Genomic DNA, 43,198 nt, shown 5'->3' on the forward strand with positions numbered 1-43,198 from the left:
GAGTCCACACCAGGCGCAGCGCCTGCGGACCCCACTGCTCCGAGCAGTATTCGTCGTTGCCCTCGAATGCGTAGTAGTACTCGTCCCCGGTGCGCGAGTACTGCGCGGTCCCGTTGATCAACGGGGCCAGACGGCCGATCCCGGTGTCCGACGTCATGAGACGGATCTGGCGGCCCGTCTTCTGGGTCAGCGTGTTGGCCACGGCGGCGAGGTCGTTGTACGTGCCCGTGCCCACGCCGTACGTGGACCACACGAGCTGCTGCGAGCCCCCGGCGGCCTTCGAGCCGCCCGAGCACCCGGCCACACCGGCCAGTACGGGTAACGACGCCGCTGCGGCCAGGAGCGCGCGGCGGTTGAGTGTACGGGGCATGGGGCCTCCACTGAACGGGTCCGACGGATCGACCGGGTCCCGCGCCTCTCACGCGTGCGAAAGGGCCGGACAACCGGAGGTTCCCATTCATACAGCGCATGGGTGATCCAGGACACTTACTCGCTAGTTTCATGCGGAACGGGTATCAGTGGTGGTTGGGGCGGGCAATGCCGGGTCGGGTTGCACCACAGGTGAGCGCCGCTGCCACCATCAGGCGGGGCGGTCGTGGCGGGCGGAGCCAGGGCGGCTCGTGGCCGGCGCGGGTCGCCGGTCAGGCCCCGCCTCACACGTTCGTGCCCTCTCAGTGCGAGGCAGCCGGGCCCCCTTCGTGCGCCACGTTGCGCTGGTGCGCCTGCACGTCCGCGAGGAGACGACGCCGCTGCAGCTCCACCGTGCGACCGTCACCTCGGTCGGTCCGAGGGTTCGATCGTCCGCCGGGCCGGCGTCGGAACGTGGTCGCACCGCTGGCCACCACACCGAGCAGTGCGACCAGCATGGCCAGCATGGGCTCGCGGGCCAGGAAGAAGATCAACAGGCTAGCGATCGTGCAGGACAGAGAGAGGATTCCGGGGAGGTACTTCATGGTGCGGGCTCCTGATTCTGAGGTGGTCCTACGGTGTTGTCTCTCGACACGTCTGAGGTGGCTTCGCGCCATGAGTACATGCCCTTGCACGGTAAGCCCGGCCCAGCGGCCGATTCCAGTGGACTCGCGGACCCGCGGGCAACTCTGGCCGACTGGCCAATCGACCCATGCGGCGCGCTCCCCGATAGGCTCCGGCCATGGACACTTCCGCTCTGGACTACGTCGTGACCGAGTGCAAGGCACTACTCGAAACCCGGTTTCCGGACGGGTCGGAGCACGGTGCGGCGGCCATGCTGCTCGAGGACGGCGCCGTGGTCACCGGAACCGCCCCGGACATGCCGAATGCCGCGGTCGAGGTGTGCCACGAGATCGAACCGTACTGTGCCGCCCACCGGTTGGACCTCAGGGTGGTGGCCTCGGTGTGTGTGCACCGCAGGGCGGATGGCAGCGTCGTCGTGCTGAGCCCGTGCGGGGTGTGCCGGGAACGGTTGGCGGCGTACGGGCCGGACGTCCTGGCGGCGGTGGCGGACCGGGACGATCCCACGGCGGTCGTGTGGAAGCGATTGGCGGACCTGCTGCCGGACTACTGGCTGACCGCGCTGACGGGTGACGCCCACCCCGGCTGGCTGCGGTGACGGGATGCCCCGCGGGGAAGTGGGCCCGGCATAGGCTTCCCTCATGAGCACTCGAGGAATGAGCGTGGGGGAGCCAGCGGCGTCATCGTCGGCGGTGGCGCCCGAGGAGGACATCGACCGTTTCGACGCGGAGGCCCGGCGATGGTGCGCCGAGGCCGTGGCGAAGGTGCGGGCGGAGGGCAACCGGTCGTCGGACACACACCTGCTGTCGGTGCCGCTGCCCGAGGAGTGGGGCGTGGACCTGTACCTCAAGGACGAGTCCACGCATCCCACGGGCTCGCTCAAGCACCGCCTGGCGCGCTCGCTGTTCCTGCACGCGCTGTGCAACGGGTGGGTGCGCAGGGGGCGGCCGGTGATCGAGGCGTCGAGCGGGTCCACGGCGGTGTCCGAGGCGTACTTTGCACGGCTGATCGGGGTGCCGTTCATCGCCGTCATGGCCCAGGGGACCAGCCGTGACAAGATCCGCCTGATCGAGCTGCACGGCGGTCGCTGCCATTTCGTGGAGCGCCCGGACCAGGTGTACGACGTCGCCGCGGGCCTCGCGCGCGAGACCGGCGGTCACTACATGGACCAGTTCGCGTTCGCCGAACGGGCCACGGATTGGCGCGGGAACAACAACATCGCGGAGTCGCTGTTCGCGCAGATGTCCCAGGAGCGCTATCCGGATCCCGCGTGGATCGTGGCCACGGCAGGCACCGGCGGGACCTCCGCGACGATCGCCCGCTACGTGCGCTACACCGGCCGGCAGACGGGGGTGTGCGTGGCGGACCCGGAGAACTCGGCCTTCCTCCCGGCCTGGCGCCAGCAGGACCCCTCGGTGACGACGCCGCTCGGGTCCCGGATCGAGGGCATCGGCCGGCAGCGCGTGGAGCCGAGCTTCATGGGCTCGGCGATCGACCGGATGATCCGCGTTCCCGACGCCGCCGCGGTCGCCGCGATCCGCCACCTGGACACCCTGATCGGTCGCAAGGCCGGGGCTTCCACGGGCACGGGGCTGTGGGCGGCGTTGCGCATCATCTCCGATATGGTCCGGGCGGGGGAGCGGGGCAGCGTGATCGCGCTGCTGTGCGACCCCGGGGACCGCTATCTGGACAAGTACTACTCGGACGAGTGGCTCGCGGGGGAGGGGCTGGACATCGCCCCGTACCTGGAGCGGTTGGAGGGCTTCATGGGGAGCGGGGAACTGGGGTGAGCGCCGGCGTGGCGACGGCCGGGACGATGAGGATGGGCAGTCAGCGTTGTGGGGTGCCCCTTGGAACTGGCTTCTAGCCGACTCCTACGGTCCGCTTTTCGAGTTCCGTAGCAAATAGAGGCAAGCCGGCGCGAGCGAGACCCTCGAGGTACCCATTCCACGTGATCTTCGGATTCCGCATGTCAGCCACCACTTCTTCGGCGATGCGGACCACGGTTGAAGGGTCCAAATCCAACTGGTCGAGTAAGAAGTCATCCGGAGATCGCACCGCAACGTCATAGGGCTTGAGGGCGGTCGTCGGGAAGTCCTTCTGGTTGGATGTCACGATGAGCTCGGCTCTTGAACGGACCGCTGCCGCCAGCACATGTCTGTCCTTGGGGTCATTGGTCATGGCAGGCACGAGGCTCTCGTAGTTCTCGACCAGAGCGTCGGGGAAGAAGCCCCGCATGGCGTTCACACGTCTGCGAGCGCTGTGCGGGTCCTTGTGAAGCTTCTTCACCAGATTGCGCTCTACCTCGTTCAGAATCTCATCCGACCAAAGCGGCCTGAATTGCTTGGCCGTGGCCAGACGCAGTCATAGATCTGCGATAGGCATGGGAATCAATACGCATGCATCGAGAACCACCGGGAACGACATGGGAATTTACCGGGTGGCCGGGTCTGCCGGGATGTCGAAGTATGTGCCGTGGTTAGCTACCTCGTGAGTTGCCTGTCGGAGGCCTTCGCGGCGTGTCTTCTCGAGACGTTCTTCGTAGGCAATGAGATCAGTCAGCAGGACTCTGCGGTGCCTTCCGACTTTGGTGAATGGGATATCACCTTGCTCCAGCAGCTTGACCAGTGTCGGCCGGGAAATTCCCAGATGATCAGCAGCTTGCTGGGTGGTCAGCTTCGCGTTGGTAGGTACCACGGAGACGCCGCGGTTGTTGGCAAGCGCGTCCACGACGTGTGTGAGCAGGGAGTAGACCTCAGCGGGGATCTGCTGTGTGGCTCCGGTCGGAGACACCAGATATGGGATCCCGCGGCCCTGTGCTGAGGGCGCGGCCTCGAGGAAGGCCGCGAGGGCTTTCAGTTCTTCCTCATGAGCCGGGGTGGGTGCGACAGTTGAGCGATCCAGCGGGGCGGTTGTCATGTTTCTACCCTACTGGCTATTCGAAATATTCAAAATGTCGTCACTCCACCTCACCCTGCCCGCAGCCGCTCCCATGGGTCGAACGCCAGAGCGGGTACCGCCGGACAAGGTTGACGCCAGTTAGGAGTTGCGGGTTTTTCCAGGATTGGCATTGCCGCCCTGCCCGGCGACGAGGCGACGAGTCCCCTTCGCGCAGTAGGCGACCACCCGCTCGAGCGGTCCCTGCCCAAGAGTCCGCTGCCAGATGACGGCGAAGACGACGGCCACCAGTACGTGCACGAGGTACCAGAGGTAGGGGGAGTCGTAATGCAGCTCGAGGGACAGAGCCAGCAGGTGCGCCGAGTAGAGCGTAAGGGTCATCGACCCCATCGCGGACAGCGGCACGAGCCAGGCCCCGATCTTCTGACTGATCATCAGGAACACCCCCAGCACCGCCAGACTCAGTCCGAGGCTGGTCGCAATGGCCAGCGGCGTGTTGGAATGCGGGGTCGTGATGGCCAGCCACCACCCGGTGTCGGTCGGTAGCGAGTCGGTACCCCACACCAGGATCTCGTCGAGCGTGGACCCGCTCAAGCCCGATGCCTCCTGCAATACGGAGTAGCCCCCGAGGCCGTCGAGGAGCACGGCGGACACGAGCTGGGCCAACACGGTGAGCGCGACGCCCACGATCACCAAGCGGACCTGGGTGCGCACTGCTCGCAGATCCAAGCGGCCCAGCCCCATCCCGACCAGCAGATACGTCATGTACGGCAGCGCCGGGTAGTTGCCCGTCAGCAGGAGCTGAGACAGCGTGCCCGCGGGGTTGCTGAGGACATTGGGCAGGGTGGGGTTGTAGTACCACCACTCCGGCAGGACATCCAGCATGCGCTGCATCAGCAGGGGCGAGAGGATCCCGAACGCGGCGGCCCAGATGAACAGCGTCCTGGGGCGGGCATGCAGGAACGGGATGGCCAGGATGAAGAACATGCCGTAGTAGAACAGGATGTTGTAGGCGGGAGGATCCTCCGGCATCGCGGCGTTGACGGTCATACCCACCGTGACGATCAGCAGGGCGCGGACCAGGACACTCACCCGGTCAGCGGTCAGGGCTCGTCCCTCGCGGGGTTGCCGGGCGCCGGAGCCCAGCGCCAGGCCCACTCCGGCCAGCAGCGCGAACAGGGCCGCCGAGTGCCCGGAGAACAACCGCCAGGACCAGCTGGCCTCCCCGGTCTGCTCGTTCCACGCGGGCAGCAAGTGGATGGCCATGAGCCCGATCAGTGCCAGCCCTCGGGCGGCATCGATCCCCACCAGTCGCCGCTTGCGCGGCGCCCCGTCCGTTGCGGTTGCCACGTCCCCCGTGCCACCGCGTCGTGTCGTATTCACTCGTTCTCCTGAGTTCCCCCCGGCCTCGCGGCCCCCTAACACGTGCTTTCAGGGATAACCCCTACCCTGCCCGCGACCGTTCCCACAAATCGAACGCCATGGCCAGTTCCACCAGATCGGTGGGCGGGAGCTCCTGGAGTCGCTTGGCGATCGCCTCGGACTGGCGGTTCTGATTCCATACGGAATCCTCCAGCACAAGACGCACCTGCGGGGAATGCGAGAAGTCCGCCCTGGTGTTGTTGCGTGCCTGTTGCTGCAGGTCCGTGTTCTCGGCGGCCTCGCGGACCAGTAGTTCCACCGCGCTCACCTTGTGCTCGTCGCTGGCATCGAGGCCGCCGAGGAATCTGTTGACCTTCTCCACCAGCTCGGCCCTGGCCGCGCGTTCGCGTTCCTGTTGGCGGGTCATGCCGGCCTCGGTCCTGCCCTGCAGCCCTCGGGCCTCGCCGTCCTCCAATTGCAGGTCCTCGTCCCGCTGCTTCTCGAGCCGGTAGTGAGTGAGGACGACGTCGTCCGCGGTCACCGTCTCGCGCTCGCCGTCGTCCAGCTGCTCGCGCAGCAGTCGCGCCAACAGGTCGGCGAACACCGAGAGCTTGAGGTAGTACGTGTCCCCGAAGTTGAGGATCTGGGAGAAGAACGCATAGGACTTCGTGTACTGGCCCAGCAGGGAACGGAACTCGTCGAGCTCGTCGCGCGCTGCGGCGTCGTCGTACACGGCGGGGGACCAGCGGTTGGTGAACCGCTCGACCGCCGGCACCAGCGCCGAGGTCAGCGCGCCGCGCTTGGCATTCCTGTCCGACCACGCCGCCCACACCCGGTCGACCTCCGCGGGCGTGTAGATGTTGGCGGCATCCAGCTTGGCCATCTGCTTGGCCACGAGGTCCGGGTCCGAATCGGTTTCGATGCGCATCCTCGTAGTAGTCCTGGAACGCCGCCAGGATCTACTGCGGGTCGTTGACGAAGTCCAGCACGTACGTGTTGACCTTGCCGTCCGCGCGCCGGTTGAGCCGCGACAGCGTCTGCACCGCGGCGATCCCGACCAGCTGCTTGTCCACGTACATGGCGGTGAGCAGCGGCTGGTCGAAACCGGTCTGGTACTTGTTCGCCGCGATCAGGATGTTCTGGTCCTCCTGCCCGAACACCCCGGCCAGGTCCCTCCCGCGCAGTTCCGGGTTCATGGGCGCCTCGGTCACCTCCGGCACGGCCGCGTTACCGATCGCGGCAACATCCGGATCCGGCAGCGAGCCCGAGAACGCCACGAGCGTTTTCAGCGGCAGTTTCTCCCGTTCGATGTGCTTCTGGGACGCCCGCTGGTACTTCACAGAGCGTTTGCCGCGGCGCCAGAAGGTCAGGAGGGGGAAGCCGCCCTACCCGAGGGTTCACCCTCCCGTCACCCCTACGTCGCCCGACACGCCCCCCAGCCTTTTGATGAGTAACTCAAAACATGACACAGTGAAGCTATGACCTCGACCACTCTGACCGATCAGCCCGGGGGACGGGAGAACGGCGGCGGCGCCGTCGTGGCCGTGTCGTGGACCGACCGGATCCGGGCGGCCGGACTGCGGGTCACCAAGCCCCGATTGGCGGCGCTGGACGCCGTCGAGCGCCACCAGCACGCCACCGCGGACGAGGTGCTCGCGGACGTGCGCACGGCACTTCCGGAGATCACGGTCCAGTCCATCTACGTGGTGCTGCACTCGCTCACGGACGCCGGACTGTTGCGCCAGCTGGACCTGGCGAACTCCCCGGCGCGGTACGAGACCCGGGTCGATGACAACCACCACCATGCCGTGTGCACGGTGTGTGGACGCATCGAGGACGTGGCCTGTGCCGTGGGGCATGCACCGTGCCTGACTCCCAGCGAGACCCACGGGATGAGCATCCACGTGGCCGATGTCGTCTACCAAGGCGTGTGTTTCGACTGCTCGGCCCAGCGGGCCGGTGCGACCGCGGCGCCCGTGTAGGCCCCCCCTGAGCTCCGGGAACCCCTCTGGGCCACCGGTTCACCCACCCATCCCAATCCCATCAAGGAGTACGCGATGACGGAATCCACACCGCACGCCACCGGGTCCACGACCCAGGCCGGCATTCCCGCTGTCAGCGACCGCAACTCGCTGACCACCGGCCCCAACGGTTCGATCGTGCTGCATGACCACCAGCTGGTGGAGACCCTGCAGCACTTCAACCGGATGAACATCCCCGAGCGTCGTCCGCACGCCAAGGGCGCGGGCGCGTTCGGCACCCTGGAGATCACCGAGGATGTCTCGCAGTGGACCAAGGCGGACTTCCTGCAGCCGGGCAAGAGGACCGAGATGCTGGCCCGCTTCTCCACCGTGGCCGGCGAGCTGGGCTCCCCGGACACCTGGCGTGACGTCCGTGGCTTCGCCCTGAAGTTCTACACCGAAGAAGGCAACTTCGACATGGTCGGGAACAACACCCCGGTGTTCTTCGTGCGCGACCCCATGAAGTTCCCGCACTTCATCCGCTCGCAGAAGCGCCTGCCGGACTCCGGGCTGCGTGACGGCACCATGCAGTGGGACTTCTGGACCAACAACCCCGAGTCCGCCCACCAGGTCACCTACCTGATGGGTGAGCGCGGCCTGCCCAAGACTTGGCGCCACATGAACGGCTACGGCTCGCACACCTACATGCTGGTCAACGCCGAGGGCGAGAAGTTCTGGGTCAAGTGGCACTTCGAGTCGCGGCAGGGCGTGGAGAGCCTGAGCAACGAAGAGGCCGAGCGCCTGGCCGGAGCCGATGGCGACGTCCACCGTCGCGACCTGTTCGAGGCGATCGAGCGGGGCGAGTACCCGAAGTGGGACCTGTACTTCCAGATCATGCCGTACGAGGAGGCCAAGACCTACCGGTTCAACCCCTTCGACCTGACCAAGACCTGGTCCAAGAAGGACTACCCGCGGCACAAGGTGGGCACCATGACCCTGAACCGCAACCCGGAGAATTTCTTCGCCCAGATCGAGCAGGCGGCCTTCTCCCCGGCGAACATGGTCCCGGGCACCGGCAACTCCCCGGACAAGATGCTCCTGGGGCGCACCTTCGCCTACGCGGACGCCCAGCTCTACCGCGTCGGCACCAACTTCCAGCAGCTGCCGGTGAACCGCCCGATCAACGAAGTGCACACCTACAACTTCGAGGGCAGCATGACGTATCACCACAGCGGCGCCCGGCGGGTGTACGCCCCGAACTCCTTCGGTGACTCCTGGTCGGACGAGACCGGTCCCGTGGACAATGGCTGGGAGGACGACGGCGCTCTGGTCCGCGAGGCCTACACCTTGCGTCAGGACGACGACGACTTCGGCCAGCCGGGCACCCTGATCCGCGAGGTCTTCAACGACGCGCAGCGCGCGCGGTTCGTGCAGACCGTGGCCGGCGCCCTCGAGGGTGTCGCGGAGCCGGTGCTCTCCAACGCCTTCCAGTACTGGAAGAACGTGGACGAGAACATCGGTCAGCGCATCGAGGAGGCCGTCAAGTCCAACGCCGCCACCCCCGAGGTTCCGGGCATGGGCGTGGACGAGGACCCCACGAGCAACTCCGAGATCAGCGAGTAGCGCTCCGGGGGTGGACGGACCCCGGGTGAGTTCGGTGGGCCCGGGCGCGGTGGGCTGACCACCGTGCGGGGCTCCTGGCCGCCGAAGGCCGCCCACCCCTGACGTTCATACGCGTGCGAACACCCGGTCAGTGATCCTGGCCGGGTGTTCGCGCGTTCTGGGTCCCGCGGGCACCTGCCAGGGGGCGCGGACAACTGAGCGCTCCAGGGGGGACCGGCCGCTCACCTCGAGCACGGGCCCGTTCGGGAAGGGGGAGCCGGGGAGCCGCGCGGCGCGGCGTCGTCCGGCGCGTAATGTCCGCGCTTCGACGTCGGCGTCACAGAGCAATCGTCTGCGAATGCACGCCCGCGGGTCAGAATGAGGGCGGGGCTGCTGCCCGCGGCCCCGTGTCCTTCACTTATCGCCCCCCACGAGGAGTGTCATGTCCGAGCAGAATTACCCCCGCTACGACCACAACGATCCCCGGGAGCCGGTGGCCGGTCCCCGAGCGGACGGTGGTCACCCCTACGCCGCCGGTAGCACCCCCCGCCACGATGCGTATCCCGCCCCGCACGACGGCGCTGCGCAGCCCCCGCACGCGCCGCACCGCCCCGACAGCGAGCCGGGCTTCCTGGCCGCATTGTTCGACCTGGACTTCAAGCACTTCATCACCATCAAGTTCGCGAAGTTCATCTACGTCCTGTCGATCGCACTCAGCGCACTGGGCGGATTGATCGTGGTGATCTCTGGATTGGTCGCACTCACGGAGAGCGCCGCGGGTCTGCTGTTCGTGGTCTTCGGGCTCGTGAGCGTCCTGATCAACATCGTGCTGATGCGCGTGTTCCTGGAGTTCGTGATCTCCATGATCCGCACCGCCCAGAACACGACCGCGCTCGTGGAGAGGCGCTGACCCACGGCTGAACCCACGGTGTTGTGCGTCCGGGTCGGCGCCCCGAGTGGGGGCGCCGACCCGGACGCTACTTCAGCTCCGTGACCGGCGTGAACTCGTATCCGAGCTCCTTGATCCCGTGCACCGTCTGCTTGAGGTATTTCAGGTCCAGGTAGGGGTGGAAGAAGAAGCTCGCGGTGGATTCGCGCACGGTCAGGTTCGCGTTGGCCCGTGAGACCAGGAACTCCGGGGTGCGGGCGGCATGGTTGTTCTGCTCGCCCTCGGTGATGTTGCCGAGGTTCTCGGGGTAGACGGTGCCGCCGTAGATGTCGTGCACGGTGTAGGGGAACTGCTGGCTGTAGGATTTGGCGGCCTCGGAGGCCTTCCCCGTGAGGCTGCTGGCGTAGTAGTCGCCCTGTTCGTAGCGGGCGTCGTACTCGCGGGCCATGGCCACGTAGGAGTTCACGGACCCGCCGTAGTGCGGTGTCTCGAAGATCGTGGTGTCGCCGAGTCCGGCCTCTGCCATGACTTCGCGGCCGGCTTCGAGGCGCTGGGTCCACTGGGCGACGTCGTCCTGGGCCGCCCTGCCCACGGGCGTGATGTAGGAGTCGTTGGTGCAGTCCTCGAACGTGTAGGGGGCGGTGTCCGTGGTGGTGCACGCGTACTTGTAGAACTCGTAGTCCTCGCCGGACCGCCCGCTGTAGGGGTTGTTGCCGGTGCCCATCTGGTGCGTGGAGCCGTGCTGGATGAGCGTGCCGCCCTTGCCCTGCATGTACTTCAGCGCGGAGACCACTTCGGGTCGGTCGGAGAGTGTGAGCCCGTACCAGTCGGAGCCGTCCTTGTTCTTGCCCAGCTGGATGGGGATCACGGCCACCTGGAACGGCACGTTCTCGGAGGCCAGGTAGTCCGCGACCCGCCTCAGGTCCGCGGGGTCGGACTCGGGCCCCACGTCCTCCAGGCGCACGGCCGCCTGCTTGGTGGGCTTCGCCTCGGAGCCGAGGAGGTCGTAGAAGAGGTCCGCGTAGACCAGGTAGACGTCGTTGGAGTCGATGTAGTCCAGCGGCACCTCTGCGAGGTACGTCAGGTTTCCCGAGCGGACGGCCCAGGGCACCTCCGTGGGTCCGCTGGCGGCCGCGGTGCAGGACACGGCGCGGGATCCGTCGCGGCACTGCGACGTCGCCAGCACCTCCACCGCATCTCCACTTCTGGTCGCGGCCTTGCCGGTGAACGGGACGGTGAGGTCCTTGACCCCCTCGGTCTCGCGGTGCACGTCCTGGCCGCCATATGACACGGCCGTCACACGCGAACTGGCCACGGACGACGTCGCGCGTGGGTCCCAGCCGTACCTCGCCACGAACGCCGCGGCGTCGTCGTCCGGGCGCACCAGCTCGTTGACGTTCTGGTCGAGCCACATGACCGGTTTGTCAGAGGTGCGCACGTCCGAGAGGAACGCTTCGGGAAGGGTGGAGCGGTAGTCGGTGCCAAGGTAGACGGTCGCGTCGTAGCCCTCCAGCATCCCGTCCGTGTACTGCGCCACGGGTTTGAGCCCGGTGGTGCCGAAGTGGCTCAGCAGGTTCCCGGTGGCAATTGCGTACAGGGCGTCGTCGTCCGCGTAGTCTCCGGTGCCGTCGTAGAGCACGAGCGTTGACGTCCCGCCCTCGCGACCGTAGGACGCGGAGACCTGCTCCTCCGGGGCGGTGGAGCTCTCCCCGTCCAGCGCCGGGTCCGCGTACTGCTTGGCCACGGAGGAGGCCTGCCCATCCACCAGGGTGCTGCTCGTCAGCCCGAAGACCACCACCAGGGCGATCACCAGGACCACAGCGAGTCCCGTGAGCCAGGCCAGCCGCGCGCGCCGTGTGAGTCTGTAGTTATGGTCCATCGTCTGCTGCTTCCCCTAGGGCCCGCATCCGTCGGGCGCAGTGGTGGAACGTCGTGCGTGGTGCCTTCTCGGCCGGACGTCGGTCTCCGGCGCCGGTGCCGACCGGTGCTGCGGGCGCGACGTCGCTCGCGGGCGCCGCTCACCCCGCCCCGGTTCGCGAGGCCAGCTGATCAGCGCTGCGCCGTGACCTCGAAGTCGTGAAAGAGGACCTTGGCGTCCTCCGTGTAGAGACCGATCCCGCCGCCGCGGTAGGGCGACTCCTCGTCCGTGACGGAGGCCAGTTCCGTGCCGTCCACGGTGACGGTCATGGTGGGCCAGTCCTGGGTGACCTCCACGCGGTAGTCCCTGCCCACGGGGAACGTGCGGTTGTCACCGGAGGCGATGAAGCGCTGCGCCCCGGGGTAGGCCGGGTCCTGCTTGGAGATCTCCCAGCCGTTGGGCTTCAGGGCCACCGCGTAGAAGTGGTCGTTGTCCCGCAGGTTCCACTGCACCCACCCCACCTCCCACGCGTTGGGCTCGTCGTTGCGCCGCAGCTGCTCCTCCGTGCGCACCGTGACAGCGAAGTCCGCTTCCTCGTAGGACTCGGTGGTGTGCACGAGCGCACCGTGGGTGATGGTCGCGGCCTCCGCGACGTGCGGTTCGAGCAGCACCTGCCGGTCGTTGCCCTTGACGGTGCCGTAGCCGGTGTACATGACCTGCCAGCGGCCGTGCGTGGAGCCGTCTGCCCACGGCTGCACGCGCCACAGGTTATTCACTGCCGCCACGGCCAGCACCGCGAGCACCAGCAGCGCGCAGAGGACGACGACGCCGCGTCGCCGGCTCATGCATGCGCCTCCGCCATCAGCTCGTGTGCGGTTTCGTCCTTCTGCTCCTGGTCCTCCACCACGCGCTCCGTCTTGGACCAGCCGTTCTGCCCGCGCACCGCCCGCCACGCGGCCTTCCACCCGGCGACGTACCAGAGCACGGCGTAGAGCACGTAGAGGTGCATGAGCACCACGGCGGAGAGGACTCCCAGGCCGCTGTGCCGTTCCTGGGACCAGTACACGAGGCCGTAGAGCAGTGCCGGGCCGAACGCGATCAGGTAGGAGGACAGCCACCACCCCGAGACCACCGCGTGTCCGGTGACGATGCCGAGCCCGAGGTCCAGCGCCCAGAACGCGAACGCCAGGGAGAGGAAAGAGGTGAGCAGGAGCAGGAACGGGCTGGTCAGGTGGTAGACCAGGTCCGCCCGCCGGCTCCCCGAGAGGTCACGCAGCACCCACGGCACGAGGTTCCATGACTGCAGGTGCCCCTGGAACCAGCGGGTGCGCTGCTTGACCCACCGCTTGACGTCCACCAGCCCCTGCTGGTGGACGGACGCGGTGGAGACGAACTCGGTCTGCCACCCGTCCATGAGCAGCCGCACGCCCAGGTCCAGGTCCTCCGTGAGGCTCCGGGACCACGGCGAGACGCCCAGCCCGTCCAGCGCGGACAGACGCACGAACTGGCCGTTGCCGCCCAGGCCCACGCTGCCCAGGTGGCGTCGGCCGCGCTGGAACACGTGCGTGTAGAGCACGAACTCGAGGTCCTGCATGCGCGCCAGGAGGCTGTGCTCGCGGTTGTTGATGCGCACCCCGATCTGCACCGCACCCAGGGCCGGGTCCTTGAACAGCGGCATGACGTCCTCGAGCGCGTGGGGGTCCAGGCGGCCGTCCGCGTCCATGACGCACACGACCACGTCATGCGGGGAGGTGCCAGCGAGCAGCTCGCTGCCCCGCAGGTGCTGGATGGCCGCATTGAGGGCCTCGCCCTTGCCCTCCCGTGCGTGTGGCAGGGTGCGCTGGAACAGGTGGACCCGGGGATCCGGGAACGAGCGCACGATGTCGGGGGTGGCGTCCTCGGAGCCGTCGTCGATCACCACGATCTCCATGTTCGGGTGCTCCAGCGCGGTGAGGCGGTCGAGGCTGGCCCCCAGAACCCGGTCCTCGTTGAGGCACGGGATCACGAAGACCACCTTGAGGTGCTCTGGCAGCGCGGCGATCCGCACGCGACGGTCCTGGGCGCTGCGGGGCTCGAAGCGGGAGAGCACCAGGATGAACATGCCGTACAGGACGCTGAGAGCCACGAGCGTCACGGCGAGAACCAGGACCAGGTCGATCCGGTGGCCGAAGAGCAGAATCACGGCTCAGGCCTCCGTGCGCAGGGCGTGCCGGCCGTGCCGCGGCACCTGCTGGTGGTGCACCTCCTGCGCAGGCACCACGGGGGCCATGGTCCGCGGGTGCGCGGCCTGCCGGGGACGGCGGCGGACGTGGTGCCATGTGGTGATGGCGCTCGCGATCGACATGGTGCTCAGGAAGAACAGCATGTACGCCAGGAAGAGGGCCATGGCGATCATGAGGAGTACGCGGCTGCCGCCCTGCAGAAAGCCCTGGAGGGACTCGTAGAGTGGCGCGGAGCTAATCAATGTAAATACATGCATTAGGGGATCCCCCGGGTTCCCTGTGGGTGCGGGTTTGTCCCCCCGGACGCACCGCACCAGTAAAAAGTCCACGAAGTGTGGGCTGTTCTCAGAATGGCAGTTGTTGCATTGCGGATGCAAACACTTGTCCTTTCATGACAGCACAATGCCGCCCCGGCTAGTGGTGTTGCGTGCAGCTGCGGGTATTTATATGTATTTACACTTATCAGTAGGTGTGCATTCTTGATATGCAGCCCTTTACCTCCAGCCCGTCGCGGGTGTCCGTGCACTCTCCGGGGAAGGCATCCACGGGAATTCCCCGCGAGACCGGCGTCGGGCGGCGCGGAGGCTCGCGGACTGACGTACGGCGCCGACTATGGAACCGCGCGAACCCACGGCCGCTGGAGCCTCGTCGACGATGCCGGGTACCGCCCCTGGGCGCCGCCTACCCTGGACCCATGCCCACCCCGAACCTCACCGTCCCTCCGCTTCCCGACCTCCTCGACTCCGCCCACGTGGTCTCCCTCCCCATGCGCGTGACCTTTCGCGGCGTCACCGAGCGCGAGACCGTCGTCTTCCGTGGCCCCGACGGGTGGGGGGAGTTCGGCCCGTTCCCCGAGTACGGGGACGCCGAGGCCGCCGCGTGGCTGCGCGCTGGCATCGAGGCCGCGTGGCAGGGCTTCCCGGAGCCCGTCCGCGACCGGGTGCCCGTCAACGCCACCGTCCCCGCGGTCCCCGCAGAGCGCGTCGCGGACGTCCTCGGCGGCTACTCCGGGAGGGTTCACGCCGTGAAGATCAAGGTGGCCGAGCGCGGCCAGGGGGTCGCGGACGACGTCGCCCGCGTCGCCGCCGTCCGCCACCTCCTCCCGGACGCCGAGCTGCGGGTGGACGCCAACGCGGGCTGGGACGACGACGCCGCCGTGACCGCCCTGGGTGCGCTCAGCGAGTTCCAGCTCGCCTATGCCGAGCAGCCCGTGGCGAGCGTCGAGGGTCTGGCGAGCGTGCGGCGTCGGCTGCGGGACAACGGCGTGGGAACCCTGATCGCCGCAGACGAGTCCGTGCGCAAGGCCGAGGACCCGCTGGCCGTTGCCCGGGCCGGAGCGGCGGACCTGATCGTCGTGAAGGTGGCCCCGCTCGGGGGAGTGCGCCGCGCCCTGGACATCGTGGCGCAGGCCGGGCTGCCCGCCGTCGTGAGCTCGGCCATCGACTCCTCCGTGGGCATCCGCGCGGGCGTCGCCCTGGCCGCCGCCCTGCCCGAGCTGCCGTACGCGTGCGGGCTCGGCACCCTCTCGCTCATGGAGGCGGACGTGACCGCCGGACCCCTGCGCCCCGTGGACGGATTCCTGCCCGTGCGGGACGTCGCCGTGGACGAGGCCCTGCTCGCTGAGCACGCCGTCACCGGCGAGCGGCGGGACTGGTGGCTGGACCGGATGCGCCGCACCCACGCGCTGCTTGCCGCGCAGTAGACCAGGGGACGACGACGCCGCTCGCGGCCTGCCGCGGGACCGTCGTCGCCGCGGTGCACGACGCCGGGTGGCTGCCCACCGGGTTAACCTCCAGTTCGCCCAACGGTCGCACGGCGATCACACCGGGGTGGTGAGGTGGCACACGGAAACACTCGCTGACATGCACGGACCCATGTCTCACCCAGGGAGCCACTCCATGACCCAAGCACCAGAACGCCGCCGTCTCCTGCCCATGCTGGGCCACGTGAACGGCAAGCGCAGCCCGCTCACGTGCGAGCTCAAGTGCGGCAGCCAGTGCATGACCCCGGACGCCAACACCTCGTCCAACGAGTACGTGCACGACGTCATCTCCGCCGCGATGAGCCGCCGCGCCGCGCTCGGGCTCGGTGCCGCCGGGGCCGTGACGGTGGGGCTGGTGGCCGCGACCGCCCAGCCCGCTCAGGCCACCTACGGCTACTGGGGTCAGGGCAGGGCGCGCCTGGACTTCACCCCCATCAAGCCGGTGAACATGACGGTGGACGACCTCACCGTCCCCAAGGGCTACGACTGGTCGCCGATCATCCGCTGGGGCGACCCCCTGTTCTACGACTCCCCGGAGTTCGACCCCGAGAACCAGAGCCCGGAGTCCCAGGCCAAGCAGTTCGGCTTCAACTCGGACTACCTGGACATCATCCCGGACCCCAACGGGCTCACGGGCGTGCTGGTGAACAACCACGAGTACACCAACGAGAACACCATGTTCCCCACGGGCTATGACAAGACCAACCTGGCGAACATGGTCAAGACCACCATCCAGGCGCACGGCATGTCGGTCGTGGAGATCACCCGCACCAAGGTGGGGGAGCCCTGGAGCTACGTGCGCGGCGGTGCCCGCAACCGGCGCATCACCCTGACCACCCCGTTCGTGCTGGACGGCCCCGCGGCTGGCTCGGACCTGCTCACAACCCAGGACGACCCCACGGGCAGGCGCGTGCTGGGCACCCAGAACAACTGCTCGGGCGGTGTGACCCCGTGGGGCACCGTGCTCTCCGGCGAGGAGAACGTCCACCAGTACTTCATCACCTCCGGCACCGCCGAGGAGAAGCGCTACGGCTTCCCCACCACCATGCCCTCGCGCCGCTGGCCCGAGGTGGAGAAGCGCTTCGACGCCCGCATCCCCGGGTACAAGAACGAGCCCAACCGCTTCGGCTGGGTGGTGGAGATCGACCCCCAGAACCCCAACTCCGCCCCGCTCAAGCACACCGCGATGGGCCGCTTCAAGCACGAGGGCGCCAACGTGCGCGTGGGCGACGACGGCACTGTGGTGGCGTACTCCGGTGACGACGAGAAGTTCGAGTACATCTACAAGTTCGTCTCCGCCAAGAAGTACAAGCAGGGGGACAAGAAGCACAACATGACCCTGCTGTCCGAGGGCGACCTCTACGTGGCCCGGCTCAAGGGCAACTCTCCCAAGAAGCAGATCACCGGGGACGGCACCCTGCCCCGGGACGGCGAGTTCGACGGTTCCGGCGAGTGGCTGCCGCTGGTCAAGGGCGGCAAGTCCATGATCAAGGGCATGTCCGTGGAGCAGGTGCTCGTCTACACGCGCCTGGCCGCGGACAAGGCCGGCGCCACCAAGATGGACCGCCCGGAGGACGTGGAGCCCAACCCCCACACCGGCAAGGTCTACGCGGCGCTCACGAACAACTCGGACCGCGGCACGGCGGGCAAGGCCGGCGTGGACGAGGCCAACCCGAAGACCGGCAACCGGGACGGCTACGTCCTGGAGCTCACCGAGCGCCACAACCTCCCGCAGGCAACCCGCTTCGACTGGAACCTGCTGCTGGTGTGCGGTGACCCCACCAAGGACTCCGGCACGTACTTCGGCGGCTTCCCCAAGGAGAACGTCTCCCCGATCTCCTGCCCGGACAACGTGGCCTTCGACAACTCCGGCAACCTGTGGATCTCCACGGATGGTGCGCCGTCCAAGATCGGCTACAACGACGGGCTGTTCAAGGTCACCCTCGACGGCGCGGAGCGCGGCCGCGTGCAGCAGTTCCTCTCAGTCCCGCAGGACGCCGAGACGTGCGGCCCGGTGGTCCACGACACCGAGGGCATGGTCTACATCTCCGTGCAGCACCCGGGTGAGGACGGCTCCTTCGAGCAGCCCCGTTCCTACTTCCCGGACTACGCGCTACCCACGCGCCTGGAGCCGGGCGAGTTCTCCATGCCGCGTCCGTCCGTGATCCAGGTGTTCCGCAAGAACCGGGACAACAAGCCCCAGTTCCCGGGCAGCGTGAGCGACCAGCCGGGCAAGGGCGAGAACCGGGACAAGCGTCGCAAGAACGGCCAGACCGGGCCCAAGTACCGCGGTTACGAGGACAAGTCCACGCGCGAGCTGCAGCAGCGCGCGCGGCAGGCCCCCAAGAGCTACGAGGGCTGAGTCGGCGCCCCTCGGGGCGCCGGCACCACGGGCGGGCGGGATCGCGCAGGCGGCCCCGCCCGCTTGGTCGTGCGTGCCTCCAGCACCACCGGACGACGACGCCGCTCGCGCACCGGCCGCGCGCACCGCACCGCCCGGGGGGGGCGTCGTCGTCCCCGGGGAAAAGCGCTGTGACGTGGGAGGACACCGAGTATGTGACGTGTTTGTGACGGAAAGTATGGGTGCGGGTGGGCCGGTCGGTACGTTGGAGCGACTCGCCTCCCTCTCACCCAAGGAGCACCCATGACCACCTCCGCAGACACCGGGACAGCGCCCCCCAAGAGTGCATCCGGGCGCGTGCGCGGACCCCGCAAGGGCACCGATCTGGGCCAGTGGAAGGTCAGCGGCCGCACGCCCCTGAACCACAACGAGGAGTTCAAGGCTGAGGAGAACTCGCTCGACGTCAAGCAGCGGATCCTCGACACGTACTCGAAGACGGGTTACGCCTCGATCCCCACGGACGACGTCCACGGCCGCTTCCGCTGGCTGGGCCTGTACACGCAGCGCAAGCAGGGCGTGGCCGGCGCGAACACCTCCAAGCTGGACGCCGAGTCCCTCTCGGACGAGTACTTCATGCAGCGCATCCGCCTGGACGGCGGGCAGCTGAGCACGGAGCAGGCCCGCGTGGTGGGAGGCATCTCCCGGGACTTCGCCCGCGGCACGGCGGACGTCTCGGACCGGCAGAACATCCAGCTGCACTGGCTGCGCATCGAGGACGTCCCGGAGATGTGGGAGCGCCTGGACTCCGTGGGCCTGACCACCACCGAGGCCTGCGGCGACACGCCCCGCGTGTTCCTGGGCAGCCCGGTGGCCGGCGTGGAGAAGAACGCGATCATCGACCCCAGCGAGGACCTCGCCGCCCTGCGCGAGGAGTTCGTGGGCAACCCCGAGTACGTGAACCTGCCCCGCAAGTTCAAGACCGCGATCACCGGCAGCCCCACGCTGGACGTGGTGCACGAGATCAACGACGTCAGCTTCGTGGGTGTGAACCACCCCGAGCTCGGCCCCGGCTACGACCTGTGGGTGGGTGGCGCACTGTCCGTGTCCCCGCGGCTCGGCGAGCGCCTGGGCGCGTTCGTCTCCCGAGAGAACGTGGTGCCCGTGTGGGCCGGGGTGTGCGGGATCTTCCGCGACTACGGCTACCGCAAGCAGCGCACCAAGGCCCGCCTGAAGTTCCTGCTGGCCGAGTGGGGCCCGGAGAAGTTCCGGCAGGTGCTGCAGGACGAGTACCTGGGCTTCGAGCTGCCGGACGGCCCCGCGCCCGAGCGCGCGGTGGGCCACTCGGACCACGTGGGCGTGCACGAGCAGGTGGACGGCAAGCGGTACGTGGGCTTCGCGCTCACCGCCGGGCGGCTCTCCGGGGACGCCCTGGTGGCGCTCGCCGACGCCGCCGAGGCCGCGGGGTCGCAGCGCATCCGCCTGACTCCGCACCAGAAGGTGCTGGTCCTGGACGTGCCCGAGGAGAACGTGGACGCCCTCGTGGCGGCCATGAAGCCCTGGGGCATGGACGCCAAGCCCAGTCCGTTCCGCCGCTCGACCATCGCGTGCACCGGCATCGAGTTCTGCAAGCTCGCGTTCGTGGAGACCAAGGGCCTCGCCGCCCGGGTGATCGACGACATGGAGCAGCGGCTCGCGGACGTGGAGATCCCCACGCCCATCTCCCTGCACATCAACGGCTGCCCCAACTCGTGCGCCCGCATCCAGACCGCGGACATCGGGCTCAAGGGCCAGTACATCGGCGAGGAGTACGTCTTCCAGGTGCACCTGGGCGGCGGCCTCGCCTCACCGGACCGCGATGAGGGCGGCCTGGGCCGCACCGTGCGCGGACTGAAAATCACCGCGGACAACCTCTCGGACTACGTGGAGCGCGTGACCCGCACCTTCCTGCGGGAGCGCCGCCCCGAGCAGAGCTTCGCCGAGTGGGCCCTGTCCGCTGAGGAGGACTCCCTGAAATGACAACCACAGACACGACGACGTCCCCCGGGCGCACCCGTTCCACCGAGGAGCTGAAGGCGCTCGTAGAGGAGGCGCAGCAACGCTTCGGCGAGCGCGACGCGGACCCGGACGAGGTGCTCGCGTGGGCCGCCGAGACCTTTGGGAAGAAGCTCGCGGTGGCCTGCTCGATGGCCTCGGACACCGTGGTCCCCGCCCTGGTCAGCACCCACCTCAAGGGCGTGGACGTGCTGTTCCTGGAGACCGGCTACCACTTCCCCGAGACCCTGCAGACCCGGGACGACTTCGCGCGGGACTGGCCCGTGAACGTGCGGACCCTGCTGCCGGAGATCACCGTGGCCGAGCAGGACGCGCAGTACGGCGCCAAGCTGCACGACCGCGATCCGGGTCTGTGCTGCGGGATCCGCAAGGTCGCCCCGCTGGACAAGGCCCTGGGGGGCTACGAGGCGTGGGTGACCGGGCTGCGCCGCGAGGAGACGCCGCACCGTGCCAACGCCGCGCCCGTGGAGTGGGACGAGCACCACCAGATGGTCAAGATCAACGCCATCGTGGACTGGAGCTTCGACCACGTGGTCCAGTACGCCGAGGAGAACCTGGTGGTGGTCAACCCGCTGCTGAGCCAGGGCTACCCGTCCATCGGGTGCGCCCCGTGCACGCGCAAGGTCGCCCCCGGGGAGGACCCCCGCGCCGGACGCTGGTCCGGTGTGGGCAAGACAGAATGCGGGATCCACCTGTGAGCACCACGAGCCCCCTGACCCGGAGCACACCCTCCGCCGTGACACTGAGCCAGCTGCAGCGCCTGGAGGCCGAGTCCATCCACATCTTCCGCGAGACTGCGTCCGAGGGCGAGCGCCCCGTGCTGCTGTTCTCCGGTGGCAAGGACTCGGTGGTCATGCTGCACCTGGCCGCCAAGGCCTTCTGGCCGGCGCCCATCCCGTTCCCCGTGCTGCACGTGGACACCGGGCACAACTTCCCTGAGGTCCTTGACTTCCGGGACCGGACGGTGGAGCGGCTGCACATCCGCCTGAAGGTCGCGAGCGTTCAGGACTACATCGACGACGGCCGGCTGGCCGAGCGCCCGGACGGTACCCGCAACCAGCTGCAGACCGTGCCCCTGCTGGACGCGATCACCGAGGGACGCCACGACGTCGTCTACGGCGGCGCCCGGCGCGACGAGGAGAAGGCCCGCGCCAAGGAGCGGATCATCAGTCTGCGGGACGAGTTCGGCCAGTGGGACCCGCGCAACCAGCGCCCGGAGCTGTGGAGCCTGTACAACACGCGGCACCGCCCGGGGGAGCACGTGCGGGTGTTCCCGTTGTCGAACTGGACCGAGCTGGACATCTGGTCCTACATCACGGAGAAGGGCATCGACCTGCCCTCCCTCTACTACGCGCACGAGCGGGACGTGCTCAGCCGTGACGGCATGTGGCTGGCCGTGGGGGAGCACGTGGGCCCCCGCGAGGGCGAGAGCGTGGAGACCCGTACTGTGCGCTACCGCACCGTGGGGGACATGAGCTGCACGGGCGCCGTCGAGTCCCCGGCTGCCACCGCGCAGGACGTGCTGGCCGAGGTCATGACCAGCACGCTCACCGAAAGAGGCGCCACCCGTGCGGACGACCGCGTGTCCGAGGCCGCCATGGAGGACCGCAAGCGAGAGGGCTACTTCTAGAGATGAGCACCGAGAACACGGCAAGCCTGCTGCGGATCGCCACGGCCGGGAGCGTGGACGACGGCAAGTCCACCCTGGTGGGGCGGCTGCTGCACGACACCAAGAACATCCTGGTGGACCAGCTCGAGGCCATCGAGCGCGTGAGCCAGTCCCGGGGCCTGGACTCCGCGGACCTCGCGCTGCTGACGGACGGGCTGCGGGCCGAGCGCGAGCAGGGCATCACGATCGACGTGGCCTACCGCTACTTCGCCACCCCCGCCCGCAGCTTCATCCTGGCCGACTGCCCCGGCCACGTGCAGTACACCCGCAACACGGTCACCGGTGCCTCCACCGCGGACGCGCTGATCGTGCTCGTGGACGTGGTGCACGGGATCGTGGAGCAGACCCGGCGTCACCTCGCGGTCGCCGCGCTGCTGGGCGTGCCGCACCTGATCGTGGCGGTCAACAAGATCGACCTGGTCGACGACGCCCACGGTGCCTTCGAGGCGCTGGACCGGGACCTGCACGCGCTCGCGGACGAGCTCGGTGTGCTTGACCTGCAGACCATTCCCGTCTCCGCACTTCGCGGGGACAACGTGGTGGAGCCCTCGGAGAGCACCCCCTGGTACACGGGCCCGTCCCTGCTGGGCTGGCTCGAGAACCTCCCGGACTCCTCCGAGCTCACCCAGGCGGAGCACTTCGCGCTGCCCGTGCAGACGGTCATCCGCCCGCAGTCCGCGGCGGTCTCGCCCGAGTTCACCGACTACCGCGGCTACGCCGGGCAGGTCGCCTCCGGGTCCGTTGCAGTCGGTGACGAGGTCACGGTGCAGCCCGCCGGGCGCAGGACCACGGTCACCCGGCTCGACGTCGCCGGGGAACCGGCCGAGCGCGCCGTCGCCGGGGAGTCCGTCACCCTGAGCCTCGCAGACCAGATCGACATCACCCGCGGTGACCTGATCGCGGAACCCGCCGGCGCGCCGTCGGGCTCCAAGACCGTGGAGGCCGTGGTGTGCTGGCTCGATGACGAGAAGCCCCTCCGGGAGGGCCAGCGCGTGCTGCTCAAGCACACCACGCGCGTGGTCCGCGGGATCGTGGGCTCGCTGGACGGCCGGCTGAACCTGGAGAGTCTCGCCGCGGAGTCCGTGGACGAGTTCGAGCTCAACGACATCGGCCGCGTGAGCATCCGTGTGGCGGAGCCGCTGTTCACCGCCGCCTACACGCAGTCGCACGCCCTGGGGTCGTTCCTGCTGATCGACCCGCAGTCGGGGCGCACCCAGGCCGCGGGCATGGTCCAGGACGACAGTGTGGCCACCCCGGGGGTGCTCGGCAACCTGCGTGCAGACGCCGGGGAGTGGGCCATCTGAGGGGAAACCCCGCGGGGCAGGCCGCAGCCGCACGGGCCACCGCCTGCCCGTGCGCGTGGGTGTCGGCGGAACTCGGTACCCTCTCAGGGTGATCACCCCCAGTCTCGTCACGGCCACCACCGTCCTGCGCGCCCTCGTGCTGCGCGGGATGGCGCACCTGGTGGTCGCACCGGGTTCGCGCTCGGCGCCGCTCGCGTACGCCGCGGCGGCCGCCCACGCGAGCGGGGCGCTCAGCGTCCACGTGCGGATCGACGAACGGGACGCCGGGTTCACCGCCCTCGGGATCGCGCGCTCCACGGGGTTGCCGTGCGCCGTCGTCACCACGAGCGGAACCGCCGTGGGGGAGCTGCTGCCCGCCGTCATGGAGGCCTCCCACGCCGGGGTGCCCGTGGTTGTGCTCAGCGCGGACCGGCCCCCGGAGCTGCGCGGTACCGGCGCCAACCAGACCACCCGGCAGCCGGGGATCTTCGAGAACTTCGCGCGCGCGGCGGTGGACCTGCTGCCCGTGCGGGATCCCGGCCTGGGCGAGGCCGAGCAGCGTGCTGACGCGGAGTCCTTTCTCACCCCTGTGCTCGACGCCCTGCACGGCAGCGACGCGACGCCGCCCGGCCCGGTCCACGTCAACGTCGCGCTGCGCGACCCCCTGCACCCGGTCTCCGACGACGACCACCGCCACCTGCACACCTGGGCCCGCGCGCTTGCCGAGGAGGTGGAGCGCGCGCGCGCAGAAGAACCGCCCGCGCGGATCGCCCACTCGTGGTCCGTGCTCGACGAGCCCTTCCTCACCCCGGACGCCGCCCCGGCCCCGGACCGGACGCCGACACCACACCTCGCGTGGCAGGATGCGGCCGGTGCCCCGCACGGCACACCGCTGTCCCGGTACACGATGACCCCGGGTGGCCCCTCGGCTCCCGACGACGCGACGCGGTCCGAGGGCACTCTCCCGGTCCCCGCGAGCACAGTGCGTGCCCGCCCGGGATCGTCCCACCCCGTGGTCCTCGCGGGCGACGGCGCCGGGGCCGCCACCGCGCGCTTCGCCCAGGCCCACGGACTTCCCCTGCTCGCGGAACCGTCCTCCAACGCCCGCACCGGTGACGCAGCGATCGCCTCCTACGAGAGCCTGCTGGCCTCCTCGCTGGGCGCCCGGGTGGACTCCGTGGTCCTGGTGGGCAGACCCACGCTCAGCCGCACGGTCTCGGCCCTGCTGCGCCGCCCGGACGTCAGCGTGGTCGCGGTGCGCCCGGAGCCGGTGCCCTGGTTCGACCGTGGCCGCCGCCCCGAGCAGGAGGTGGCCGGCTTCGCGGAGGCCGCGGGCGTCGTCGGGCCCGCTGAGGACGGCTGGCTGGAGACCTGGCAGGCGGCCGGTGCGGTGGCCGACGCGGCGGTGCTGCGCCACGCGGACTCGCGCCCCGGGCTCACCCGGCTGCACGTGGCCCGCGCGGTGTGGGACGCGAGCTGCGAGGACGGCTCGGTGCTCGTGGTGGGCTCCTCGACCGTCGTGCGGGACCTCGACCTCGTGGCCCGCGCGCAGGCTCCGCTGCCCGTGGTGGCGAACCGCGGCGTCGCCGGGATCGACGGCACGCTGGCCACCGCTCACGGCGTGGCTCTCGGAACGGGGCGCCCCGTGCGCGCGGTGATGGGGGACCTCACGTTCCTGCACGACTCCGGCGGGCTGCTGCTTGGAACCGGGGAGCGCGTGCCGGACCTGCACGTGGTGGTGGTCAACGACGCCGGGGGCGGCATCTTCCAGACCCTCGAGCACGGGGCCGTGGGGCAGGATCAGCGCTACGCGGCCACCGTGGAGCGGTTCTTCGGCACGTCGCACAGCGTCTCGATCGCGGAGCTGTGCGCGGCGCACGGCGTGGAGTACGTGCGGGCGGACAGCGCAATCGAGCTGACCGCGGCCCTGGCCGCCCCCGTGGTGGGACGCCGCGTGGTGGAGGTCCCGCTCGAGCGCGAGACGCTGCGCGAGTTCAACCTGGCTGCCCACGAGGTGGGTGCCCGCGCGGTGGAGGAGTTCCTGGCCGGGCGGTGACACGCCGGCCCCTGCGGAGCGTACCGCGGCTCGCTAGCATGACGGCATGACTGATCAGAGCGCACAGACAGCAACCGCCCGCACGGCTCTCGTCACGGGGGCCACCCGGGGGATCGGGCGTGCCGTGGCGCAGGACCTCGCGCGGGACCACGTGGTGTTCGTGGGCGGGCGCTCGGCGCAGGGCATCCAGCGCGTGCGGGACGAGCTCGCCGGAGTGGGACCCGGGACGCGAGCCTTCGTCGCGGACGTGACCGACGACGAGCAGGTCGAGGCCGCCTGGGCGCCCCTGCGCGAGGAGTTCCCCGGTCTGGACGTGCTCGTCCACTCGGCGGGCATCGCCCCGCAGTCCCTCGTGGCGGACGCCCCGCGCGAGATGTGGGAGCAGATCTTCGACGTGAACGTGATCTCCGTGGCGCAGCTGACCCGCCTGGTGCTCCCGCAGCTGCGCGAGGCCCGGGGCGACGTGGTCGCCATCAACTCCGGCTCGGGGTTCGTGTCCCGCGCGTCGTCCGCGCTGTACTCCGGCACGAAGTTCGCGCTGCGGGCCTTCACGGACGCCCTGCGCGAGGAGGAGCGGGTCCAAGGGGTGCGCGTCACCTCGGTCCACCCGGGGCGCGTGGCCACGGACATGCAGGCCGAGCTGCACGAGTACATGGGCGAGGAGTACCACCCGGAGGACTGGATCCGTCCGGAGCAGATCGCCGCCGCGGTGCGCCTGGCCGTGGACGCCACCCGGGACGCGGAGGTGGAGGTCATCACGGTGCGCCCCTCGGGGATGAAGACCCGCTGACGCCGAGCCCCTGGCGGGCCGCCCAGCCGGGTCGCCAACCGCTGAGGCACGACATGACCGCTGGACCTCAGGTCAAGCGGTCATTTCGTGCCTGAGATGTCATGCGGGGGTGGTTGGCGCTTCCGAAGTGTCCGGTGCCTCCGGGGCGGCCCCCGTGGTGGGGTTCAGCACGCGTGAGAGGAACGTGCGCGTGCGCTGGTGCTGCGGCGAGCCGATGACCTCGCGGGCGGGGCCCTGCTCCACCACCACGCCGCCGTCCATGAAGACCACGCGGTCGGCGACGTCGCGAGCGAAGGACATCTCGTGGGTCACCACGAGCATCGTCATACCGTCCGCCGCGAGCCCGCGCATGATGGACAGCACATCGCCCACGGTCTCCGGGTCCAGCGCGGAAGTGGGCTCGTCGAAGAGCATCAGGTCCGGGTCCACGGACAGCGCCCGGGCGATCGCCACGCGCTGCTGCTGGCCGCCCGAGAGCTGCGCAGGGCGCTGGTCGGCCTTCTCGCTCAGGCCCACGCGCCGCAGGTTGGCAAGCGCCACCCGCCTGGCCTCGGCGGCCGGGCGCTTGAGCACCTTGACCTGGGCCATCGTGCAGTTCTCGAGCACGCTCAGGTGCGGGAACAGGTTGAACTGCTGGAAGACCATGCCCACGCGGCGGCGCATGGCATCCACGTCCAGGTCCGGGTCCGTGACGGTGAATCCGTCCACGCTGATGCTCCCGGCCTGCGGGGTCTCCAGCAGGTTCAGGCAGCGCAGCAGGGTGGACTTGCCGGAGCCGGAGGGGCCGATGAGGCACACGACCTCCCCGGCGACCACGTCCAGGTCGATGCCCCGCAGCACCTCGAGCTCGCCGTAGGACTTGTGGAGGCCGCGCACGCGCACGGCGGTCTCCGGGCCGGTGCCCGACGTGGACGCGGCCTCGGACGTGGCCACGGGCCCGGGCGGGACCGTCGGCTCGGGGCCGCCACCCGGCGTCGTCCCGTTCTCGGAGACGGAACGGGCGGGACCGGAGTCCCGGGGCTCGCCGGGGCCGGGGACGGGGGCGGGGGATGCTGCGGACGTGGACACGGGCGCTCCTAGGACTTCTTGACCCGGACGGTCTTGTTCTCGAAGTGGCGGGACAGCAGCCCCAGCGGCACGGTGATGATCAGGTAGCACACACCCGCGACCATGAGCGGGGTGAGCCCGGCTCCCGCGCTGGAGATGCCCTCGCGCCCGAACTTGGTGAGCTCGTACTGCTCCACTCCCATGCCCAGCAGGTAGACCAGGGAAGAGTCCTTGGTGAGCAGGATGACCTCGTTGGTCAGGGGCGGCAGCACGATCCGCAGCGCCTGCGGGATCACGATGGTGACCATGGCCCGGGTGTGGGACATGCCCAGCGAGCGGGCGGCCTCGTACTGCCCCGGGGGCACCGCCTGCAGCCCTGCGCGCAGGGACTCGGCGATGTACGCCGCCGCGACCACACCGAGCGCGATCATCACCGTCACGTAGTGGTTGAAGCGGAACCCGAAGGCCAGCGGGATGCCGTAGCCCAGCGCCAGGAACACGAGCAGGGCGGGCACACCGCGGAAGAACTCGATGTACAGGGTGGCGATCCACCGGTAGGGCGCCACGGAGGAGAGCTTCATGAGCGCGAGGACCACGCCCAGGGACAGGCCCAGCACGAAGCCGAGCACCGTGTAGATCAACGTGTTCTTCAGTGCCACCGTGATGATGCCGGGGAACTGGTCCATCGCCACGGCAGGGTTCAGGACCCGCTGTAAGAGGACGTCCCAGTCCGCCAGCACGACGAGTGCGATCAGCACGACGACGAGGACGGCGTACTGGATGCCCCGCGACAGCCTCGCGCGCTGCCGGGTGGTCATGGACATGGGTTTCTCCCTGTCTGTGGGCGGGCGATGGGGGAGGGGGGCCTACAGACCCATCCACTCCTTCTTCATCTTGTCCATGGTGCCGTCGCTCGTGATGCGGTCCAGCGTCTTGTTGACGGAGTCGAGTAGCTCGGTGTTGCCCTTCTTCACGGCCACGCCCAGGTTCTCGTTGGTGTCCACGGTCTGGACCACCTCGAGGTCCGGGTTGGACTCGGCGCGCTTGGACAGCGTGGAGATGTTGCCGGACACCGCCTGCACGCCGCCGGACTCCAGCGACTGGAACATCAGCTCCACGTCCTCGAACTGCTGCGTCTTCAGCTTCTTCTCCGTGGCGTAGTCCTCGCCGGAGGTGGCCTGCTGCACGCCCACCGTCTTGTCCCCCACGGAGTCGAACCCCTTGATCCCTGAGTCCTTGGTGGTCAGCAGGGCGATCTGGTCGTTGAAGTACGGCTTGGAGAAGTCCACGGACTTCTTGCGCGCGTCGGTGATGGTGATCCCGGAGATGGCGGCATCGCACTGGCCGGTGTCCAGCGCCGCGCCGGACTCGAGGGTCTCGAAGTTGGCCTGCACGAACTTCTTCTCCCTGCCGAGGTCCTTGGCGATCTCGTCCCCCAGGGACATGTCGAAGCCCACCACCTTGCCGTCCTGCTCGAACTCGAACGGCGGGTACGGGGAGTTGGCGCACACGGTGAACGTGCCGGAGTCGCCGCTCGCCTGGGCGTCGCCTCCCGAGGTGGATTCGCACCCGGTCAGCACCAGACCAGCGGCGGAGAGGACGGCGAGCGCGGGAACGAGTCGGCGCAGGGGTGACATGGGTTCTCCTCGGTCAAGGGGACGGCCCCTTCTGGAACCTGTGGTGATTTTACGCTGTGGAACGCCCCACCCCGCGGTGTCGTCGCGTTGATGACGTCCCTCTCCTACGGGACGAGCTGGGGCGGGGGCCTCGCGGGGCCGGTGCCCGGGGGCGACGGCGTCGGGCGCGGCATCGGCGTCGGCGGTGGCACAATGGCGCACGTGCGTCCGGCGGCAGTGCCGCGCACGAGGGGCGCCGGGAGGGTGCCCGCACCCGAGACGGCGGAGGACTGCGGCGCAGTGAAGGTTCTGATCAGCGGGGGTGGCCCCGCGGGCGCCACCGCGGCGTACTGGCTCGCGAGCCAGGGGATCCGGGTGACGGTGCTCGAGAAGACCGCCTACCCGCGGGAGAAGGTGTGCGGGGACGGGCTCACGCCGCGCGCGGTGAAGCAGATGCGGCTCATGGGGCTGCCCCACGGCGCCGAACAGGGCTACCGCTCCAACCGGGGGCTGCGGCTGGTCGCCGGCGGGCGCACCGTGGAGTTCCCGTGGCCGGAGCTCACGGACTTCCCGTCCTACGGGCTGGTGCGCACCCGCGCGGGCTTCGACGAGGACCTCGCACGCCACGCGGTCGCCGCCGGGGCGCAGATCATCGAGCACCGCTCGGTGCAAGACGTGCTGCGGGACGACACGGGGCGGATCGTGGGTCTGCGCGCCGCCGTGATGGACCCCGCGACCGGGCGGCGTACGGCGCAGACCGAGGACCACCGCGCGGACCTCGTGCTCGCCGCGGACGGCAACTCCACCCGCACGGCCGTGGCCGCCGGGCTGCACCGCCGCCAGGACCGCCCCATGGGAGTGGCCGTGCGCACCTACTACCGCTCGCCGCGCTGCGAGCTGGACTGGATGGAGGGCTGGCTCGAGCTCGCGGACGGCAACGATCCACAGGGTGCCCTGCTGCCCGGCTACGGCTGGGTCTTCGGCGTGGGGGACGGCACCGCGAACGTGGGCCTCGGGATCCTGGACACCTCACCCGCCTTCGGGAAACTGGACTACCGGGCCGTGCTGCGGGACTGGGCGGCGTCGATGCCCGCCGAGTGGACCTTCGACCCCGAGCACCAGGTGGGCAGGATCGGTTCCGCGGCACTGCCCATGGCGGCCAACCGCACGCCGCACTACCTGCCGGGCCTCATGCTGCTGGGCGACGCCGCAGGGCTCGTCTCTCCGTTCAACGGCGAGGGGATCTCCAACGCGATGGAGTCCGCGCTGTTCGCAGCCTCGTGCATCGTGGACGCCGCCGGGGCCAACGGGGCCCAGCAGCGCGAGAACGCGCTGGCCCGCTACCCCGAGCTCGTGCGGGCCGAGTGGGGGGCGCACTTCACGCAGGGCAGGGCGCTCGCGCAGCTCATTGGCCACCCCACGATCCTCTCGGCGGCGGTCCGCTCCGGCATGCACGTGCCGGCCCTGATGCGCTTCGCCGTGCAGGTGATGACCGAGCTGTCCGACCGCCCGGCCCGTAGTGTGACGGACCGCGCCATCGCGGTACTGGATGCACTCACCCCCGCGGGCTGAAATTGTCGATAGAGTGGTGGACCGTGACTGATCCCAGCAGCGTCGACGGCTCCCTGCGCTTGCCCGCAGGGTTCGAGCTCATCGCCCAGGACCCCCGCCTGGGTCCTCTCATGCTGCGTTCCCTGGAGCGCGTCGAGCAGCGCCTGGACGAGGCTGTGCAGGCCACCGACCGGCTCGCGGACGTCACCGCACGCCACCTGCTGGCCGCCGGCGGCAAACGGGTCCGCCCACTGCTCACCCTGCTCGCCGCCGAGGTGGCCGGTGAGATCACGGACGAGGTCATCGAGGCCGCCGTGGTCGTGGAGCTCACCCACCTCGCCTCCCTGTACCACGACGACGTCATGGACTCCGCCCCCCTGCGCCGCGGCGTCGAGACCGCGCACACCGTGTGGGGCAACACCGTGGCCATTCTCACCGGGGACATGATCTTCGCCCGCGCCTCCGCCATGGTCTCCGCCCTGGGCCAGGAGCCCCTCATGATCCAGGCCACCACGTTCGAGCGTCTGGTGATCGGCCAGCTGCAGGAGACCACCGGCCCGGCCGAGGACGAGGACCCCGTGGCCCACTACCTCCAGGTGCTCGCCGGCAAGACCGGCTCACTGATTGCCGCGAGCGGGCAGTACGGTGCCCTGCTGGGCGGCGCGCCGCGCGACGTCGTCGACCTCATGGTGGTCTACGGCGAGAAGGTGGGACTCGCGTTCCAGCTCGCGGACGACATCATCGACCTCACCGGGCCCCCGGACGTCTCCGGCAAGACCCGAGGCACAGACCTGCGCGAGGGCGTGGACACGCTGCCCGTTCTCCTGCTGCGGCGCCACGCCGCCGGAGCAGACCCGGAGGCCGCTGCCTCCGCCCAGGAAGTGCTCCGTCTGATCGACGGGGACCTCACGGACGACGACGCCCTGGCCACCGCCGTGGCGGCCGTCTCCTCCCACCCCGCGGCCGCCGAGGCCTGGCAGATCGCCAATCGGTGGGCCGATGAGGCCATTGCCGCGCTGGAGCCCCTCCAGGATTCCGTGGCCAAGGCCGCGCTGACCGAGTTCGCCCACGCGGTGGTCCACCGCCGGGGCTGAGCACTCAGTAAGCTTTACCCATTCATCCACAACTCGCGCGCCGGGCGTCCCAGGACCCCGGCGCCTATGGGATCTCGTCCCGTGTGAGGTTCAGCCATGTCCACTGACAAGAAGCGTGGTGGCGCCGTGAAGGAAGCATTCTCCGGGCGCACCATGTTCATCTTCGCCGCGATCGGCTCCGCCGTCGGTCTCGGCAACATCTGGCGCTTCCCGTACGTCGCGTTCGACAACGGCGGCGGCGCCTTCATCATCCCCTACCTGGTCGCGCTGCTGACCGCGGGCATCCCGCTGCTCATGCTCGACTACGCGATCGGCCACCGCTACCGCGGCTCCGCCCCGCTCTCCTTCCGCCGCCTGCACCCCAAGCTCGAGACCATCGGGTGGTGGCAGCTGATGATCTGCGTGGTCATCGCCATCTACTACGCGCTCATCATCGGGTGGGCCATGCAGTACACGGTGTTCTCGTTCAGCAAGGCGTGGGGCAGCGATCCCGCCGCGTTCTTCATGAACGACTACATGAAGGTCTCGGAGCAGGTCACGATCGGCTTCGACTTCATCTGGCCGGTGTTCATCGCCACGGCCATCGCATGGCTCGTGCTGCTCGTGGTGCTGATGCTGGGCGTGCAGAACGGCATCGGCAAGCTCAACGTGGTGCTGATCCCGCTGCTCGTGGTCATGTTCCTCATCATGGTGGGCATGGCCCTGACCCTGCCGGGTGCCTCCGCCGGTCTGGACGCCCTGTTCACGCCGTCCTGGTCCGCCCTGGGCGACTCCTCCGTGTGGGTGGCCGCGTACGGGCAGATCTTCTTCTCCCTGTCCGTGGGCTTCGGCATCATGGTCACCTACGCGTCCTACCTCAAGCCCCGCTCGGACCTCAGCGGGTCCGCCCTGGTGGTGGGCTTCGCCAACTCGTCCTTCGAGATCCTCGCGGGCATCGGCGTGTTCGCGGCCCTCGGCTTCATGGCCACCGCCTCCGGCACGCAGGTCTCGGAGGTCGCCACCTCCGGCATCGGCCTCGCGTTCATCGCGTTCCCCGCGATCATCTCGCAGGCACCGTTCGGCACGCTGATCGGTGTGCTGTTCTTCGGCGCGCTGGCGTTCGCGGGCTTCACGTCCCTGATCTCCATCGTGGAGGTCATCGTGGCCGGTGTGCGGGACAAGCTGGGCCTGTCCCGTCCCGCGGCCGTGTCCCTGGTGGTGCTGCCGCTCGCCGTGATCTCCCTGCTGTTCTTCCCCACCACCACGGGCCTGAACCTGCTGGACGTGGTGGACGCGTTCGTCAACAACTTTGGCATCGCCGCGGCCGCGCTGATCTCGGTGCTGCTGCTGACCTCCGGCTTCACTGCGCTGCCCACGCTGCGCGACCACATCAACTCGGTGTCCTCGTTCAAGCTCGGGCGCACCTGGATGATCATGGCCGGCGGTGTCACCCCGGTGATCCTCGGCTACATCCTGATCGACCAGCTGACCAAGACCGTGGCCGAGGGCTACAACGACATGCCCCAGTGGTTCGTGAACACCTTCGGGTGGGGCATGGCCGTGGGCATCGTCGTGATCGCGTACCTGCTCTCGCGCCTGCCCTGGAGCCGCCGTACGGGCGAGGGGTTCACGAGCCCCGCGCCCGCCATCCAGGACGCCTACCTGGACCGCAAGGCCATCGCCCGCCACGACCCCATGACCCACTACACGGGCACCGAGGGGCGCTCGGCCGCGCTGGACCAGGACTTCTCCCTGCGCGCCATCGACCGCGGCACTGTGGTGCAGCGCCCCGCGCCCTGGGACCACGAGCGCACCGCAAACGGCACGGGTGCCGGGCGCGTCCACTCCACCATCACCGCGGGCGCCCAGTCCCGCCACTCGGAAGGGGACCTCTCATGAGCGGTACCGCCATCGTCATGATGATCGTCGCCATCGTCCTGGTGTGGGGCGGCCTGCTCCTCGCCCTGGTCAACATCAAGCGCTCCCCGGAGGAGGTGGACGAGCTCGACGACCCCGCGGACGACACCTCGCAGGCCGCCGGCCCCTCTGTCACCGAGGGCGCCGTCGGGTCGGGTGTCGGTCACCACGACGCCACGATGCCGCCGCACGGCCAGGTCTCGGAGCCGCACACCGACCCCGCGGGGCCGGGTCCCCGGGGCTGACGACCCGGCAATCGCTCCAGCGCTCACTTTGACGCTGAGCACCACCAACGAGCGCAGAGCCCGCCCGGACCACCACGGTCCGAGCGGGCTCTGTCAACATCTGAGGTACAGAGAGGCCACGATTCCCTCAGGCCGGACGGGTACCTCTGCACCTCAGACTCATGCCCGAGGCGACGGCTTCGGCCGCCTGGGCAGCCGCGGGGCACGGGGTGCGCGGACGGCGTCGAGCAGCAGGAGCACCACGGCCACCCACACGAGTCCGAAGCCGGCCCAGCGCTCCGGGGGCATCTCCTCGTGGAACAGGGCGACCGCCAGGATGAACTGGCCGATGGGGGCAACGTACTGGATCATCCCCACGGTGCTCAGGGGCAGCCGGGACGCCGCCGCACCGAAGAGCAGCAGGGGCACGGCGGTGATGATGCCCGCGGAGAGCAGCAGCAGGAAGTGGCCGGGGCCCTCAGAGGTCAGCGTGATCTGGCCGTTGGCGCCCAGCAGCGCGACGGCCACGAGGGCGAGCGGCGTGATGGTGGCGGTCTCCGCGGTGAGCGTCACCAGCGCCGGGTAGCGGGAACCGAGGCGGGACTTCACGAGCCCGTAGAAGCCAAAGGAGAACGCGAGCCCCAGGGACAGCCACGGGACGGCACCGTAGAACACGGCCATCACGAGCACCGCCAGGACCCCCACCACGATGGCCGCCCACTGCAGCGGCCGAAGCTTCTCGTGCAGCACCACCACGCCCAGCAGGATCGCGACGATGGGATTGATGAAGTACCCCAGGGACGCCTCAAGGGTGTGGCCCGTGGTGGTGGCCACCGTGTAGAGCAGCCAGTTGCCCGCGATCAGCACACCGGCCAGGGACAGGGCGGCCACGGCCTGCCCGTCCCGGAAGACCCGCACGAACTGCCGCAGCCCGCGCGTCACGGCGAGCAGCAGAAGACAGAACGCCAGGGAGAACAGCACCCGCAGGGCCACGATCTCGTACGGGGTGGCCGGGGCGAGCACCACGAAGTACAGGGGCAGCAGTCCCCAGATCGCGTAGGCCCCGAACCCGTAGCCCACACCGGCCCGGGTTCTGCGCTGGTGGTCGGGCTCGGGGCCGGGGCTGAGGGTGGAAGTCACCGACCGATCCTATCCGGGGGCGCCCACCGCACTGTTCACGAGGGGTCACGCGTGCACGGCGGCTGCGGCGCCACCAACGACGGAGCACCCGCCCCCACGGGGGACGGGTGCTCCGGTGACGCGTCTGTTCAGGCGCCGGTCACAGGTCGAAGAAGCGGCTGAGGAAGCCGCGCTTCTTCTTGCCCTTGCGCTCGGCCTGCTCGTTGGTCTCGACCTCTTCGCCGTCCACGACGGCCGGGGCGGAGAGGTCGTCGTCCGGTGCGCCCGGACCGGCCACGGTCTCGCGCTCCACGACCTCCTCGCGCTCCTCACGGGCGAAGCGGTCCTCGCGGACGCCACGCTCGCCACGGCCGAGCCGCTCCTCGGCGGCGCGGGTGCGGTCCCGCTCGGGAGCACGGGTGTCCTCGCGGACCACGGTCTCCTCCTCGACCACGACCTCGCGCTCCACGCGGTCCTCGTCGCGGGCAGTCCCGAAGCGCTCCGACTCGAAGCGCTCTGCCTCGACATCCTGCGACTCGGTGCGGTGCGACTCGACGCGCTCCGGGTCCTGGCTGGCGGGCTGGCCGGCGGCGAAGTCCGGGTCCGGGATCCGGGACATGGCCGTGGTGTCCGGGTGCGGGGACGCGGCCGGACCGGCCGTGGCGTGCTCGCCCTGGGGACCGGGCAGCACCCGGGTCTCCACACGGCCCGGCGCGGCCGGCTCGTGGGTGGGTTCCTGGTCGAAGGGCTGGTCCGCCTCGTGCAGCTGGCTGGCGGGCACGGCGACGTCGTCAGCGGGCTGCTCGGGCTCGGGCGCCTCGATCTCCTCGGGGGCGAGCTCGCTGGGCAGCGGCTGCTCCTCGGCGTCCTGCCCGGCTGCGGCAGAGGGGGCGGGGGTCGACGCCGCGGCGGCGGCTTCCGCGCGCTCCCGGCGCTTGCGCTCGGCGTCGGCCTCGCGCTGCTCCTGACCCAGCTGCTCGGCGCGGTGCTCGGCGGCACGGCGGTCCTCGAGCAGGGCCTCACGGTGGGTGGCGGCCTGGCGCTCGAGCTCGCGCAGCTCGTCCTCGCCCACGGAGGGCTCGGCGGGCTCCACGCCCGTGATCTGGTGGTCGTCGAACCAGAAGCGCTGGGCGCCGTCGTGCACGGTGACCACGCACGTGGCGTCCGTGTCCCACTCCACGTGGGCGCCGCGCAGCTTGGCGTAGCTGGCCACGGCGAGGTTGTGGTCCACGGCGGTGTCCGTGGTGAGGGACTCGCCGATGACCTGCATCATGCGCTGCTCGGTGAGGCGGGGGAGCTCGAACTCCGGGCCGTCCAGCAGCAGCCACGCGGTGATGTTGCCGCCGGCGCGCGCGGGGTAGTGGGCGTAGAGGCCCGTGACGGCCTTGGCGGCAAGTGTGAGCCGGCGCGCGAGACCCTCCTGCAGCGGGAGCTCGTCCGTGGTCAGCTCGCCCACCTCGTGGCGCTCGCCGGCCTGCTCGGCCTGCACCGCCGCGGAGACCACGCGGGGGTTGAAGTGGCCCAGCTCGCGCCAGGACCACACGAAGGACCCGCGGGCCGCGGACTCCGTGCCCAGCAGGTACGGGGTCAGCGTGACGGGAGGCGTGGTCTGCAAGGTGAACGACGGCGCGGAGAAGTCCACGTCCCAATCCGCACCCTGGGACAGCTCGGCCAGCACTGCCTGGTACTCGGTGGAAATGAAGATCGACGCGTCGATCAGCTCCTGCAAGGTTTTTGTCATGGCTCCAGGCTAACAACTGGCCCGGACTCCCACAGCGCGGCGGTGCCCCGTTCGCTAGGCTGGGGGCGCGCGGCCCGGGACCTCCCGGGACTCCCCGCACCCTCGGACGACCTGACCCGGCGCGAGCGGGTCGAAGGGACACTGACACGAATGACCTCTGAGCCGCAGCCCGCATCCGGAGCCCCCACCACGGGCGAACGCGAACTCGTCGCCCGGGTGGGCGAGTGGGTGATGTCCGTCCTGCGCAGCGAACCGGGGTGGGACGCCATGCTCGTGGAGTTCAAGCCCCAGGGCGGGCGCGTGCACCTGCGCGTGATCGAGGACCGCGGCGGGGTGGCGACCCCCGGTGCGGCGGGTCCGATCAAGCAGGACAGCGCGGTGCTGGAGACCCTCGCGGAGCTGCAGCGCAGCTGCTACGTGCCGGGCCGCGGCAGCTGGTTCTCGGCGTCCGTGACGATCACCGCGAAGGGCTGGCCGGAACCGGAGCTGAGCACCACGGCGTCCTACCACTTCCACGACCTGCCGCACGTCTACGCGCAGGAGGGCCCGTACACGGCGCAGGACGTCCTCGCCCAGCTGGAGGCGTTCCCCCGCACCCGTGAGCGGACGCCGGAGTGGGCCGTGGAGCTGGCCGAGCAGGCCGGTGTGGAGCTGCCGTTCGCGGACTCGGCCGAGGACGCCTCCGGCGGGGACGTCCACCCCCGGCTGCGAGCCGCGGCAGAGGCCTACACCCGGGAGCCGGGGGAGCGGGCCATGGCCCGCGCCCTGCGCGAGGCACTGGTGGGAACCGTGCTGCTGGACGTCTCCGGCTCAGACCTGGTGCCGGGGGCGGACGGCCAGCCCGTGGGCCCGGAGTCCCACATCCGCGTGCAGACCGTGTCCCAGGGGGACGGCACGCGCGCCCTGGCCGTCTACACCTCCGCGGAGCAGGCCCGCGAGATGTTCTCCCGCAGCAACCGCAACGAGGAGCTCGCGGAGCCCGTGCTGCTGCGCCAGCGCGCGAGCGCCACCCTGGAGATGGTCGCCAAGGACCGGCAGTACGACGAGGTGGTGGTGGACCCGGCCTCCGAGCACGCCCTGCGGATCCCGCGCCAGCAGATCGAGTGGGTGGCGCGCTCCCCACACAACGAGGCGCTGAAGCAGGCGCTGCTGGACAACAACATGTCCGGCGTCCTGGGTGCCCTCTTCAACCCCGGCGGGCACCTGCTGCTCGGCACGCGCGAGCAGGGGGAGAACGCGGTGCCGGTCATGGTGCAGCCCTCGCAGGAGGGTGCGGCCCCGGACACCCTGCTTGTGTTCACCTCCGCCGCCGAGGTGGCCGCCCTGGACCCGCAGCTCACGGTGCGTTCCGCCCCCACCCGCCAGATCCTCGACTTCGTCCTGGACTCGGACGCCGCCGCCATCTGCATCAACGCGATCGCCCCGGTCACCACGCTGCCCACGGAGCAGCTGCGGGAGATGCTCGAGCTGGTCACGCAGCACGAGAAGGACCTCGCCGAGTCCCAGGGTGGGCAGCCGGAGGGTTCCACGGACGACGTCGCTGCTCCCGGGGTCTGAGCCCGGGCTCACCCACCGCACCCCATCCCACCACCGCGCCGTCGCTGTTCCCGGTTCGCAGCCACGTGAAAGGCCCCGCCCCCTCCAGAGAGGGAACGGGGCCTCTGCCGTAGCCGGGTCAGCGGGCGCGCGGCCCGCTCACCGGCGCGGGATCAGATGCCGTAGGCGTCCGAACCTGCGTTGCGGGCCTCGGCCTCGCGGACGCGGCGGCCGAGATCGGCGTCGACCTTCTCCCAGTACTGGAAGGCGGCCTCCTTGATCGTCGGGTCCGTCACGTCACCGATGTGACCGGCGATGTTCTCGACCGTCTCGGCCTTCTCCTCGTCGCTGAAGACCTCGCGGTAGAGGGTGCCGGGCTGACCGAAGTCGTCGTCCTCGGAGTGCAGCGTCGCGGCGGCGCGCAGCAGGTCCCCGTCCGACTCCCAGCGCATCTCGTCGGCCTTGACCGGGCCGGAGCCGGCCACAGGCCCGCCCTGGGTGTTGGGCGCGTAGACGGGCTGGTTCGGGTGCTTGAACGTGTACCGCATGGGCCCGTCCTGCGAGTAGGAGTTCATCTCCGAGCGGTACGGGAAGTTCACGGGCAGGTCCGCGAAGTTCGCGCCGATGCGGTGACGGTGCGTGTCCGGGTAAGAGAACACGCGGGTCATGAGCATCTTGTCCGGAGAGATCTCCACACCGGGAACGGTGTTGCTGGGGGAGAACGCCGCCTGCTCGATCTGCGCGAAGTAGTTCAGCGGGTTCTGGTTCAGCGTGAACTTGCCCACCTTGATGCGGGGGTAGTCCTTCTGGGAGATCGTCTTGGTGACGTCGAACGGGTTGAACCGGTACGTCTTGGCGTCCTCGTACGGCATGACCTGCACGTACATGGTCCAGGAGGGGAACTCGCCCTTCTCGATGGAGTCGTAGAGGTCGCGACGGTGCGCGTCCGCGTCCTTGCCCGCGATCTCCTCGGCCTCGGGCCCGGTCAGGCCCTCGACGCCCTGGTCGGAGATGAAGTGGTACTTGATCCAGAAGCGCTCGCCGGCCTCGTTGCTCCACTGGTAGGTGTGGGAGCCGTAGCCGTTCATGTGGCGGTAGGATTTCGGGATGCCGCGGGGGCCCATGAGGTAGGTGACCTGGTGGGCGGACTCGGGCGACTGGGTCCAGAAGTCCCACTGCATGGTGTTGTCACGCATGCCGGAACCGGGCAGGCGCTTCTGCGAGTGGATGAAGTCCGGGAACTTGATGCCGTCGCGCACGAAGAAGATCGGGGTGTTGTTGCCCACGATGTCCAGGTTGCCCTCGGTGGTGTAGAACTTCAGGGCGAAGCCGCGGGGGTCGCGCCAGGTGTCCGGGGAGCCCTGCTCACCGGCAACGGTGGAGAAGCGCGCCAGCATGGGGGTCTTGGTGCCCTTCTGGAACACCGCGGCCTTCGTGTACTGGGAGACGTCCTCGGTGATCTCGAGCTCGCCGAAGGCACCGGCGCCCTTGGCGTGCACCACGCGCTCGGGAACGCGCTCGCGGTCGAACGCCGCCAGCTTCTCCACGACGTAGGAGTCGTGCAGGACGATGGGCCCGTCCGGGCCCACGCTCAGCGAGTGCGCGTCGGCGTTCGTGGGGAGGGGCAGGCCCTCCTGGTTCGTGGTGAACGAGCCGGTCTTGCGCAGTCCGTGCTCGTGGGGAGTGGTGTCAGACATGGTTCCTCCTGGGTGATGGATGGGATCCGACGAAGGTGTGGACGGTACTACGGGGCCTCGGGGTCCTGCTGCGCGCCACTGTGCTGGCAGCTCGGGCAGATGCCCCTGAAGACCACCTCGGCGGACAGCAGCTGGAAGCCGTGGTCCTCCGAGGGTGTGAGACACGGAGCGTGTCCCACCGCGCACGGCACGTCCTGGATGACGCCGCAGGAGATGCAGTACGCGTGGTGGTGGTTGTCACCGGTGCGGATCTCGTACCGCGCCGGGGATCCGGGCGGTTCGAACTTCGACACCATGCCGATGGCCGCGAGGTCCGAGAGGACCACGTACACCGACTGGACGGAGATGGTGGGCAGGACCGCGCGGACCTGCTGCACCGTGTCCTCCGCGGTGGCGTGCGGCACGGCGTCCACGGCGTCCAGCACCGCGAGACGCTGCTTGGTGACCCTGCGCCCGTGCGAGCGCAGGTGCGAGGTCCACGCGTCCCGCGAGGGGTGCGTTTCGGCCGCAGCAGTGGTCTCCATGCGCCTCACTCTAATCTTATTCTGAGCCATTCACAATAGTTAGTGTGTCCTAAGTCGCAGGATTCCGCGGATTTCCGCGCCTTCCGAGGCCTCGGGGGGGGTCGGCACGGCGGCGGGGACGACGACGTCGCCCGGCTTCGTGGAGGGGGCCCGGGGCCGTCCCTCCCGGCCCCGGACAGGCTCGGGCGGGCCCGTGAAAAAAAGTTTCCGGATCCCGCGTCACGTTTTCCCTCCCCGTCTGTCTACACAGTGAATCGCGTGCGGGCCGCACGGGATTCCGGACGGTCCGATCGCTCGGGGCCGACGAGCCGGTGCCACCTCACGTACGGGGACACATCGCGTGGCACACGGTGGGCGAGAGCGACTCTCGGCCGGGCGGGCTGCCCGGCCAGGGGGGAGAGAGCGGTGCTAGGAGACGGGGGTGGAGCCGGTGGGGGCCGGCTCCACCCCCGACCGTTCTCCCGGCCCCGCATGGAGCAAACGCACTGCCGCTTCCCCGCGAGTGCTGACACAATGGAGGCAACCAGCACCCCCCTTCTTCTGCCAGAGAGCCTCATGACACACAGCGCAGCCCCACGCCTCGCGCGTCCCGAGGGCCGGGACGAGCAGCCCGCCAGTGACGAACGGCTGCTCACCGCTGTGCGCAACGGGGACTCCGCGGCGTTCGCGGAACTCTACGAGCGCCACCGCGGAGCCGCGCTCGCCGTCGCCCGGATGCACTCCCGCACCGAGTCGGACGCCCAGGACCTCGTCTCGGAGGCGTTCACGCGTGTGCTCGGGCTGCTGCGCGAGGGCAAGGGCCCCCGGGAGTTCCTCCGTGCCTACCTCGTGACCGCCGTCTCGCGCCTGGCGGCGGACCGCGCCAACGAGCTCACCCGCACCCGCCCCGAGGACCCCCAGCCGAACGGGCCGCTGGACCGGGTGGAGCTCTTCGACGACACCGTGGTGCGCCAGGTGGACTCCGCCGTGGTGGCCCGGGCGTTCGCGTCCCTGCCCGAGCGCTGGCAGGAGATCCTGTGGTACCTCGAGGTCGAGGGGCGCAGGCCGCGCCAGGTGGCGGGCGTCGTCGGCGCCCAGCCCAACGCGGTCTCCGCGCTCGGCAAGCGGGCACGCGAGGGCCTGCGCGCCGCCTACGTGCAGGAGCACGTCTCCGCGCGGGCGCTCGCGGAGTGCCGCGAGTTCTCCTCCCAGCTCGGCGCCTTCACCCGCGGTGCGCTCACCCCGCCGCGCACCAAGGCGGTCCAGGACCACCTGGACGGGTGCCGCCGCTGCACGGCGGAGTACCTGCAGCTGCAGGACCTGGGGCTCGGGCTGCGCGGCTGGATCCTCCCCGTGCTCGCCGGACTTCCCCTGTGGGGCGCCGAGGGCTCCCACCTGGCCACGGCACTCGCCGGCACGCCGCTGCTCGGCGCGGGTGCGGCGGCCGGAGCCGGGGTGGCGGCGGAGAGCGCCGCGGGCGCCTCGGTGTCCGAGGGAAGCACCGCCGTCGGCTCCTCTGGCGCAGGCGCCGCCTCCTCCGCCGGTGGGGTGGCCTCACTGGTGGGCTCCGGGGCCGGGCTCGCCGTCGCGGCCACGGCCGTCCTCGTCGCTGCCGCCGCGGCCGTGGGGATCGTGGCCGCGACCAACTCGGGCGGAGGGGACGCGGTCTCCGTGGCCGCCGAACCCACGCAGGGACTCGATGCCACCGCGGGTGACGGGGTGGCGCCCGGGGGTGGGCGGTCACCGGCCAGCGGGGACCGCCCGGCGGGCGCTGCGGAGGCCCAGGGTGCGGCCGGTGCAGACGCCGGTGACGACGACGCCGCGGCCGCGCAGCAGGCGGAGGGTGCCGGAACCGACCAGGACGCGGGAGCCGTGCAGGACGTCGACGACGCCGCACCGCAGCGTCCGGCGGCCGAGCCGTCCCTGCCGATCGTCATCAATCCCCCCGGTGCGGGCCTCTCGGAACTCCCCGGCACCACGCTGCTTCCCGATCCGCAGATCCCGTTGAATCCGCAGAACCCGCATCCGAGTGAGCCGGTGGGGGAGCCCTCCCCGGCGGTGTCGCCGGACCCCGCCCAGACCGGCGACCCCCTGCCGAGCGACGAGCCCCAGGTCACGGTGGGTCCGATCACCGACCCCACGCCCGGGGAGCCGCAGCCGAGCCCCTCACCCAGCGACTGCACCATCTCGCTGGAACCCGGAAACATCGACCTGTGCCTGCCGTGGTGACGGGCCGGGCGAACGGCGACGGGCGGCGCGGCGTCGTCGCCCTCGGGCCGCACCACGAACCCGCCACCGGGCACGGAAGCGCACACGAACCGACACGACCCACGGGCGCGAGCCCCGGAGGAGACCACTGATGCACCGGCACTACAACGGCGTGAAGACCGCACTGCTGCTGGGCGGGATGTGGGCGGTGCTGCTCGGGATCGGCTGGGTCATCGCCGGCGCCACGCGCAGCTCATTCTTCATCATCCTGTTCGGGGTGATCGGCCTGGCCGGCACGGCCTACAGCTACTGGAACTCGGACAAGCTGGCGTTGGCATCCATGCGCGCGGTCCCCGTGAGCCCGCAACAGGCGCCCGCCATGTACCGGATCGTGCACGAGCTCTCGCAGGCGGCCGGGCAGCCCATGCCGCGGCTCTACATCGCCCCGACCATGAGCCCCAACGCGTTCGCCACAGGACGCAACCCGGAGCACGCGGCGGTGTGCTGCACCGAGGGGATCCTGCAGATGCTCGACGAGCGCGAGCTGCGCGCCGTGCTGGGCCACGAGCTGATGCACGTCTACAACAGGGACATCCTCACCTCGTCAGTGGCGGCAGCCGTGGCCGGGCTGATCACCTCCGCTGCGCAGATGCTGCAGTTCGCGGCCCTGTTCGGCGGGCGCGGCAACGACAACCGCGGCGGCGGCAACTTGCTGGTGGGTCTGCTCATGGCGTTCCTGGCACCGCTGGCCGCCTCGGTCATCCAGCTGGCCATCTCCCGCACACGCGAGTACGACGCGGACGAGGACGGCTCCAAGCTCACCGGGGACCCGCTGGCCCTGGCCTCGGCACTGCGCAAGATCGAGGGCGGGGCGAACCAGAGGCCCATGGACCCGCAGGACCAGAGGCTCGTGAACACCTCCCACCTGATGATCGCCAACCCGTTCCGCGGCGGGGCGGTCTCCGGACTGTTCCGCACCCACCCGAGCACCGACGACCGCGTGGCGCGGCTGGAGAACATGGCGCGCTCCGGCGGCTTCTACGGCAACCGCTGACACGAGGGGACGGACGCCCCCGCCCGGGCTGGGTGGCGGCGTCCGTCCCGTTCTACTCGTCCACGAGCGGCGCCGGAAGCATTCCGGCGGCCGGGATCAGCGGTAGTTCACGAACTGCAGGTCGACCTCCAGGTCCGAGCCCTTGAGCAGCGAGATGATCTCCTGCAGGTCGTCGCG

39 protein-coding genes (1 of these 39 cut by a window edge) are annotated in these 43,198 nt (G+C 69.9%); 20 read left to right on the forward strand and 19 right to left on the reverse strand.

Annotated features, from left to right (window positions below):
• Both B3G12_RS04505 and B3G12_RS04510 read right to left on the reverse strand, forming a co-directional pair.
• Positions 1-370 carry the beginning of a TAXI family TRAP transporter solute-binding subunit gene (locus B3G12_RS04505; RefSeq protein WP_290499331.1) on the reverse strand. Its footprint begins 839 nt before the window's first position, so 370 of the gene's 1,209 nt are visible here — the first part of the coding sequence; its start codon is at positions 368-370; its stop codon lies off the left edge, out of view.
• Between the two features lie 301 nt (positions 371-671).
• Complete coding sequence (locus tag B3G12_RS04510; protein ID WP_290499332.1) at positions 672-953, reverse strand: hypothetical protein; 282 nt, start codon at positions 951-953, stop codon at positions 672-674.
• Between the two features lie 197 nt (positions 954-1,150).
• On the opposite strand from B3G12_RS04510, the gene B3G12_RS04515 reads away from it, so the two are divergent.
• Both B3G12_RS04515 and B3G12_RS04520 read left to right on the forward strand, forming a co-directional pair.
• Positions 1,151-1,588: a cytidine deaminase gene (locus tag B3G12_RS04515; protein ID WP_012397587.1), complete on the forward strand. Its 438-nt coding sequence runs from the start codon at positions 1,151-1,153 to the stop codon at positions 1,586-1,588.
• A 43-nt stretch (positions 1,589-1,631) separates the two neighbouring features.
• Entirely contained in the window at positions 1,632-2,780 is a 1,149-nt protein-coding gene (locus B3G12_RS04520; protein WP_290499335.1) for a PLP-dependent cysteine synthase family protein, read from the forward strand.
• A 73-nt stretch (positions 2,781-2,853) separates the two neighbouring features.
• On the opposite strand, the gene B3G12_RS04525 is transcribed toward B3G12_RS04520, so the two are convergent.
• The 5 genes from B3G12_RS04525 to B3G12_RS04545 all read right to left on the reverse strand — a co-directional run bounded on the left by B3G12_RS04525 (position 2,854) and on the right by B3G12_RS04545 (position 6,590).
• Positions 2,854-3,354, reverse strand: coding sequence for a PIN domain-containing protein (locus B3G12_RS04525; protein ID WP_349678116.1), 501 nt, complete (start codon positions 3,352-3,354; stop codon positions 2,854-2,856).
• 69 nt (positions 3,355-3,423) lie between these two features.
• Positions 3,424-3,909 (reverse strand): helix-turn-helix domain-containing protein, encoded by a 486-nt coding sequence (locus tag B3G12_RS04530; RefSeq protein WP_290499337.1) that lies wholly within the window; start codon positions 3,907-3,909, stop codon positions 3,424-3,426.
• 120 nt (positions 3,910-4,029) lie between these two features.
• Positions 4,030-5,271, reverse strand: coding sequence for a heparan-alpha-glucosaminide N-acetyltransferase domain-containing protein (locus tag B3G12_RS04535; RefSeq protein WP_290499339.1), 1,242 nt, complete (start codon positions 5,269-5,271; stop codon positions 4,030-4,032).
• Between the two features lie 61 nt (positions 5,272-5,332).
• Positions 5,333-6,178: a hypothetical protein gene (locus B3G12_RS04540; protein WP_290499341.1), complete on the reverse strand. Its 846-nt coding sequence runs from the start codon at positions 6,176-6,178 to the stop codon at positions 5,333-5,335.
• Between the two features lie 31 nt (positions 6,179-6,209).
• Positions 6,210-6,590 carry a type I restriction enzyme subunit R domain-containing protein gene (locus B3G12_RS04545; protein WP_290499342.1) on the reverse strand — a complete coding sequence of 127 codons (381 nt, stop codon included), beginning with the start codon at positions 6,588-6,590 and terminating at the stop codon, positions 6,210-6,212.
• 138 nt (positions 6,591-6,728) lie between these two features.
• Between B3G12_RS04545 and B3G12_RS04550 the strand changes: the two genes are divergently transcribed.
• From B3G12_RS04550 to B3G12_RS04560, 3 genes are all read left to right on the forward strand, one after another.
• Complete coding sequence (locus tag B3G12_RS04550) at positions 6,729-7,232, forward strand: Fur family transcriptional regulator (protein WP_290499344.1); 504 nt, start codon at positions 6,729-6,731, stop codon at positions 7,230-7,232.
• A 75-nt stretch (positions 7,233-7,307) separates the two neighbouring features.
• A complete protein-coding gene (locus B3G12_RS04555) occupies positions 7,308-8,834 on the forward strand; it encodes a catalase (protein ID WP_290499348.1) in 1,527 nt (508 codons plus the stop codon).
• 421 nt (positions 8,835-9,255) lie between these two features.
• On the forward strand, positions 9,256-9,723 hold the full coding sequence (locus B3G12_RS04560; RefSeq protein WP_290499350.1) for a DUF4282 domain-containing protein: 468 nt from the start codon (positions 9,256-9,258) through the stop codon (positions 9,721-9,723).
• A gap of 67 nt (positions 9,724-9,790) precedes the next feature.
• Here B3G12_RS04560 and B3G12_RS04565 read toward each other — a convergent pair whose 3' ends face one another.
• The 4 genes from B3G12_RS04565 to B3G12_RS04580 form a co-directional block, all read right to left on the reverse strand.
• Positions 9,791-11,581 carry a DUF2334 domain-containing protein gene (locus B3G12_RS04565; protein ID WP_290499352.1) on the reverse strand — a complete coding sequence of 597 codons (1,791 nt, stop codon included), beginning with the start codon at positions 11,579-11,581 and terminating at the stop codon, positions 9,791-9,793.
• Between the two features lie 170 nt (positions 11,582-11,751).
• Positions 11,752-12,405 carry a calcium-binding protein gene (locus B3G12_RS04570; RefSeq protein ID WP_144941664.1) on the reverse strand — a complete coding sequence of 218 codons (654 nt, stop codon included), beginning with the start codon at positions 12,403-12,405 and terminating at the stop codon, positions 11,752-11,754.
• Positions 12,402-13,742 (reverse strand): glycosyltransferase family 2 protein, encoded by a 1,341-nt coding sequence (locus tag B3G12_RS04575; protein WP_222128297.1) that lies wholly within the window; start codon positions 13,740-13,742, stop codon positions 12,402-12,404. Before B3G12_RS04575 ends, B3G12_RS04570 begins: the two co-directional genes overlap by 4 nt.
• Positions 13,743-13,745: 3 nt before the next feature.
• Positions 13,746-13,955 carry a hypothetical protein gene (locus B3G12_RS04580; protein ID WP_144941666.1) on the reverse strand — a complete coding sequence of 70 codons (210 nt, stop codon included), beginning with the start codon at positions 13,953-13,955 and terminating at the stop codon, positions 13,746-13,748.
• Positions 13,956-14,476: 521 nt separating this feature from the next.
• Here B3G12_RS04580 and B3G12_RS04585 point away from each other — a divergent pair.
• The 8 genes from B3G12_RS04585 to B3G12_RS04620 all read left to right on the forward strand — a co-directional run bounded on the left by B3G12_RS04585 (position 14,477) and on the right by B3G12_RS04620 (position 25,735).
• Positions 14,477-15,484: an o-succinylbenzoate synthase gene (locus tag B3G12_RS04585; RefSeq protein ID WP_290499355.1), complete on the forward strand. Its 1,008-nt coding sequence runs from the start codon at positions 14,477-14,479 to the stop codon at positions 15,482-15,484.
• Between the two features lie 196 nt (positions 15,485-15,680).
• Positions 15,681-17,906, forward strand: coding sequence for a PhoX family protein (locus tag B3G12_RS04590; protein WP_290499356.1), 2,226 nt, complete (start codon positions 15,681-15,683; stop codon positions 17,904-17,906).
• Between the two features lie 282 nt (positions 17,907-18,188).
• Positions 18,189-19,901: a nitrite/sulfite reductase gene (locus tag B3G12_RS04595; RefSeq protein ID WP_290499357.1), complete on the forward strand. Its 1,713-nt coding sequence runs from the start codon at positions 18,189-18,191 to the stop codon at positions 19,899-19,901.
• Positions 19,898-20,635, forward strand: coding sequence for a phosphoadenylyl-sulfate reductase (locus tag B3G12_RS04600; RefSeq protein ID WP_144941673.1), 738 nt, complete (start codon positions 19,898-19,900; stop codon positions 20,633-20,635). Before B3G12_RS04595 ends, B3G12_RS04600 begins: the two co-directional genes overlap by 4 nt.
• The gene (gene cysD, locus B3G12_RS04605; RefSeq protein ID WP_290499359.1) at positions 20,617-21,567 is read left to right on the forward strand and encodes a sulfate adenylyltransferase subunit CysD; all 951 of its coding nucleotides are present in this window, start codon (positions 20,617-20,619) and stop codon (positions 21,565-21,567) included. Before B3G12_RS04600 ends, cysD begins: the two co-directional genes overlap by 19 nt.
• Before the next feature lie 2 nt (positions 21,568-21,569).
• A complete protein-coding gene (locus B3G12_RS04610; RefSeq protein ID WP_145009936.1) occupies positions 21,570-22,910 on the forward strand; it encodes a sulfate adenylyltransferase subunit 1 in 1,341 nt (446 codons plus the stop codon).
• Between the two features lie 88 nt (positions 22,911-22,998).
• Positions 22,999-24,945 (forward strand): 2-succinyl-5-enolpyruvyl-6-hydroxy-3-cyclohexene-1-carboxylate synthase, encoded by a 1,947-nt coding sequence (gene menD / locus B3G12_RS04615; RefSeq protein WP_290499362.1) that lies wholly within the window; start codon positions 22,999-23,001, stop codon positions 24,943-24,945.
• 46 nt (positions 24,946-24,991) lie between these two features.
• Entirely contained in the window at positions 24,992-25,735 is a 744-nt protein-coding gene (locus tag B3G12_RS04620; protein WP_144941681.1) for an SDR family oxidoreductase, read from the forward strand.
• 99 nt (positions 25,736-25,834) lie between these two features.
• Here B3G12_RS04620 and B3G12_RS04625 read toward each other — a convergent pair whose 3' ends face one another.
• From B3G12_RS04625 to B3G12_RS04635, 3 genes are all read right to left on the reverse strand, one after another.
• A complete protein-coding gene (locus tag B3G12_RS04625; RefSeq protein ID WP_144942181.1) occupies positions 25,835-26,668 on the reverse strand; it encodes an amino acid ABC transporter ATP-binding protein in 834 nt (277 codons plus the stop codon).
• A gap of 143 nt (positions 26,669-26,811) precedes the next feature.
• On the reverse strand, positions 26,812-27,606 hold the full coding sequence (locus tag B3G12_RS04630) for an amino acid ABC transporter permease (protein ID WP_144941683.1): 795 nt from the start codon (positions 27,604-27,606) through the stop codon (positions 26,812-26,814).
• 42 nt (positions 27,607-27,648) lie between these two features.
• Positions 27,649-28,419, reverse strand: coding sequence for an ABC transporter substrate-binding protein (locus B3G12_RS04635; RefSeq protein ID WP_144941685.1), 771 nt, complete (start codon positions 28,417-28,419; stop codon positions 27,649-27,651).
• Between the two features lie 279 nt (positions 28,420-28,698).
• Here B3G12_RS04635 and B3G12_RS04640 point away from each other — a divergent pair, with 279 nt between their 5' ends.
• The 4 genes from B3G12_RS04640 to B3G12_RS04655 all read left to right on the forward strand — a co-directional run bounded on the left by B3G12_RS04640 (position 28,699) and on the right by B3G12_RS04655 (position 33,184).
• Entirely contained in the window at positions 28,699-29,970 is a 1,272-nt protein-coding gene (locus tag B3G12_RS04640; protein WP_290499364.1) for a geranylgeranyl reductase family protein, read from the forward strand.
• Positions 29,971-29,993: 23 nt separating this feature from the next.
• A complete protein-coding gene (locus B3G12_RS04645) occupies positions 29,994-31,043 on the forward strand; it encodes a polyprenyl synthetase family protein (RefSeq protein WP_290499365.1) in 1,050 nt (349 codons plus the stop codon).
• Positions 31,044-31,139: 96 nt separating this feature from the next.
• Positions 31,140-32,921, forward strand: a complete 1,782-nt coding sequence (locus tag B3G12_RS04650; RefSeq protein ID WP_290499367.1) for a sodium-dependent transporter — start codon at positions 31,140-31,142, stop codon at positions 32,919-32,921.
• Positions 32,918-33,184 carry a methionine/alanine import family NSS transporter small subunit gene (locus B3G12_RS04655; RefSeq protein ID WP_290499368.1) on the forward strand — a complete coding sequence of 89 codons (267 nt, stop codon included), beginning with the start codon at positions 32,918-32,920 and terminating at the stop codon, positions 33,182-33,184. The genes B3G12_RS04650 and B3G12_RS04655 overlap by 4 nt, the downstream gene beginning before the upstream one ends.
• A gap of 159 nt (positions 33,185-33,343) precedes the next feature.
• Here B3G12_RS04655 and rarD read toward each other — a convergent pair whose 3' ends face one another.
• A complete protein-coding gene (rarD, locus tag B3G12_RS04660; protein WP_290499369.1) occupies positions 33,344-34,303 on the reverse strand; it encodes an EamA family transporter RarD in 960 nt (319 codons plus the stop codon).
• A 139-nt stretch (positions 34,304-34,442) separates the two neighbouring features.
• Positions 34,443-36,023: a DUF6882 domain-containing protein gene (locus tag B3G12_RS04665; protein WP_144941695.1), complete on the reverse strand. Its 1,581-nt coding sequence runs from the start codon at positions 36,021-36,023 to the stop codon at positions 34,443-34,445.
• Positions 36,024-36,173: 150 nt separating this feature from the next.
• On the opposite strand from B3G12_RS04665, the gene B3G12_RS04670 reads away from it, so the two are divergent.
• Positions 36,174-37,580: an SseB family protein gene (locus B3G12_RS04670; protein ID WP_144941697.1), complete on the forward strand. Its 1,407-nt coding sequence runs from the start codon at positions 36,174-36,176 to the stop codon at positions 37,578-37,580.
• 152 nt (positions 37,581-37,732) lie between these two features.
• Here the strand turns inward: B3G12_RS04670 and B3G12_RS04675 are convergent, their stop codons facing one another.
• Entirely contained in the window at positions 37,733-39,256 is a 1,524-nt protein-coding gene (locus B3G12_RS04675; protein WP_144941699.1) for a catalase, read from the reverse strand.
• 47 nt (positions 39,257-39,303) lie between these two features.
• A complete protein-coding gene (locus B3G12_RS04680; RefSeq protein ID WP_055083244.1) occupies positions 39,304-39,780 on the reverse strand; it encodes a Fur family transcriptional regulator in 477 nt (158 codons plus the stop codon).
• 555 nt (positions 39,781-40,335) lie between these two features.
• On the opposite strand from B3G12_RS04680, the gene B3G12_RS04685 reads away from it, so the two are divergent.
• Positions 40,336-41,988: a sigma-70 family RNA polymerase sigma factor gene (locus tag B3G12_RS04685; RefSeq protein WP_290499372.1), complete on the forward strand. Its 1,653-nt coding sequence runs from the start codon at positions 40,336-40,338 to the stop codon at positions 41,986-41,988.
• Between the two features lie 130 nt (positions 41,989-42,118).
• The gene (gene htpX, locus B3G12_RS04690) at positions 42,119-43,021 is read left to right on the forward strand and encodes a zinc metalloprotease HtpX (protein WP_290499373.1); all 903 of its coding nucleotides are present in this window, start codon (positions 42,119-42,121) and stop codon (positions 43,019-43,021) included.
• Between the two features lie 96 nt (positions 43,022-43,117).
• Here htpX and B3G12_RS04695 read toward each other — a convergent pair.
• The coding region (locus B3G12_RS04695) for a DUF520 family protein (protein ID WP_290499675.1) at positions 43,118-43,198 on the reverse strand (81 nt) is incomplete at its 5' end.

Source organism: Kocuria sp. UBA5001 (assembly GCF_002398425.1).
GTDB classification, from domain to species: Bacteria; Actinomycetota; Actinomycetes; order Actinomycetales; family Micrococcaceae; genus Kocuria; species Kocuria salsicia.

What these genes read in the sequence shown, in the direction of transcription:
- B3G12_RS04540 (WP_290499341.1), bottom strand. Translation starts at nt 6,178, where the DNA reads ATGCGCATCGAAACCGATTCGGACCCGGACCTCGTGGCCAAGCAGATG.
- B3G12_RS04650 (WP_290499367.1), top strand. Translation starts at nt 31,140, where the DNA reads ATGTCCACTGACAAGAAGCGTGGTGGCGCCGTGAAGGAAGCATTCTCC.
- B3G12_RS04685 (WP_290499372.1), top strand. Translation starts at nt 40,336, where the DNA reads ATGACACACAGCGCAGCCCCACGCCTCGCGCGTCCCGAGGGCCGGGAC.
- B3G12_RS04680 (WP_055083244.1), bottom strand. Translation starts at nt 39,780, where the DNA reads ATGGAGACCACTGCTGCGGCCGAAACGCACCCCTCGCGGGACGCGTGG.
- B3G12_RS04590 (WP_290499356.1), top strand. Translation starts at nt 15,681, where the DNA reads ATGACCCAAGCACCAGAACGCCGCCGTCTCCTGCCCATGCTGGGCCAC.
- B3G12_RS04675 (WP_144941699.1), bottom strand. Translation starts at nt 39,256, where the DNA reads ATGTCTGACACCACTCCCCACGAGCACGGACTGCGCAAGACCGGCTCG.
- cysD (WP_290499359.1), top strand. Translation starts at nt 20,617, where the DNA reads ATGCGGGATCCACCTGTGAGCACCACGAGCCCCCTGACCCGGAGCACA.
- B3G12_RS04635 (WP_144941685.1), bottom strand. Translation starts at nt 28,419, where the DNA reads ATGTCACCCCTGCGCCGACTCGTTCCCGCGCTCGCCGTCCTCTCCGCC.
- B3G12_RS04565 (WP_290499352.1), bottom strand. Translation starts at nt 11,581, where the DNA reads ATGGACCATAACTACAGACTCACACGGCGCGCGCGGCTGGCCTGGCTC.
- B3G12_RS04670 (WP_144941697.1), top strand. Translation starts at nt 36,174, where the DNA reads ATGACCTCTGAGCCGCAGCCCGCATCCGGAGCCCCCACCACGGGCGAA.
- B3G12_RS04520 (WP_290499335.1), top strand. Translation starts at nt 1,632, where the DNA reads ATGAGCACTCGAGGAATGAGCGTGGGGGAGCCAGCGGCGTCATCGTCG.
- B3G12_RS04555 (WP_290499348.1), top strand. Translation starts at nt 7,308, where the DNA reads ATGACGGAATCCACACCGCACGCCACCGGGTCCACGACCCAGGCCGGC.
- B3G12_RS04620 (WP_144941681.1), top strand. Translation starts at nt 24,992, where the DNA reads ATGACTGATCAGAGCGCACAGACAGCAACCGCCCGCACGGCTCTCGTC.
- B3G12_RS04570 (WP_144941664.1), bottom strand. Translation starts at nt 12,405, where the DNA reads ATGAGCCGGCGACGCGGCGTCGTCGTCCTCTGCGCGCTGCTGGTGCTC.
- B3G12_RS04560 (WP_290499350.1), top strand. Translation starts at nt 9,256, where the DNA reads ATGTCCGAGCAGAATTACCCCCGCTACGACCACAACGATCCCCGGGAG.
- B3G12_RS04515 (WP_012397587.1), top strand. Translation starts at nt 1,151, where the DNA reads ATGGACACTTCCGCTCTGGACTACGTCGTGACCGAGTGCAAGGCACTA.
- B3G12_RS04580 (WP_144941666.1), bottom strand. Translation starts at nt 13,955, where the DNA reads ATGATCGCCATGGCCCTCTTCCTGGCGTACATGCTGTTCTTCCTGAGC.
- B3G12_RS04665 (WP_144941695.1), bottom strand. Translation starts at nt 36,023, where the DNA reads ATGACAAAAACCTTGCAGGAGCTGATCGACGCGTCGATCTTCATTTCC.
- B3G12_RS04655 (WP_290499368.1), top strand. Translation starts at nt 32,918, where the DNA reads ATGAGCGGTACCGCCATCGTCATGATGATCGTCGCCATCGTCCTGGTG.
- B3G12_RS04585 (WP_290499355.1), top strand. Translation starts at nt 14,477, where the DNA reads ATGCCCACCCCGAACCTCACCGTCCCTCCGCTTCCCGACCTCCTCGAC.
- B3G12_RS04550 (WP_290499344.1), top strand. Translation starts at nt 6,729, where the DNA reads ATGACCTCGACCACTCTGACCGATCAGCCCGGGGGACGGGAGAACGGC.
- B3G12_RS04610 (WP_145009936.1), top strand. Translation starts at nt 21,570, where the DNA reads ATGAGCACCGAGAACACGGCAAGCCTGCTGCGGATCGCCACGGCCGGG.
- B3G12_RS04600 (WP_144941673.1), top strand. Translation starts at nt 19,898, where the DNA reads ATGACAACCACAGACACGACGACGTCCCCCGGGCGCACCCGTTCCACC.
- B3G12_RS04510 (WP_290499332.1), bottom strand. Translation starts at nt 953, where the DNA reads ATGAAGTACCTCCCCGGAATCCTCTCTCTGTCCTGCACGATCGCTAGC.
- B3G12_RS04595 (WP_290499357.1), top strand. Translation starts at nt 18,189, where the DNA reads ATGACCACCTCCGCAGACACCGGGACAGCGCCCCCCAAGAGTGCATCC.
- B3G12_RS04630 (WP_144941683.1), bottom strand. Translation starts at nt 27,606, where the DNA reads ATGTCCATGACCACCCGGCAGCGCGCGAGGCTGTCGCGGGGCATCCAG.
- htpX (WP_290499373.1), top strand. Translation starts at nt 42,119, where the DNA reads ATGCACCGGCACTACAACGGCGTGAAGACCGCACTGCTGCTGGGCGGG.
- B3G12_RS04530 (WP_290499337.1), bottom strand. Translation starts at nt 3,909, where the DNA reads ATGACAACCGCCCCGCTGGATCGCTCAACTGTCGCACCCACCCCGGCT.